The 57,671-nt window shown below is 64.6% G+C and carries 31 protein-coding genes and 2 pseudogenes (2 of these 33 running past the window's edge); 17 read left to right on the top strand and 16 right to left on the bottom strand.

Features of this window, described 5'->3' with window-relative positions; genetic code table 11:
• The 11 genes from HU735_RS04160 to HU735_RS04110 form a co-directional block, all read left to right on the top strand.
• Positions 1–4,144, top strand: partial view of an amino acid adenylation domain-containing protein gene (locus HU735_RS04160; protein ID WP_346655348.1) — the 3' portion only. The gene continues 6,797 nt to the left of window position 1, outside the view; only the last 4,144 of its 10,941 coding nucleotides appear in the window; its start codon lies off the left edge, out of view; the stop codon is at positions 4,142–4,144.
• Positions 4,145–4,159: 15 nt separating this feature from the next.
• Positions 4,160–13,831: a non-ribosomal peptide synthetase gene (locus HU735_RS27010; protein WP_186712532.1), complete on the top strand. Its 9,672-nt coding sequence runs from the start codon at positions 4,160–4,162 to the stop codon at positions 13,829–13,831.
• A 1-nt stretch (position 13,832) separates the two neighbouring features.
• Entirely contained in the window at positions 13,833–22,475 is an 8,643-nt protein-coding gene (locus HU735_RS04150) for a non-ribosomal peptide synthetase (protein ID WP_186712531.1), read from the top strand.
• Between the two features lie 1,338 nt (positions 22,476–23,813).
• Positions 23,814–24,836, top strand: coding sequence for a substrate-binding domain-containing protein (locus HU735_RS04145; protein WP_186712530.1), 1,023 nt, complete (start codon positions 23,814–23,816; stop codon positions 24,834–24,836).
• 72 nt (positions 24,837–24,908) lie between these two features.
• Positions 24,909–25,679 carry an AP endonuclease gene (locus HU735_RS04140; RefSeq protein WP_186712529.1) on the top strand — a complete coding sequence of 257 codons (771 nt, stop codon included), beginning with the start codon at positions 24,909–24,911 and terminating at the stop codon, positions 25,677–25,679.
• Positions 25,672–26,631: a sugar kinase gene (locus tag HU735_RS04135; protein ID WP_186712528.1), complete on the top strand. Its 960-nt coding sequence runs from the start codon at positions 25,672–25,674 to the stop codon at positions 26,629–26,631. The genes HU735_RS04140 and HU735_RS04135 overlap by 8 nt, the downstream gene beginning before the upstream one ends.
• A 57-nt stretch (positions 26,632–26,688) precedes the next feature.
• Positions 26,689–27,966 (top strand): MFS transporter, encoded by a 1,278-nt coding sequence (locus HU735_RS04130; RefSeq protein WP_186712527.1) that lies wholly within the window; start codon positions 26,689–26,691, stop codon positions 27,964–27,966.
• Between the two features lie 10 nt (positions 27,967–27,976).
• A complete protein-coding gene (locus tag HU735_RS04125) occupies positions 27,977–28,963 on the top strand; it encodes a D-glycerate dehydrogenase (protein WP_186712526.1) in 987 nt (328 codons plus the stop codon).
• A 202-nt stretch (positions 28,964–29,165) separates the two neighbouring features.
• Positions 29,166–29,912, top strand: a complete 747-nt coding sequence (locus HU735_RS04120; protein ID WP_186712525.1) for a gluconate 2-dehydrogenase subunit 3 family protein — start codon at positions 29,166–29,168, stop codon at positions 29,910–29,912.
• A 3-nt stretch (positions 29,913–29,915) separates the two neighbouring features.
• Positions 29,916–31,703 (top strand): GMC family oxidoreductase, encoded by a 1,788-nt coding sequence (locus HU735_RS04115; RefSeq protein WP_186712524.1) that lies wholly within the window; start codon positions 29,916–29,918, stop codon positions 31,701–31,703.
• Between the two features lie 11 nt (positions 31,704–31,714).
• Positions 31,715–33,028 carry a cytochrome c gene (locus tag HU735_RS04110; protein ID WP_186712523.1) on the top strand — a complete coding sequence of 438 codons (1,314 nt, stop codon included), beginning with the start codon at positions 31,715–31,717 and terminating at the stop codon, positions 33,026–33,028.
• 50 nt (positions 33,029–33,078) lie between these two features.
• Here HU735_RS04110 and HU735_RS04105 read toward each other — a convergent pair whose 3' ends face one another.
• The 5 genes and pseudogenes from HU735_RS04105 to dsr1 all read right to left on the bottom strand — a co-directional run bounded on the left by HU735_RS04105 (position 33,079) and on the right by dsr1 (position 42,677).
• A complete protein-coding gene (locus HU735_RS04105; protein ID WP_186712522.1) occupies positions 33,079–33,729 on the bottom strand; it encodes a TIGR04211 family SH3 domain-containing protein in 651 nt (216 codons plus the stop codon).
• A 196-nt stretch (positions 33,730–33,925) separates the two neighbouring features.
• On the bottom strand, positions 33,926–35,299 hold the full coding sequence (ppnN, locus tag HU735_RS04100; RefSeq protein WP_050705798.1) for a nucleotide 5'-monophosphate nucleosidase PpnN: 1,374 nt from the start codon (positions 35,297–35,299) through the stop codon (positions 33,926–33,928).
• Positions 35,300–35,498: 199 nt separating this feature from the next.
• Positions 35,499–36,026: pseudogene (locus HU735_RS04095) on the bottom strand (nicotinate phosphoribosyltransferase); the annotation flags it as partial.
• A gap of 1,234 nt (positions 36,027–37,260) precedes the next feature.
• Positions 37,261–38,469 carry a DUF5677 domain-containing protein gene (locus HU735_RS04090; RefSeq protein ID WP_186712521.1) on the bottom strand — a complete coding sequence of 403 codons (1,209 nt, stop codon included), beginning with the start codon at positions 38,467–38,469 and terminating at the stop codon, positions 37,261–37,263.
• A gap of 371 nt (positions 38,470–38,840) precedes the next feature.
• Positions 38,841–42,677, bottom strand: coding sequence for an anti-phage defense-associated sirtuin Dsr1 (dsr1, locus tag HU735_RS04085; RefSeq protein ID WP_186712520.1), 3,837 nt, complete (start codon positions 42,675–42,677; stop codon positions 38,841–38,843).
• A gap of 515 nt (positions 42,678–43,192) precedes the next feature.
• Here dsr1 and HU735_RS04080 point away from each other — a divergent pair.
• Positions 43,193–43,603, top strand: coding sequence for a hypothetical protein (locus HU735_RS04080; RefSeq protein ID WP_186712519.1), 411 nt, complete (start codon positions 43,193–43,195; stop codon positions 43,601–43,603).
• 197 nt (positions 43,604–43,800) lie between these two features.
• Here HU735_RS04080 and pncB read toward each other — a convergent pair whose 3' ends face one another.
• Entirely contained in the window at positions 43,801–45,000 is a 1,200-nt protein-coding gene (pncB, locus tag HU735_RS04075) for a nicotinate phosphoribosyltransferase (RefSeq protein WP_186712518.1), read from the bottom strand.
• The gene (locus HU735_RS04070; protein WP_186712517.1) at positions 44,997–45,647 is read right to left on the bottom strand and encodes a nicotinamidase; all 651 of its coding nucleotides are present in this window, start codon (positions 45,645–45,647) and stop codon (positions 44,997–44,999) included. Before HU735_RS04070 ends, pncB begins: the two co-directional genes overlap by 4 nt.
• Positions 45,648–45,790: 143 nt before the next feature.
• On the opposite strand from HU735_RS04070, the gene HU735_RS04065 reads away from it, so the two are divergent.
• Together HU735_RS04065 and HU735_RS04060 are read left to right on the top strand one after the other, a co-directional pair.
• A complete protein-coding gene (locus tag HU735_RS04065) occupies positions 45,791–46,492 on the top strand; it encodes an NUDIX hydrolase (RefSeq protein ID WP_186712516.1) in 702 nt (233 codons plus the stop codon).
• A gap of 56 nt (positions 46,493–46,548) precedes the next feature.
• Positions 46,549–46,944, top strand: a complete 396-nt coding sequence (locus HU735_RS04060; RefSeq protein WP_186712515.1) for a hypothetical protein — start codon at positions 46,549–46,551, stop codon at positions 46,942–46,944.
• A gap of 3 nt (positions 46,945–46,947) precedes the next feature.
• Here HU735_RS04060 and HU735_RS04055 read toward each other — a convergent pair whose 3' ends face one another.
• Positions 46,948–47,565 (bottom strand): LysE family transporter, encoded by a 618-nt coding sequence (locus HU735_RS04055; protein WP_186712514.1) that lies wholly within the window; start codon positions 47,563–47,565, stop codon positions 46,948–46,950.
• 92 nt (positions 47,566–47,657) lie between these two features.
• On the opposite strand from HU735_RS04055, the gene HU735_RS04050 reads away from it, so the two are divergent.
• Complete coding sequence (locus tag HU735_RS04050) at positions 47,658–47,924, top strand: helix-hairpin-helix domain-containing protein (RefSeq protein WP_186712513.1); 267 nt, start codon at positions 47,658–47,660, stop codon at positions 47,922–47,924.
• An 81-nt stretch (positions 47,925–48,005) separates the two neighbouring features.
• Here the strand turns inward: HU735_RS04050 and HU735_RS04045 are convergent, their stop codons facing one another.
• From HU735_RS04045 to HU735_RS04025, 5 genes are all read right to left on the bottom strand, one after another.
• The gene (locus HU735_RS04045; protein ID WP_186712512.1) at positions 48,006–49,421 is read right to left on the bottom strand and encodes a TolC family protein; all 1,416 of its coding nucleotides are present in this window, start codon (positions 49,419–49,421) and stop codon (positions 48,006–48,008) included.
• On the bottom strand, positions 49,418–52,597 hold the full coding sequence (locus tag HU735_RS04040; RefSeq protein ID WP_186712511.1) for an efflux RND transporter permease subunit: 3,180 nt from the start codon (positions 52,595–52,597) through the stop codon (positions 49,418–49,420). The genes HU735_RS04045 and HU735_RS04040 overlap by 4 nt, the downstream gene beginning before the upstream one ends.
• Before the next feature lie 12 nt (positions 52,598–52,609).
• Positions 52,610–53,851: a multidrug efflux RND transporter periplasmic adaptor subunit MexE gene (mexE, locus tag HU735_RS04035; RefSeq protein WP_186712510.1), complete on the bottom strand. Its 1,242-nt coding sequence runs from the start codon at positions 53,849–53,851 to the stop codon at positions 52,610–52,612.
• A gap of 177 nt (positions 53,852–54,028) precedes the next feature.
• Entirely contained in the window at positions 54,029–54,622 is a 594-nt protein-coding gene (locus HU735_RS04030; protein ID WP_186712509.1) for a DUF4157 domain-containing protein, read from the bottom strand.
• On the bottom strand, positions 54,609–55,172 hold the full coding sequence (locus tag HU735_RS04025) for a TetR/AcrR family transcriptional regulator (protein WP_186712508.1): 564 nt from the start codon (positions 55,170–55,172) through the stop codon (positions 54,609–54,611). The genes HU735_RS04030 and HU735_RS04025 overlap by 14 nt, the downstream gene beginning before the upstream one ends.
• Positions 55,173–55,261: 89 nt before the next feature.
• On the opposite strand from HU735_RS04025, the gene HU735_RS04020 reads away from it, so the two are divergent.
• Positions 55,262–55,993 carry an SDR family oxidoreductase gene (locus HU735_RS04020; RefSeq protein WP_186712507.1) on the top strand — a complete coding sequence of 244 codons (732 nt, stop codon included), beginning with the start codon at positions 55,262–55,264 and terminating at the stop codon, positions 55,991–55,993.
• A gap of 27 nt (positions 55,994–56,020) precedes the next feature.
• Positions 56,021–56,620, top strand: a complete 600-nt coding sequence (locus tag HU735_RS04015; RefSeq protein WP_186712506.1) for a 2-hydroxychromene-2-carboxylate isomerase — start codon at positions 56,021–56,023, stop codon at positions 56,618–56,620.
• Positions 56,621–56,660: 40 nt separating this feature from the next.
• Here the strand turns inward: HU735_RS04015 and HU735_RS04010 are convergent, their stop codons facing one another.
• The 3 genes and pseudogenes from HU735_RS04010 to HU735_RS04000 form a co-directional block, all read right to left on the bottom strand.
• Entirely contained in the window at positions 56,661–56,948 is a 288-nt protein-coding gene (locus HU735_RS04010) for a hypothetical protein (protein ID WP_186712505.1), read from the bottom strand.
• A 7-nt stretch (positions 56,949–56,955) separates the two neighbouring features.
• Complete coding sequence (locus tag HU735_RS04005) at positions 56,956–57,501, bottom strand: cupin domain-containing protein (RefSeq protein WP_050705832.1); 546 nt, start codon at positions 57,499–57,501, stop codon at positions 56,956–56,958.
• Between the two features lie 79 nt (positions 57,502–57,580).
• Positions 57,581–57,671: pseudogene (locus HU735_RS04000) on the bottom strand (MFS transporter) (it continues 1,101 nt past the right edge of the window).

The following is a 57,671-nucleotide window of genomic DNA, read 5'->3' as shown; positions in this document are numbered from 1 at the left end:
CAACCTGATCAACATGTACGGCATCACCGAGACCACGGTCCACGTGACCTACCGGCCGATCCGCTTCGCCGATACGCAACAGCCGGGTAGCCCGATCGGTGCGGCGATCCCGGACCTGTCGATGTACGTGCTGGATGCCGACTTCAATCCGGTGGCCAAGGGCTGCACAGGTGAACTGCACGTCGGCCACGCCGGCCTGGCACGCGGTTACCACAACCGTGCCTCGCTGACTGCCGAACGTTTCGTGCCGGATCCGTTCTCCAGCGAAGGCGGGCGCCTGTACCGCACCGGCGACCTGGCGCGTTATCGCGGTCAGGACATGATCGAATACGTGGGCCGGATCGACCACCAGGTGAAGATCCGTGGCTTCCGTATCGAACTGGGCGAGATCGAGGCACGCCTGCAAGAACATGCGTCGGTGCGCGAAGTGCTGGTGCTGGATATCGACGGGGCAGGGGGCAAGCAACTGGCCGCTTATCTGATCGCCCAGGACGCCAACGCCGATCACGCCACTCTGCGCGACAGCTTGAAGCAGCACCTGAAAGCCAACCTGCCGGACTACATGGTCCCCACCCACTTCCTGGTGCTGGAGCAGTGGCCGCTGACCGCCAACGGCAAGCTGGACCGCAAGGCCTTGCCGAAACCGGACGCCAGTCAGCTGCAACAGGGCTACGTGGCCCCGCGTACGGCGCTGGAACAACAGCTGGCCGCGATCTGGAGCGAAGTGCTGAAAGTCGAGCAGGTTGGCCTGCACGACAACTTCTTCGAACTCGGCGGTCATTCGCTGCTGGCCACCCAGGTGACCTCGCGCATCCGCCAGCGCCTGGAGCTGGAAGTCCCACTGCGCAGCCTGTTCGAGTCCGCCGACCTGCAGACCTTCGCCCAGGCTGCCGGCCAGGGTTCGGCCAGCCAGGCGCCAGCGTTCACTGTCGTGGACCGCAGCCAACCGCTGCCGCTGTCCTACGCCCAGCAACGCCAGTGGTTCCTCTGGCAGTTGGAGCCTGAAAGCGCCGCCTACAACATCCCATCGGCCCTGCGTCTGAAGGGCGACTTGAATATCGAGGCACTGCGCAGCAGCTTCGCCGCGCTGATCGCCCGTCACGAAACCCTGCGCACCACCTTCAGGCAGCAGGGCGACAGTGCCGAACAGGTGGTTCACCCGACGCTCGATGTACCGCTGCAGGTCGCGTCGGCTGCCCTGGATGAAACGGCGCTGCAGGCCTGGGTCGAGGCCCAGGTGCGCGAGCCGTTCAACCTCGAGCACGGCCCGCTGCTGCGCGCCCGCCTGCTGCGCCTGGCCGCCGACGACCATGTGCTGGTGCTGACCCTGCACCATATCGTCGCCGACGGCTGGTCGATGCCGATCATGGTCGACGAACTGGTCCGCGGCTATGAAAGCCATCTGCAGGGTAAGGCCCCGCAGCTACCGCCCTTGGCGTTCCAGTACGCCGACTATGCCGCCTGGCAGCGCCAGTGGATGGAGGCCGGCGAGCAACAGCGCCAGCTGGACTATTGGCAAGCGCGCCTGGGCAGCACTCAGCCGATCCTCGAACTGGCCACCGACCACCCGCGCCCGGCCGTGCAGCAATACGACGGTGCTCGCCTGCAGGTGAGCCTTGAGCCGGGCCTGGTCGCCCAGCTCAAGGCACTGGCCGGGCAACAGGACGTGACCCTGTTCATGCTCCTGCTGGCGTCGTTCCAGGCCTTGCTGCATCGCCACTCCGGTCAGGCCGACATCCGCGTCGGCGTGCCGGTGGCCAACCGCACCCGGGCCGAGACCGAAGGGCTGATCGGCTTCTTCGTCAACACCCAGGTACTGGATGCCCGCTTCCAGCCGCAACTGCGCTTCGACGAACTGCTGCAACAGGTCAAGCACACCGCCCTGGGTGCCCAGGCGCACCAGGAGCTGCCCTTCGAGCAACTGGTCGAGGCCCTGCAGCCGGAGCGCAGCCTGAGCCACAGCCCGCTGTTCCAGGTGATGTTCAACCACCAGACCCAGGTGCTGGGCGAGTCCCGCGAGCTGGCGGGCCTCAGCCTGCAGGGGCTGGTCTCGGACAAGCAGACCGCGCAGTTCGACCTGACCCTGGACACCGCCGAGCACGAAGGTGGCCTGAGCGCGACCCTGACCTACGCCACCAGCCTGTTCGAGGCCGCCAGCGTGGCACGCATGGCCGAGCACTGGCGCAACCTGTTGCAGGGCATCTGCCAGGACGCGGCTCAGCGGGTTGCCGACTTGCCGCTGCTGAGCCGCGAGGAGCGCGAGCGCACCCTGCACGCCTGGAATGACAGCGCCGCCGACTATCCACGTGGGCAGACCGTCCAGCAGTTGATCGAGGCGCAGGCCGCGCGCACGCCGCAGGCCATCGCCGCGGTGCTGGGCGAGCAGTCGCTGAGCTACGAGCAACTGAACCGTCGCGCCAATGCCCTGGCCCATCACTTGCGCAGCCTGGGCGTCGGCCCCGATGTGCTGGTGGGGATCGCCGTGGAGCGCAGCCTGGACATGCTGGTCGGCCTGCTGGCGGTGCTCAAGGCCGGTGGCGCCTACGTGCCGCTGGACCCGCAGTTCCCCGAGGACCGCCTGGCCTACATGATGGAGGACAGCGGCATCGCGCTGCTGCTGACCCAGTCCGGCCTGCTGCAGCGCCTGCCGATTCCGCCGCAGGTGCACAGTCTGTGCCTGGACCAGGCGCTGCCGGCCGAGCACGGCGAGGACAATCCGCGCCAGCAGGCACTGCCGGAAAACCTCGCCTACGTGATCTACACCTCCGGCTCCACCGGCAAGCCCAAGGGCGTGACCATCCGCCACGACGCGCTGGTCAACTTCCTCAGCAGCATGGCCCGCCAGCCGGGCATCGATGCTTCGGACAAGGTGCTGTCGCTGACCTCGCTGTCGTTCGACATCGCCGGCCTTGAGCTGTACCTGCCGTTGCTGCGCGGCGCCAGCGTGGTGCTGCTGGGCGAGCAGGTGAACAAGGACCCGCAGGCCTTGCTGGCGGTGATCCAGGCCCAGGCAGTCAGCGTCGTCCAGGCCACGCCATCGACCTGGCGCATGCTGCTGGATGCCGCGGCGCCCGGGGCCTTCGCCGGCAAGAAGGTGCTGTGCGGCGGCGAGGCGCTGAGCGCCGAGCTGGCCCAGCGCCTGATCGCCCAGGCCGGGCATGTGTGGAACGTCTACGGCCCGACCGAGACCACCATCTGGTCGGCCTGCCACTACCTGACCGCCAGCGATGACGTGTGGCTGGGCCGTCCGTTGGCCAACACCCGCCTGCATGTGCTCGGCGCCGAGCTTGACCTGTTGCCGCAGGGTGCGCGCGGCGAGTTGCTGATCGGCGGCGATGGCCTTGCGCGCGGCTACCACAAGCGTCCGGGCCTGACCGCCGAGCGTTTCGTGCCGGATCCGTTCGCCAGCGAGCCGGGCGCGCGCCTGTACCGCACCGGCGACCTGGCCCGCTACCGCGACGACGGCGTGATCGAGTATGTCGGGCGCCTGGACCATCAGGTGAAGATCCGAGGCTTCCGTATCGAGCTGGGCGAAATCGAGGAGCGCCTGCTGCTGCACCCGGCGATCCGCGAGGCCGCGGTGATCGATATCGACGGCCCGGCCGGCAAGCAGCTGGCCGCCTACCTGGTGCTGCACGACGCGCAGCAAGGCGTGGAAGCGCTGCGCGGCGAGCTGCGCGCGCACCTGAAGGCCGGGCTGCCGGACTACATGGTGCCGAGCCACCTGGTGGGCCTGGCGCGCATGCCCCAGACCCCCAACGGCAAGCTGGACCGCAAGGCCCTGCCGCTGCCGGACGCCAGCCAGCTGCAGCCAGCCCATGTGGCGCCGGTCACGGAGCTGGAGCGCAAGCTGGCGGCGATCTGGGCCGAGGTGCTGCACGTCGAGCGGGTGGGCCTGCAGGACAACTTCTTCGACCTCGGCGGGCACTCGCTGCTGATCGTCCAGGTGATCGGCCGGGTGCGCGAGCAACTGGGCGTCGACCTGAGCCTGAACGAGCTGTTCGAGCAGGCCACCCTGGCCGATTTCAGCCAGGTGGTCGAGCGCAAGTCGGGGCAGGTCGCCAACGCCCATGACGAACTGACTAAATCCCTGGAGGCCTTGAAACGTCTTACTGCACAGGAAATAGATAATCTGATCGCTTAGCGGGAGACATTCAAAGTGCAAGAGCTGCTCGACTCCGTAAAGTCGCTGTCCACCAGGGAGCGCAAGGCATTGGCAGCCTTGCTCAAGCGCCAGGGTGTCAACCTCTACGGGGTCACCCCGATCTTCAGAAGGGAATCTGCGGACGGGGCAGCGCTTTCATACGCACAGCAGCGCCAGTGGTTCCTCTGGCAGCTCGATCCGCACAGCGCCGCCTACAACATCCCGGCGGCGCTGCGGCTCAAGGGCGCGCTGGATATCGAAGCGTTGCAGCTCAGCTTCGACAGCCTGGTGGCGCGCCACGAGACCCTGCGCACCACCTTCCGCCAGGAGGGTGACGGCGCGGTGCAGATCGTCCATCCGTCGATGCCATTGGCATTGGCGGTGGAGCCGCTTGCGGTTGCCGATCCTGCGAACCTGGAAGCGGCCATCCGCGCGCGGGTGGAAGCCGAGGTGCAGCAACCCTTCGACCTGCAACAGGGCCCGCTGCTGCGGGTCAGGTTGCTGGTGCTGGGGCCTGAAGAGCATGTGCTGATCCTCACCGTGCACCATATCGTCTCCGATGGCTGGTCCACGCCGATCCTGGTGGACGAGCTGATCCGTCTTTACCAAGGCTTGCGCCAGGGCTTGCCGGTCACCTTGGCCGAGCTGCCGATCCAGTACGCCGACTACGCGCTGTGGCAGCGTGACTGGATGGAAGCAGGCGAGCAGGAACGCCAGCTCGGCTACTGGCGCCAGCAACTGGCCGGCGAGCAACCGCTGCTGGAGCTGCCCGTCGACCGTCCGCGGCCGTCGGTGCAGAACTTCCACGGCGCGCGCCTGGCCATCGATATCGATGCCTCCCTGGCCCAGGCGCTCAAGGCTTTGGCGCGCCAGCAGGGGGTGACCCTGTTCATGCTGTTGCTGGCGTCGTTCCAGACGCTGTTGCACCGCTACAGCGGTCAGGCCGATATCCGTGTCGGCGTGCCGGTGGCCAACCGTGCCCGCGCCGAAACCCAGGGGCTGATCGGTTTCTTCGTCAACACCCAGGTACTCAAGGCCGAGTTCGCGCCACAGACCACCTTCACCGCGTTGCTGCAGCAGGTCCGCGAGGCCGCGCTGCAGGCCCAGGCGCACCAGGACCTGCCGTTCGAACAGCTGGTCGAGGCGCTGCAGCCCGAGCGCAGCATGAGCCACAACCCGCTGTTCCAGGTGCTGTTCAACCACCAGGCCGAAAGCCCGGGCATGGCTCGTCAGCTGGGCGAGTTGCAGGTCGAGGGTTTGAGCTGGGAAGGGCAGACCACCCAGTTCGACCTGATCCTCAATACCGCCGAGCATGACGGTGGGCTGATCGCGGCACTGACCTACGCCACCTCGCTGTTCGACCCGGCCACGGTCGAGCGCATCGGCCGGCATTGGCGCAACCTGCTGCAGGGCATCTGCCAGGATCACGCGCAGCGTGTGGCGCAGTTGCCGTTGCTCGATGTGGCCGAGCAGGGCGAGTGGAAAGCCGACGTGCAGCGCTATCCAAGCACGGCTTGTGCCCAGGAACTGATCGAAGCGCAGGCGGCGCGTACGCCTGAGGCGATTGCCGTGACCTTCGCCGGGCAGGCGCTGAGCTACGACCAGCTCAACCGCCGCGCCAACCGCCTGGCGCACAAGTTGCGCGAGCAGGGCGTGGGCCCGGATGTGCTGGTGGGCATCGCCGTGGAGCGTGGGTTCGAGATGATCGTCGGGCTGCTGGCGATCCTCAAGGCCGGTGGCGCTTACGTGCCGCTGGATCCGGAGTATCCGCAGGATCGCCTGAGCTACATGATGGAAGACAGCGGCATTCAACTGCTGCTGACGCAAGGCCACCTGCTGGCCGATCTGCCCGTACCGGCGCAGGTTCGCAGCCTGAAGCTGGAAGACGACCTGGCCGGCTACAGCGATGAAAACCCCGCGCACCTGACTCAGCCGGACAACCTGGCCTATGTGATCTACACCTCGGGTTCAACCGGCAAGCCGAAAGGTACGCTGCTGCCGCACCACAACCTGCTGCGCCTGTTCAAGGCCACCGATGCCTGGTTCGGCTTCGGTCCGCAGGATGTGTGGACGCTGTTCCACTCGTACGCGTTCGACTTCTCGGTGTGGGAGATCTTCGGTGCGCTGCTGCACGGTGGTCGTCTGGTGATCGTTCCGCGTGAGGTGACCCGTTCGCCGGAAGACTTCCACCAGCTGCTGGTGGAGCAGGGCGTGACCGTGCTCAACCAGACCCCGTCGGCGTTCAAACCGCTGATGCGGGTGGCCTGTGACAGCGCTGATGATCTGGCACTGCGCTACGTGATCTTCGGCGGCGAAGCGTTGGATGTGGCCGCGCTGCAACCGTGGTTCGAGCGTTTCGGCGAGGACTGCGACAACCTGATCAACATGTACGGCATCACCGAGACCACGGTCCATGTGACCTACCGGCCGATCCGCTTTGCCGATACGCAGCAGCCGGGCAGCCCGATCGGTGCGGCGATCCCGGACCTGTCGATGTACGTGCTGGATGCCGATTTCAATCCGGTGGCTAAGGGCTGCACAGGTGAGCTGCATGTCGGCCATGCCGGTCTGGCACGGGGTTATCACAACCGAGCCTCGCTGACTGCCGAACGCTTCGTGCCGGATCCGTTCTCCAGCGAAGGCGGGCGCCTGTACCGCACCGGTGACCTGGCCCGTTATCGCGGCCAGGAGGTGATCGAATATGTGGGGCGAATCGACCATCAGGTGAAGATTCGCGGCTTCCGTATCGAACTGGGTGAGATCGAGGCACGCCTGCAAGAACATGCGTCGGTGCGCGAAGTGCTGGTGCTGGACATTGATGGGGCAGGAGGCAAGCAACTGGCGGCCTATCTGATCGCCCAGGATCCATCCGCCGAGCACGCCGCACTGCGTGACACGCTGAAGCAGCACCTGAAAGTCAACTTGCCGGACTACATGGTCCCGACCCACTTCCTGGTGCTGGAGCAGTGGCCGCTGACCGCCAACGGCAAGCTGGACCGCAAGGCCTTGCCGAAACCGGACGCCAGCCAGCTGCAACAAGGCTATGTGGCCCCGCGTACGCCGCTGGAGCAACAGCTGGCCGCGATCTGGAGCGAAGTGCTGAAGGTCGAGCAGGTCGGCCTGCACGATAACTTCTTCGAACTCGGCGGTCATTCGCTGCTGGCCACCCAGGTGACCTCGCGCATCCGCCAGCGCTTGGAGCTGGAAGTCCCGCTGCGCAGCCTGTTCGAGTCCGCCGACCTGCAGGCCTTTGCCCAGACCGCCGGCCAGGGTTCGGCCAGCCAGGCGCCGGCGTTTACTGTCGTGGACCGCAGCCAACCGTTGCCACTGTCCTACGCCCAACAACGCCAGTGGTTCCTCTGGCAGCTGGAGCCTGAAAGCGCCGCCTACAACATCCCTTCCGCACTGCGCCTGAAGGGCGAGCTGAACATCGAGGCTCTGCGCAGCAGCTTCGCCGCGCTGATTGCCCGTCATGAAACCCTGCGCACCACCTTCCATCAGGAAGGCGATCAAGCCTGGCAGCGCATCCACCCGGCCAGCGACTTCGACCTGGCCGTCGAAACGGTCAATGCCGAAGCCCTGCAGGCACGTATTGTCGAGGAAACCGCCCAGCCATTCGACCTGGAGCACGGCCCGCTGCTGCGCGCCCGCCTGCTGCGCCTGGCCGCCGACGAGCATGTGCTGGTGCTGACCCTGCACCATATCGTCGCCGATGGCTGGTCGATGCCGGTCATGGTCGATGAAGTGGTGCGCCTGTATGCCGCTCATTGCCAGGGCATCGCCCCGCAACTGCCGGCCCTGGCGTTCCAGTACGCCGACTATGCGGCCTGGCAGCGCCAGTGGATGGAGGCCGGCGAGCAGGCTCGCCAGCTCGACTACTGGCGCCGGCGTCTGGGTGACGAGCAACCGCTGCTGGAGCTGCCGACCGACCGTCCGCGGCCCTTGCAGCAGAGCCACGCCGGCGCACGCCTGGACATCCGCCTGGAGCACGAGCTGGTCGAGGCCCTCAAGGCGACCGCGCGGCAACAGGGCGTGACCCTGTTCATGCTGCTGCTGGCCTCGTTCCAGACGCTGCTGCACCGCCTCAGCGGTCAAGCGCAGGTGCGCGTCGGCGTGCCGGTCGCCAACCGCACCCGGGCCGAGACCGAGGACCTGATCGGCTTCTTCGTCAACACCCAGGTGCTCGACGCCCGCTTCGACCTGCGCACCACTTTCGCCGAGCTGCTGCAACAGGTCCGCCAGACCGCCGTGCAGGCCCAGGCGCACCAGGACCTGCCGTTCGAGCAACTGGTCGAGGCGCTGCAACCCGAGCGCAGCATGAGCCACAGCCCGCTGTTCCAGGTGTTGTTCAACCACAAGGCGGAAAATCCCGGCATGGTCCAGGAACTGGCCGGGCTGCGGATCGAGGGGCTGGACTGGGAAGACCGCACGACCCAGTTCGACCTGGTGCTCAACACGGTCGAGCACGGCGCCGGGCTGAGCGCCATCCTGACCTATGCCACCGCGCTGTTCGACCCGGCCACGGCCGAGCGTCTGGGCGGATACTGGCGCAATCTGCTGCAGGGCATCTGCCAGGACAGCGGCCAGCGCGTGGCGCAGTTGCCGTTGCTCGATGCGGCCGAGCGGGTCGAGCTGCAAGCGGATGTGCAGCGTTATCCAAGTGCCGAGTGCGCCCATGTGCTGATCGAGGCGCAGGCGGCAAGTACGCCTAATGCAATCGCTGTGACCTTCGCCGGGCAGGTGCTGAGCTACGACCAGCTCAACCGTCGCGCCAACCGCCTGGCGCACAAACTGCGCGAGCAGGGCGTGGGGCCGGATGTGTTGGTGGGTATCGCGGTGGAGCGCGGGTTCGAGATGATCGTCGGGCTGCTGGCGATCCTCAAGGCCGGGGGCGCCTATGTGCCGCTGGATCCGGAGTACCCGCAGGATCGTCTGAGCTACATGATGGAAGACAGCGGTATTCAACTGCTGCTGACGCAAGACCATCTGCTGGTCGATCTGCCCGTACCGGCGCAGGTTCGCAGCCTGAAGCTGGAAGACGATCTGGCTGGTTACAGCGAGGAAAACCCCGAGCACCTGAACCAGCCGGACAACCTGGCCTACGTGATCTACACCTCGGGCTCTACCGGCAAGCCAAAAGGCACGCTGCTGCCGCACCACAACCTGCTGCGCCTGTTCAAGGCCACCGATGCCTGGTTCGGCTTCGGCCCACAGGATGTGTGGACGCTGTTCCACTCCTATGCGTTCGACTTCTCGGTCTGGGAGATCTTTGGTGCGCTGCTGCACGGCGGTCGCCTGGTGATCGTGCCGCGTGAAACCACGCGTTCGCCGGAAGACTTCCACCAGCTGCTGGTGGAGCAGGGCGTGACTGTACTGAACCAGACCCCGTCGGCGTTCAAGCCGCTGATGCGAGTGGCCTGTGACAGTGCTGATGATCTGGCACTGCGTTACGTGATCTTCGGCGGTGAAGCCCTGGATGTGGCGGCGCTGCAACCCTGGTTCGAGCGCTTCGGTGAAGACTGCGACAACCTGATCAACATGTACGGCATCACCGAGACCACGGTCCACGTGACCTACCGGCCGATCCGCTTTGCCGATACGCAGCAGTCGGGCAGCCCGATTGGTGCGGCGATCCCGGACCTGTCGATGTACGTGCTGGATGCCGATTTCAATCCGGTGGCCAAGGGCTGCACGGGTGAACTGCACGTCGGCCACGCCGGCCTGGCACGCGGTTACCACAACCGTGCCTCGCTGACTGCAGAACGTTTCGTACCGGACCCGTTCTCCAGCGAAGGCGGGCGCCTGTACCGCACCGGCGACCTGGCGCGTTATCGCGGCCAGGAGGTGATCGAATATGTGGGCCGGATCGACCATCAGGTGAAGATCCGAGGTTTCCGTATCGAACTGGGCGAAATCGAAGCACGCCTGCAAGAGCATGCGTCGGTGCGCGAAGTGCTGGTGCTGGATATCGACGGGGCAGGGGGCAAGCAACTGGCCGCTTACCTGATCGCACAGGACACTAACGCCGATCACGCAACGCTGCGTGACACGCTGAAACAACATCTGAAAGCCAACCTGCCGGACTACATGGTCCCCACGCACTTCCTGGTGCTGGAACAGTGGCCGCTGACCGCCAACGGCAAGCTGGACCGCAAGGCCCTGCCGAAACCGGATGCCAGCCAACTGCAACAAGGCTACGTGGCGCCACGTACGGAGCTGGAGCAGCAACTGGCGGCGATCTGGAGCGAAGTGCTGAAGGTCGAGCAGGTCGGCCTGCACGACAACTTCTTCGAACTCGGCGGCCACTCGCTGCTGGCCACCCAAGTGACCTCGCGCATCCGCCAGCGCCTGGAGCTGGAAGTCCCATTGCGCAGCCTGTTCGAGTCCGCCGACCTGCTGGCCTTCGCCCAGGCCGCCGGCCAAGGCTCGGCCAGCCAGGCGCCGGCATTCACTGTCGTGGATCGCAACCAACCGCTGCCGCTGTCCTACGCCCAGCAACGCCAGTGGTTCCTCTGGCAGCTGGAGCCGGAAAGCGCCGCCTACCATATCCCCGCAGCCCTCCAACTGAAGGGCCGGATCAACCTGGAGGCGCTGCGCCAGGCCTTCGAGGCGCTGGTCACGCGGCATGAGAGCCTGCGCACGACCTTCGAGCAACAGGGGGGCGAGGCACTACAGCGCATCCAGGCGCCCGCGACCTTCACCCTGGTCATGGAGTCGCTGCAGGACACCTCCACCGAGGCCGTCCGCGAGCGGGTGGCCCGGGAGATCCAGCGCCCGTTCGACCTGACCCAGGGGCCGCTGCTGCGGGTACGCCTGCTGCGCCTGGCCGAAGACGACCATGTGCTGGTGCTGACCCTGCACCATATCGTCGCCGACGGCTGGTCGATGCCGATCATGGTCGATGAGGTGGTGAACGCCTACCTGGCCTTGAGCCAGGGCCGCCAACCCGAGCTGCCGGCCCTGGCCGTGCAGTACGCCGACTATGCCGCCTGGCAGCGCCAGTGGATGGCGGCCGGCGAGCAGACGCGCCAGCTCGATTACTGGCTGGCCCAGCTGGGTGGCGAGCACTATGTGCTGCAACTGCCCACTGATCACCCACGTCCCACCGTGCAGAGCCACGCCGGACGCAGCCTCGCCATCGAAGTGCCGGCGCCGCTGGTCCAGGCCCTGAAGGCCCAGGCGCGCCAGCAAGGGGTGACGCTGTTCATGCTGCTGCTGGCTTCGTTCCAGAGCCTGCTGCACCGCCAGACCGGGCAGGCCGACATCCGCGTCGGCGTGCCGATCGCCAACCGCACCCGCGCCGAGACCGAAGGGCTGATCGGCTTCTTCGTCAACACCCAGGTGCTCAAGGCGCAGTTCGAGCTGCACACCACCTTCAGCGAGCTGCTGCAGCAGGTCAAGCACACCGCGCTGCAGGCCCAGGCCCACCAGGACCTGCCGTTCGAGCAACTGGTCGAGGCGCTGCAGCCGGAGCGCAGCCTGAGCCACAACCCGCTGTTCCAGGTGATGTTCAACCACCAGGCCCAGCGCTCGGATCAGGCACGCGAGTTGCCGGGCTTGAGCATCGAAGGCCTGAGCTGGGGCAACCCCACGGCACACCTGGACCTGGCCCTGGACACCTTCGAAAGCGAGGATGGCCTGGGTGCGACCCTGACCTACGTCAGCGACCTGTTCGAGCACGCCACCATCGAGCGCATGGCCGCGCACTGGCTCAACCTGCTGCAGGCGGTCAGCACCCAGCCGGCCCAGCGCATCGTCGAGCTGCCGCTGCTGGACGCAGCGCAGCGCCAGACCATCCTTGAGCAGTGGAGCCGACACGAGGCGGTCTACCCCGACCAGCGTACCGTGCAGCAGCTGATCGCCGACCAGGCCGCGCGCACGCCGCAGGCCACGGCGCTGATCTGCGAAGGGCAGCAGCTCACCTACCAGGCCCTGGACCAGCGCGCCAACCAGCTGGCCCACCGCCTGCGCGAGGAAGGCATCGGCCCGGACGTGCGCGTCGGCATCGCCCTGCCGCGCAGCCTGGACATGGTGGTCGGCCTGCTGGCGGTGCTCAAGGCCGGCGGCGCCTATGTGCCGCTGGACCCCGACTACCCGCACGAGCGCCTGGCCTACATGATGGAGGACAGCGGCATCGTCCTGCTGCTCGGCCACAGCGCACAGCTGCAGGGCCTGGCAGTGGCGCCGCAGGTACGCTGCCTGTGCCTGGACAGCGAACCGCTCGACGCCTGGCCGAGCCATGCGCTGCCTGAACTGGGCGACCCCGACAACCTGGCGTACATCATGTACACCTCCGGTTCCACCGGCCGTCCCAAGGGCGTGGGCATCAGCGCCGCGGCCCTGAGCCGGCACGCCCATGTCGCCAAGGGCTTCTGCGGGCTGTCGGCGGCCGACCGGGTGCTGCAGTTCTCCACCTTCAACTTCGACGCCTTCGTCGAGCAGCTGTACCCGGCGTTGATCTGCGGCGCCAGCGTGGTGGTACGCGGCCCGACGCTGTGGGACAGCGAGACCTTCTACCGCGAAGTGGTGACCCAAGGCATCACCTTCGCCGACCTGCCGACTGCCTACTGGCACCTGCTGGCCAAGGACTTCGCGGCCAAGGGCCCGCGTGACTACGGTGTGCTGCGCCAGATCCACATGGGGGGCGAGGCCATGGCCGCCGACGCCGTGCTGGCCTGGCAACAGGCCGGGCTCGGCTATGTGCGCCTGCTCAACACCTACGGGCCGACCGAGGCCACCGTCAGCGTCATGAGCCATGACTGCAGCGCCTATGTCACCGGCGAGCAGCCCCTGCCGGTGCAGATCCCGATCGGCAAGGCCCTGGCCGGCCGCTCGATCCACCTGGTGGATGCCGACGGTGACCTGGCCTTGCCGGGGGCCATCGGCGAACTGCTGGTGGGTGGCGAGCTGCTCGCTCGCGGTTATCACAACCGCCCGGGGCTGACTGCCGAACGCTTCATCCCCGATCCGTTCGCCACCACGCCGGGTGCTCGCCTGTATCGCACCGGCGACCTGGCGCGCTACCGCGAGCAGGGTGTGGTCGAGTACGCCGGGCGCATCGACCACCAGGTGAAGATCCGCGGCTTCCGCATCGAACTGGGCGAGATCGAGGCGCGCCTGCGCGAGCACCCGGCGGTGCGTGAAGTGCTGGTGGTCGATATCGACGGCCCGGGCGGCAAGCAGCTGGCCGCCTACCTGGTGCCCGACGCGATGCCCGAGGAGGACGGCGGCCTGCGCGCCGAACTCAAGGCGCACCTGGGCGCCAGCCTGCCGGACTACATGGTGCCGATGTACCTGGTGCTGCTCGAGCGCATGCCGCTGCTGCCCAACGGCAAGCTCGACCGCAAGGCGCTGCCGGCCCCCGATACCCGCCAGGCGCAGTCGGCCTACGTGGCCCCGGTCAGCGAGCTGGAACAGCAACTGGCGACGCTCTGGGCCGAGGTGCTGGAGGTCGAGCGGGTGGGCCTGATGGATGACTTCTTCGAGCTGGGCGGGCATTCGCTGCTGGCGGCCCAGCTGATTTCCAAGATCAACTCGGGCCTGGGGATCGACATCCCGCTGCGCCTGCTATTCGAGAAACCGCAATTGAATGATTTTGCCCAGGCCTGTGCCTCCACCGGCCTGTCGTTGAGCGACGACGGCTTGTCCGATATCGAAAGAATGATGAATGAAATGGCGGGCGTCTGAGATGGACAAGAGCACAGCAGAACGTATCGCCAAGCGCTTTGTCGGCCTTGCCCTGGAGCAGCGTCGGCAGATCCTCGACAAGATGCGCGAGACCGGGCAGAGCTTCCGCCTGCTGCCGATCGCCGTCACCCGCCACGACAGCCCGCGTATCCCGCTGTCCTACGCCCAGCAGCGTATGCTGTTCCTCTGGCAGTTGGAGCCGCAGAGCAGTTTCTACAACGTGCCAATGGCGGTGCGCCTGAGCGGCTCGCTGAACCAGCAGGCCCTGGCCGAGGCCCTGGATGCGCTGGTGCGGCGTCACGAAAGCCTGCGCACGCGTTTCGTCTCCGAAGACGGGGAGTTCCACCAGCAGGTCCTTGAGCAGTCGGGCGTGAGCCTGGAAGTGCGTGAGGTGCAGGCCGGTCCGGGCGAGGATCTCGAACAGTGCCTGCGCGGCGCGGTACGCGAGGCACTGGATGCCCCCTTCGACCTGCTCGAAGGGCCGCTGCTGCGGGTCCGCTTGCTGCGCCTGGCGCCTACCGAACACGTGCTGACGGTGTGCATGCACCATATCGTCTCCGACGGCTGGTCGGGCGAGCTGATGGTGCAGGAGTTCGTGCACCTGTACGAAGCGCTGTCCCAGGGGCGCGCTGCCGACCTGCCGCCGCTCGAGGTGCAATACGCCGACTATGCGATCTGGCAACGCGCCTGGCTCGAGGCCGGCGAGGGCGAGCGCCAACTGCAGTACTGGAAGCAGCAATTGGGTGACGAACACCCGGTGCTGGAGCTGCCGTTGGATCATGAGCGCCCGGCGCAGCCCAGCTACCGCGGCGCGACCCTGCGCAGCGATGTGCCGGCGGCGCTGTCGGCCAAGCTCAAGGCCCAGGCGCGCAGCCAGGGGCAGACCGTGTTCATGCTGACCCTCGCGGCCCTGGCCGTGACCCTGGCGCGCTACAGCGGCCAGGCCGACATCCGCATCGGCGCGCCCAACGCCGGGCGCAACCGCAAGGAAGTCGAAGGCCTGATCGGCTTCTTCATCAACACCCAGGTGCTGCGGGTGCAGGTGGACGAGCGCCAGAGCGGCGCGGCCCTGCTGGAGCAGGTGAAGCAGGTTGTCAGTGGTGCGCAGTCGCACCAGGAACTGCCGTTCGAGCACCTGGTGGACGCCCTGGCGCCAGAGCGTAATTTGGGACACAACCCGTTGTTCCAGGTGAAGATCAACCAGAACCTGGCCGACAGCGAGGCCACCGCCCAGGCCCGGCAAACACTGGGCGGCCTGAGCGTCAGCGGTTTTTCGGTCGAAGGCCGCGATGCCCGCTTCGACCTGGCCTTCGACTTCTCCGAAACCCCCGACGGCCTGCAGGGCTACTTCACCTACAGCACCGACCTGTTCGAAGCCGCGACCATCGAACGCATCGCTGCTTCGTTCCAGGCGGTGCTGCGTACCCTCGTTGAGCATCCTGAGGCGGCGCTGTTCGAGCATCCCGATACCCAGGCCGCGCAGGTCGAGGCCAACTTGCGGGACTGGTCGCAGCCGGACTTCCTCGCCCTGTGGCGCCAAGGTCTGCAGGCCGGTGCCGGGCAGCCGGCACTGCGCGCGGGTGAGCGTACGGTCAGCTACACGGAGCTGGAGCAGCAGGCCAACCGCTTCGCCAATTACCTCAAGGCGCAGGGTATCGCCCCAGGCATGACCGTGGCGCTGTGCCAGGAGCGCTCCATCGAGTGGGTGACCAGCCTGCTGGCCGTGCTCAAGCTGGGCGCGGTGTACTTGCCGCTGGACAGCCGCCAGCCCGCCGAACGCCTGCAGCAACTGCTGCAGGCCAGTGGCGCGCGGCTGCTGGTGCATGCCTTGGGCGATGCCCAGGCGGCGGGGCTGGGCGCATGCCCGACGCTGGCCTTTGACGCGGCGCAGCACGCTGACTGCAGCGACCAGCCGCCGGCGGTACACATTGAACCGCAGCAAGCGGCCTACATCATCTACACCTCGGGTTCCACCGGGCAGCCCAAGGGCGTGGTGATCAGCCACGGTGCACTGGCCAACTACCTGCAGGGCGTGCTGCAACGCCTCGACCTGCAACCCGGCGCCAGCCTGGCGATGGTCTCCACCGTGGCCGCGGACCTGGGCCACACCGTGCTGTTCGGCGCGCTGGCCTCGGGCCGGCTGCTGCATCTGTTGGGCCATGACCAGGGCTTCGACCCGGACGGCTTTGCCAGCTACATGGCCGAGCACCGGGTCGATGTGCTGAAGATCGTGCCCAGCCACCTGCAAGGCCTGCTGCAGGCCGCGCAGCCTGAGCGGGTGTTGCCCGAGCAACTGCTGATCCTTGGCGGCGAGGCCAGCTCCTGGGCCCTGATCGAGCAGGTCCGGCGTCTGAAGCCCGGCTGCCGGATCATCAACCACTATGGCCCGACCGAGACCACCGTGGGCATCCTCACCCACGAAGTCGGCGAGCGCCTGCCCGGCTGGCGCAGCGTGCCGGTGGGGCGACCGCTGGACAACGGCCAGGCGCGGGTGCTGGATGCCTACCTCAACCCGCTGCCCGAGCGGGTGGCCGGCGAGCTGTACCTGGGTGGCCAGGGCCTGGCCCAGGGCTATGTCGGCCAGCCGGGCCTGACCGCCGAGCGTTTTGTCCCCGACCCCTTTGGCCAAGACGGCGAGCGGCTGTACCGTGCTGGTGACCGCGCACGCCTCGATCAGGGCGTACTGGAATACCTGGGTCGTGGCGACGACCAGGTGAAGATCCGCGGCTACCGGGTCGAGCCGGGCGAGGTCGGCCAGGTGCTGCAAGGCCTGCCCGGCGTCGGCGAGGCCGTGGTACTGGCGCTGCCCCTGGACAGCGATCCGACGCGCCTGCAACTGGTGGCCTGGGCCGTGCCGGCGGCGGGCGTCGAACTGCAGGCCGAGGCGCTGCGCCAGGCTTTGCAGGCGCGCCTGCCGGAGTACCTGGTGCCGGCGCAGGTGCTGTTGCTCGAGCGCCTGCCGCTGACCGCCAACGGCAAGCTGGACAAAAAGGCGCTGCCCAAGCCGGGTGTGGCCAGGCAGCGCTACACCGCGCCGGTGGGCGAAATCGAGGAGAAACTTGCCGCGATCTGGTGCGACGTGCTCAAGCGCGAGCAAGTGGGCAGCACCGACAACTTCTTCGAGCTGGGTGGCGATTCGATCCTCAGCCTGCAGATCATCGCCCGGGCCAAGCGCCAGGGCATCAAGCTGAGCCCCAAGCAACTGTTCGAGAAACAGACCATCGGCCAACTGGCGGCGGTGGCCAAGCTGATCGAGAAGAAACCGGCAGCCGAGGTGGTCGAGCAGGTCAGCGGCAGTCTGCCGTTGCTGCCGATCCAGGCGCGTTTCTTCGACACCGCGATTCCCCAGCGTCACCACTGGAACCAGGCGGTGCTGCTGAGCCCGCGCCAGCCGTTGACGGTGGCGTTGCTGCAGGCGGCGCTCAAGCTGCTGGTGGCACAGCACGACGCCCTGCGCCTGCGTTTCAGCGAAGAGCAGGGGCAGTGGCAGGGGCAGTTCGCGCCGGTCGATGCGCAGCAGTTGCTGTGGGTGCATCAGCTGGACGATGCCGCGCGCCTGCCGGAACTGGCCGATGAAGCCCAGCGCAGCCTGGACCTGAAGCATGGCCCGCTGCTGCGGGTGGTGCTGATCGACCTGCCCGAAGGCCAGCAGCGCCTGCTGGTGGTGATCCACCACCTGGTGGTCGACGGCGTGTCCTGGCGCGTCCTGCTCGAAGACCTGCAGGCGGCCTGCCAGGCCCTGGCGGCCGGCAAGACGCCGGTGCTGCCGGCCAAGAGCAGCTCGCTCAAGGCCTGGGCCGAGCACCTGCGCGAGCATGCCCGCAGCCCCGCGCTGGTGGCCGAGCTGGCCTACTGGCAGGCGCAGTTGCAGGGTGTCAGCGACGTCCTCCCCGGAGCGAACCCCCAGGGCGGCCAGCAGCGCAAGCATGAGATCTCGGTGCGCACCCAGCTGGACGCCGAGCTGACCCGGCAACTGTTGCAGGAGGCGCCAGCCGCCTACCGCACCCAGGTCAACGACCTGCTGCTGACGGCGCTGGCCCGGGTCATCCGCCGCTGGACCGGCGAGGCGCATGCGCTGATCCGCCTGGAAGGCCATGGCCGTGAAGACCTGTTCGACGACCTCGACATCACCCGCACGGTGGGTTGGTTCAGCAGCCTGTATCCGTTGAAATTGACCCCGACGAGCGACCTGGGCGCGTCGATCATGGCGGTCAAGGAACAGCTGCGCGCCGTGCCGGCCAAGGGCATCGGTTACGGCGTGCTGCGCTACCTGGGTGACGAGCAGGCCCGCCAGGCCCTCGGCGCCCTGGCCCAGGGCAGTATCGTGTTCAACTACCTGGGGCAGTTCGACGGCAGCTTCGACAGCGAGCAGGGCCTGTTCGTCCCGGCACCGGAAGGCGCGGGGCAGGGGCAGAGCCAGGAGGCGCCGCTGGGCAGCCTGCTGAGCATCGATGGCCAGGTCTATGCCGGTGAACTGGCCCTGGACTGGAGCTTCAGCAGCGCCGTGTTCGAGCGTGGGCAGATCCAGCGCCTGGCCGACGAGTACGCCGAGGAACTGCGCCAGCTGATCGCCCACTGCACCACCCCGGGTGTGGCGGGCGTGACGCCGTCGGACTTCCCGCTGGCCCGCCTTGACCAGCGCCAGCTGGCGGCGTTGCCGGTGGCGGCGGGCGATATCGAGGACATCTACCCGTTGTCGCCGATGCAGCAGGGCATGCTGTTCCACAGCCTCTACGAGCAGGCGGCGGGCAACTACATCAACCAGCTGCGGGTCGAGGTGCAGGGCCTGGATGTGCCACGCTTCGTCGCGGCCTGGCAGGCCACCCTGGACAGCCACGAGGTGCTACGCAGCAGCTTTGTCAGCGGCTACGACCAGTCGCTGCAAGTGGTCCTGCGCGAGGCGCGCCTGCCGCTGGTGGAGCTGGACTGGCGCGACCAGGCCAACCTGCCGAGCGCGTTGCTCACCTGGGCCGAGGCCGACCTGCGCGCCGGCTTCGACCTTGCCTGCGGCCCGCTGCTGCGCCTGGCGGTGATCCGTACCGGCGAGCAGCACCACCAACTGGTGTTGACCAACCACCATATCCTGCTGGATGGCTGGAGCAGCTCGCGGCTGTTCGGCGAGGTGCTGCAGCGTTACGCCGGTGTCGTGCCGGCGGGCAAGACCAGCCGTTACCGCGACTATATCCAGTGGCTGCAACGTCAGGACCAGGCTGCCAGCGAGCGCTTCTGGCGCGAGCGCACCGCCGGCTTGAACGAACCCACCCGGCTGGCCCAGGCGTTCCGCTCCGAAGCTGATGGGCAGGGACAAGGTGAATACCCGGTGCTGCTCGACCCGCAACGCACCCAGCGCCTGGGCGAGTTTGCCCGGGAACAGCGGGTCACCCTCAACACCCTGGTCCAGGCGGCCTGGCTGCTGCTGTTGCAGCGCTACACCGGCCAGGCCAGCGTGACCTTCGGCGCCACTGTGGCTGGCCGCCCGGCCGAATTGCCGGGCGTCGAGGAGCAACTGGGGCTGTTCATCAACACCCTGCCGGTGATCGCCAGCCCGCGTCCGGAACAGACCGTGGGCGACTGGGTGCAGCAGGTCCAGGCGCTGAACCTGGCCTTGCGCGAGCACGAGCACACGCCGCTGTACGAGATCCAGCGCTGGGCCGGCTGGAGCGGCGAGGCGCTGTTCGACAATATCCTGGTGTTCGAGAACTATCCGGTGTCCGAGGCGCTTCAAGCCGGTGCGCCCCAGGAGCTGGCGTTTGGCGAAGTGGTCAGCCAGGAGCAGACCAACTATCCGCTGACCCTGGTGGCACAGGTGGGTGACAAGCTGCTTGCCAGCTTCAAGTTTGATCGCGCCAGTTATGCCGAATCGGCCGTCGAACAGTTGGCGGCGCACTTCGTCGAGCTGCTGGAAGGATTGGCGGACTCGCCGCAACAGGCGCTGGGTGACTTGGTCTTGAGCGTGGCGGCGGAGCAGGACATTGCCAGTTTCCCGAGCGAAGCTTGTGCCCATGAGCTGATCGAAGCGCAGGCGGCGCGTACGCCTGAGGCGATCGCCGTGACCTTCGCCGGGCAGGCGCTGAGCTACGACCAGCTCAATCGCCGCGCCAACCGCCTGGCGCACAAGCTGCGTGAGCAGGGCGTGGGGCCGGATGTGCTGGTGGGCATCGCGGTGGAGCGCGGGTTCGAGATGATCGTTGGCCTGCTGGCGATTCTCAAGGCCGGGGGCGCCTATGTGCCACTGGATCCGGAATACCCGCAGGATCGCCTGAGCTACATGATGGAAGACAGCGGCATCGCCTTGCTGCTGACGCAAGGTCATCTGTTGGCCGATCTGCCTGTACCGGCGCAGGTTCGCAGCCTGAAGCTGGAAGATGACCTGGCCGGCTACAGCGAGGAAAACCCCGAGCATGTTACTCAGCCGAACAACCTGGCCTACGTGATCTACACCTCGGGCTCCACCGGCAAGCCGAAAGGTACGCTGCTGCCGCACCACAACCTGCTGCGCCTGTTCAAGGCCACCGATGCGTGGTTCGGCTTTGGTCCGCAGGATGTGTGGACGCTGTTCCACTCGTACGCGTTCGACTTCTCGGTGTGGGAGATCTTCGGTGCGCTGCTGCACGGCGGTCGCCTGGTGATCGTGCCGCGTGAAACCACGCGCTCGCCGGAAGACTTCCACCAACTGCTGGTGGAGCAGGGCGTGACCGTACTGAACCAGACCCCATCGGCATTCAAGCCGCTGATGCGGGTGGCCTGTGACAGCACTGCCGATCTGGCGCTGCGCTACGTGATCTTCGGTGGCGAAGCCTTGGACGTTGCTGCACTGCAACCGTGGTTCGAGCGCTTCGGCGAGGACTGCGACAACCTGATCAACATGTACGGCATCACCGAGACCACGGTTCACGTGACCTACCGGCCGATCCGCTTTGCCGATACGCAACAGCCGGGCAGCCCGATCGGTGCGGCGATCCCGGACCTGTCGATGTACGTGCTGGATGCCGATTTCAATCCGGTGGCCAAGGGCTGCACGGGTGAACTGCACGTTGGCCACGCCGGCTTGGCGCGTGGCTATCACAACCGTGCCTCGCTGACCGCCGAACGCTTCGTGCCGGATCCGTTTTCCAGCGAAGGCGGACGCCTGTACCGGACCGGCGATTTGGCGCGCTATCGCGGCCAGGAGGTGATCGAGTACGTAGGGCGGATCGACCATCAGGTGAAGATCCGTGGCTTCCGTATCGAACTGGGTGAGATCGAGGCACGTCTGCAAGAGCATGCGTCGGTGCGCGAAGTGCTGGTGCTGGATATCGACGGGGCAGGGGGCAAGCAGCTGGCCGCTTACCTGATCGCTCAAGACCCATCCGCCGATCATGCAGTTCTGCGCGACACGCTGAAACAGCACCTGAAAGCCAACCTGCCAGACTACATGGTCCCGACCCACTTCCTGGTGCTGGAACAATGGCCGCTGACGGCTAACGGCAAGCTGGACCGCAAGGCCCTGCCGAAGCCCGATGCCAGCCAACTGCAACAAGGCTACGTGGCGCCACGCACGGACCTGGAGCAACAACTGGCCGCGATCTGGAGTGAAGTGCTGAAAGTCGAGCAGGTCGGTCTGCACGACAACTTCTTCGAACTGGGCGGTCACTCGCTACTGGTGATTACCTTGGTAAACCGGGTGCGCGAAGCCTTCGCCACCAACATCAGCCTGCATGAGTTCATGCTGATGGCGAGCTTCGAGGAACTGGCGAATTTCATCGGTGGCGGCAAGGATCGCCTGAAATCGTCGGTGATCAACCTCAATGGTTGCCAAATCCAGCGTCCGGCGCTGTTCTGCCTGCCGCCGGGCGGTGGCGGTGCCTATGCCTACTACCCGCTGGCCAGCCGTCTGGCCGACGAGCGTCCGGTGTATGGCCTGGTCAACAAGTGCTACGCCGAGCCGGGCTGGGTGGACGAGTCCTGGGAGGCGATGGTCGGCTACTACGTCGAGCAGATTCGTCGTACCCAGGCCAGCGGCCCTTATCATCTGCTGGGCTGGTCCCTGGGTGGCGCCCTGGCGCTGGAGGTGGCTCACGCCCTGGAGCAGGCAGGCCAGGAAGTGGGCTTCGTCGGCCTGGTCGATACCCTGCTGCCGAAGGATGTGTCAGGCCTTGAGGCCGAGCCCGTCGAGGTGGTGCAGGTGGCGCGGGCGGACGAGAGCCTGCTGCGGGGGCTGCTGGCCTTCGCTCCGGGTGTGGGTGAAGCCCGGATTGTTGGCTTCATCGACGAGGCCGGGCGTCTGCCGGCCGAAGTCGACCGGACCGAGTGGGTCATCGAGCAGGTGGCCGTTGCGGGTGGCGTCAGTGCCGAGCGGCTGCGGGCCATTCACGAGGATGTGCATCTGCAGCGGGAGATCGTCGATGGCTTCGCTGTCCTTGATCGCAACGTCGAACTGAGCCAGGCGTTTTGCCTGCGGCCGCTGGCGGTCCGGGTGGATTGCTGGTGGGCCAGCGAGAGTCGTAGCCTGGAGCGGGTGCGGATGGGGGAGGCGGGGTTGCTGGCGCAGGCTTCGGTCAACGGGTTGGCCAGTTCTACGGTGATCGCTGATGGGCATGAAGGGGTTATCAATGCCGTGGCGTTTGTCGATGGTTTGGTCGGGCGGTTGGCTGGCAAGGCTTGAGGTTGATGGGTGATGAGGAATGGGTGGGGCGTTGGGTTCTACCCGTTATTCTTGTGTATCTAGTACTTCTGTCTTGCGATGGCGTCTGAGTGGCTAGAACTTTTAAAGCTATTGTTGTTTTTATTGTTAGCTGGTTTTGAAAGTTGTATGTGCATTCATTTGCGATGTCGACGCTTATTCACCTTTCCGCCCTTACGGCGGGTTACTTTGGTCGTGGCCAAAGTAACCAAAGCCGTGGCGCTCCATTCATCCGGCCCTACGCTTCGCTCCGGGTTCCCTCACTCCGGTCTTGCTCCCGGGAGGACCGCGCTGCAGGGCCCATCCTGGGCCCCAGCGCTTGACGGGCATCCATGCCCGTCACCTCCCTCCGCAAGACCTCCGTTCGGCCTCCTGAAGTCGCGAAGTTACGAGCGGCGCCTAGGCTGGCGCAGCTGTCGCTAGTTGAAAGTTTAATTAATCTCTCGATCGCATCGCGGGGCAAGCCCGCTCCCATGCAATAGTCGCCGTTATATAAACTCTGTAGGAGCGGGCTTGCCCCGCGAAAGGGCCGGAAGAATCAATACATAACTAACTGTCAAACAACTAACTTCGCATCTCTTGCTCTTGCTCTTGCTCTTGTTCTTGCTTCTAAGCGCGCGATAGCTCAGGCAACACCAATTGCGACTTCAGGAGGCCGAGCGGAGTTCTTGCGGAGGGAGGTGACGGCCATGGATGGCCGTCAAGCGCTGCGCCCCAGGATGGGGCGTTCAGCGCGGTCCTCCCGGGAGCAAGAACGGAGCGAGGGAACCCCGGAGCGAAGCGCAGGGGCCGGATGAACGGAGCGGGGCGGCTTTGGTTACTTTGGCCAAGACCAAAGTAACCCGCCGTAAGGGCGGAAAGGTGACTAAGTGTCGATATCTTCTACGAATGCGCATACAAAAACCAAAACAATCACCAACGAACCAGAGCCACAACCAGAACCCTCAGGCAATAAACTCCGACTCCCCACCCCCCCGTACCTCACCATCATCCTGCCGAACACTGAGCACCACAGCCCCCCCACACAACCCCACCAACCCCACACTGGCCACCAAGATATCCCCCATCCCCATACCGGCAAGTAGCAAAATCAGACTGATCCTGAACAGTGTGGTCATGGCCATCTCCAAGGCAGGGCGAACGAACTCCGTAAAACCACCATAACCCCGAAGCCCCCCATGTACAGCGCCAGGACAAGCGATTGGCACTGAATCCACCCGCTTTGGCAGAAAGCCCGTCACTTGACGCCACCCCCCATCCCTGATTTCATTGAAACCGTTTTCATCAACCCTGCAAAAGCGCAAACAAGAAGGAAACAGGGTGAACAAAGAGCCAACATCCGTCCGCGGTCGGGTCACCATCAGCGAGGTCGCCAAGGCCGCCGGCGTGTCCAAGGCCACGGTCTCGCGCTATATGGGCGAAGACCGGCAACTGCTCGCCGAAGCCACCGCGCAACGCATCGAGGCCGTCGTCGAACGCCTCGGCTACCGCCCCAACCGCATGGCCAGCGCCCTCAAGCGCGGCCGCACCGGGTTGATCGGCATGCTCCTGGCGGATATCCGCAACCCCTACTCGGTGGCGGTGATGCACGGCGTCGAGACTGCCTGCCGCCAGCACGGCTACAGCCTGGTGGTGTGCAACACCGACTACGACGACGACCAGGAACGCAGCCATCTGCAAGCCCTGCAGTCGTACAACGTCGACGGCCTGATCGTGAACACCCTCGGCCACCGCGCCGACGAGCTGGCCAGGCTGGCCCGCGACCTGCCGATGGTGCTGGTCGACCGGCAACTGGCCGGCCTGGCGGTCGACCTGGTGGGGCTGGACAACACCGATGCCGTCGAACAGGCCCTCGATCACCTGCAGCGTTGCGGTTATCGCGACATCCTCGCCGTGACCGAGCCGCTCGACGGCACCAGCTCCCGCCAGGAGCGGGTTGACGCCTTCCTGGCCTCCATTGCCCGGCGCCCTGGCCTGCGTGGGCAGGTGCTGGAGGTGGGCGCGGACCTGCCGGAGCAACTGGGCAGCTTCATCGCCGGGGCAGGGCACGGCCCGCAGGCCTTGTTCACCTGCAACGGCGTTGCCACCCTGGAGGTGGTCCGCGTGCTGCACGCCCGTGGCGGGGCGTTGTTCCAGGACGTGGGCCTGCTGGCGCTCGACGAGCTGGACTGGTACCCGCTGGTGGGCAGCGGCATCACTGCCCTGGCCCAGCCCACCGGGCAAATCGGTGCCGCAGCGTTCCAGTGCCTGCTTGAGCGCCTGCAAGGCAGCGGTTCGCCGGCGCGGCGCCTGGATTTGCAAGCCGAACTGATTCCGCGAGGCTCCACCCGATCACAAGCATGACGGCGTCCTTGACGCCGTTGCTGCTGGCAAAAAATGAAACCGGTTTCATCTACAAGAACAAGGACCACACACATGCAAACGCCCATTGTCTCCATCAGCTTGTCGAGTTTCGGTGCCGATGCCGTGCGGCGCCTGGGTCAGGCCAGCTACCTGCCGTTGCTGGCCGCCGCGGGTGCGCGGCGGGTGGAATGGCGTGAGGAACTGTTCGACGCCACGCCCGCTGCCGCCACGCTGGCCAACCTGGCCGCCGAGCATGGCCTGCAGAGCCTTTACTCCACGCCACTGGAGCTGTGGCGCGAGGATGGCAGCCTGGAGCCGGCCATCGCCCAGCGCCTGCAACTGGCAAGTGAAATCGGCGCTGTGGCGCTGAAGGTGTCGCTGGGGCATTACCAGCCAGGCTGTGACTTGCAGGCCCTGGCGCCGTTGTTGGGGCACAAGGCAGCGCTGTATGTGGAAAACGACCAGACGCCTTACGGCGGACGGCTGCAGGTCCTGGAACGATTCTTCCGCGAGGCGCAGGAGCAGGGCGTGGCACCGGGCATGACCTTCGATATCGGCAACTGGTACTGGCATGACGAGTCGCCGCTGCTGGCGGCACAACTGCTGGGCCGCTGGGTGCGCTACGTGCACTGCAAGGCCGTGGCGCGGCGTGCCGACGGACGCATGGTCGCCGTCGTGCCCCAGGCGCTCGACCTGGCCCAGTGGCGCGAACTGATGACGCATTTTGCCCCGGACCTGCCGCGGGCCATCGAGTACCCCTTGGCCGGGGACGACCTGCTGGCGCTGACCGCGCGGCAGGTCGCGCAACTGGCGCAGCTGGAAGGGCAGGTGTGCCATGGCTGAGCGCGACGTCCTGTGTTTCGGTGAAACCATGGCCATGTTCGTGGCCGCGCAGCCGGGCGAGCTGGCCCGGGTCGAGGGTTTCGGCAAGCGCATCGCCGGTGCCGACAGCAACGTGGCCATCGGCCTGGCGCGCCTGGGCCTGGCGGTGCGCTGGCTGAGCCGGGTCGGCAACGACTCGCTCGGCGCCTTCGTGCTCGACACCCTGCGCCAGGAAGGGCTGGACTGTTCCAGCGTCGAGATCGATGACGAGTACCCCACCGGGTTCCAGCTCAAGGAGCGCTGCGATGACGGCCGCGATCCGCAAGTCGAGTATTTCCGCCGTGGCTCGGCGGCCAGCCGGTTGTCGCCTGCCCAGATGCAGCCCGCGTTGCTGGAGGCCCGGCACCTGCACGCCACCGGCATTCCGCCGGCCTTGTCGGCCAGCTGCCGCGCGCTCTGCCACCAGTTGCTGGACGACATGCGCGCCCATGGTCGCAGCATTTCCTTCGACCCCAACCTGCGCCCCTCGCTGTGGCCGGACCGCCCGACCATGGTGCGCGAGATCAACGCCCTGGCGTTCAAGGCCGACTGGGTCCTGCCCGGGCTTGAGGAGGGGCGCCTGCTGAGCGGTCGCCAGTCGCCGCAGGCCATCGCTGAGTTCTACCTGGAGCAGGGTGTGCAATACGTGGCCATCAAGCTTGGCGCCGAAGGCGCCTACTGGCGCGATGCCAAGGGTGAACACGGGGTAGTCCCGGGTGTTCCGGTGGCCCGGGTGGTCGACACCGTGGGCGCGGGCGATGCCTTCGCCGTCGGCGTGATCAGCGCCTTGCTCGAGGGCCTGCCGCTGCGCCGGGCCGTGGCCCGGGGCAACTGGTGCGGCAGTCGCGCGGTACAGAGCCGGGGCGACATGGAAGGCTTGCCGCAACGCCACGAACTGGACCTGCACGAACACGCTTCGATCCAACCACGCTGAATCGCCGGAGCGTCCGGCACCTGATGTGACAAGAACAACAAGACCAGGAGAATCCCCATGCAGCTTGATCGACTCGCTCCCAGACGCTGGTGGTACATCATGCCCATCGTCTTCATCACCTACAGCCTGGCCTACCTCGACCGGGCCAACTATGGTTTCGCCGCGGCCTCGGGCATGGCCGACGACCTGAAGATCACCCCGGCGCTGTCATCGCTGCTCGGCGCGCTGTTCTTTCTCGGCTACTTCTTCTTCCAGGTACCAGGCGCCCTCTACGCGCAGAAGCGCAGCGTGAAGAAACTGATCTTCGCCAGCCTGATCCTCTGGGGCGGCCTGGCGACCCTGACCGGCGTGGTGCACGACGTCTACCTGCTGATCGTCATCCGCTTCCTGCTGGGCGTGGTGGAGGCGGCGGTGATGCCGGCCATGCTCATCTACCTCTGCCACTGGTTCACCCGCGCCGAGCGCTCACGGGCCAACACCTTCCTGATCCTCGGCAATCCGGTGACCATCCTGTGGATGTCGGTGGTTTCGGGCTACCTGGTGCAGCAGTTCGACTGGCGCTGGATGTTCATCATCGAAGGCGCGCCGGCGATTCTCTGGGCCTTCATCTGGTGGCGCCTGGTGGATGACCGTCCGGAGCAGGCCAAGTGGCTGGACGCCCGCGAAAAGGAGGCGCTGCGCCAGGCGCTGGACGCCGAGCAGCAGGGCATCAAGCCGGTGAAGAACTACCGCGAGGCGTTCCGTTCGCCCACGGTGCTGATCCTGTCGCTGCAGTACTTCTGCTGGAGCATCGGCGTGTACGGCTTCGTGCTCTGGCTGCCGTCGATCCTCAAGCAGGCGGCGGCGCTGGACATCGTCACCGCCGGCTGGCTGTCGGCGGTGCCGTACCTGGGGGCGGTGGTGGCCATGCTCGGCGTGTCCTGGGCCTCGGACCGCCTGCAGAAGCGCAAGCGTTTCGTCTGGCCGCCGCTGCTGATCGCCGCCCTGGCGTTCTACGGCTCGTACAGCCTGGGCACCGAGCATTTCTGGTGGTCCTACGCCTTGCTGGTGATCGCCGGGGCCTGCATGTACGCGCCGTACGGGCCGTTCTTCGCCATCGTCCCCGAGCTGCTGCCGGCCAACGTCGCCGGGGGCGCCATGGCGCTGATCAACAGCATGGGCGCGCTGGGCTCGTTTTCCGGCTCGTGGCTGGTGGGTTACCTCAATGGCGCCACCGGCGGCCCCGGCGCCTCCTACCTGTTCATGTGCGTGGCGCTGCTGCTGGCCGTGGCCCTGACCGCCGTTCTCAATCCCTTGCAACAGACTCGCCGGCAAAGCCTGGCGCCCAGCCGATAGGTACCGTGCAATGAAGAAACGCATCGTCCTCTACAAACGTCTCTCCGACGCGCTCATGGCCCGCCTGCAGGCACACGCCGAGGTGACCTTGGTCGAATCACCTAGTGCCGACGGCCTCGCTCGGCTGCGTGCGGCGCTGCCGGGCGCCCACGGGCTGCTCGGCGCCAGCCTGCGCCTGGACGCCCCCTTGCTCGATCTGGCGCCGCAGCTGGAAGTGGTCTCCAGCGTCTCGGTCGGCGTCGACAACTACGATATCGACGCCTTCGACCAGCGCGGCGTGCTGCTGACCAACACCCCTGATGTGCTCACCGAAACCACCGCCGACACCGGCTTTGCCCTGATCCTCGCCTGTGCCCGGCGGGTCGTCGAGCTCGACGGCTGGATCCGCGCCGGCCACTGGCAGGCAGGTATCGGGCCGGCGGAGTTCGGTTGCGACGTGCAGGGCAAGACCCTGGGCATCATCGGCATGGGACGCATCGGCGAAGCCCTGGCCCGCCGTGCCCATGCAGGCTTCGGCATGCGCGTGCTGTACCACACCCGCCAGCCGCGGCCTGAGGTGGAAGCGCGGTTCGCTGCCGCGCATCGCAGCCTGGAGGCCTTGCTGGCCGAGTCCGATTTCGTCTGCCTGTGCCTGCCGTTGACCGCCGCGACCGAGAACCTGATCGGCGCGCCACAGCTGGCACTGATGAAGCCGTCGGCGATCCTGGTGAACATTTCCCGTGGCCGGGTGCTGGACGAGGCTGCGTTGTTCCAGGCCCTGGCCGAGCGGCGCATTCGCGGCGCCGGCCTGGACGTGTTCGTGCGCGAGCCGTTGCCCGCCGATTCGCCGTTGCTGCAACTGGACAACCTGGTGGTGACGCCGCACATCGGCTCGGCCACCGAGGAAACCCGCGAGGCCATGGCCCGTTGCGCAGTGGACAACCTGCTGGCGGCCCTGGCCGGCGAGCGACCGCAGAACCTGGTCAACCCGCTTGCCTGGTCGCGGCGAAACCCATGAGCGGGGCGAGCACTGCGCTCGCCCCGTGCTTGCCATAACAACAGCCCTTGCCCGTTTCGATATCCCAGGGTCGCGCCGCGACCCTTCGGCAAAACAAGGCCGCTCCACCGAGACAGCGCTGTCTCGGTCTGTGGCCCCGGGATCTTCATCGGTGAAAAGGGCGACGATTTCCGTATGACCTGATCAACAGAGAGACATCCTCATGTCCAAGGACCAACCCGCCTCCGTGCAACCGGCGCGCCGGGCGTTCCTGCGCCAATCCCTGACCCTGATCCCGGTGGCGACCCTCGCCAGCACGGGACTGGGCGGCGCAGTGCTCGCCGACAGCGCCACCCCGGCACCCGCCGAGCCGGCCCGAGCAGCCCCGGCAAGGGCCTACCAGCCAAGCTTCTTCACCCAGGAGGAGTGGGCTTTCGTCAGCGCCGCCGTGGCCGTGCTGATCCCCACCGACGCCCTCGGCCCCGGTGCGGCCGATGCCGGCGTACCCGAGTTCATCGACCGTCAGCTCAACACCCGCTACGGCAGCGGCGGGCTGTGGTACATGCAGGGGCCATTCCACCCCGATGCGCCCAGCGAGCTGGGCTACCAGCTCAAGCTCAGCCCCCAGGAGATCTACCGGCTGGGCATCGCCGAAACCGACGCCTGGTGCCAGGCACAGTTCGGCAAGGCGTTCGCCCAGCTCGGCCTTGAACAGCAGCAGCAGGTGCTCGAGGCCCTGGACGGCGGCAAGCCGGCCTTTGCCTCGGTGCCGGCGACCACCTTCCTCGGCATGCTCTGGCTCAACACCCGCGAGGGCTTCTTCAGCGATCCCCTGCACGGCGGCAACCAGGGCCTGGCCGGCTGGAAGCTGGTCGGATTCCCCGGCGCCCGCGCCGATTTCATGGACTGGGTGGAGCGCGACGAGCGCTATCCCTTCCCGTCAGTGTCCATCAGCGGCGAGCGAGGTTGAGCCATGAGCCAAGTGATGAAGAAAGTTGATGTGGTCATCGTCGGGTTCGGCTGGGCCGGGGCGATCATGGCCAAGGAACTGACCGAGGCCGGCCTGCAGGTGCTGGCCCTGGAGCGCGGCCCGGCCCGCGACACCTACCCGGACGGCGTCTATCCGCAGACCATGGACGAGCTGACCTACAACTCGCGCAAGAAGCTGTTCATGGACATCTCCCGCGAGACCGTGACCCTGCGCCACAGCGTCAACGACGTGGCCGTGCCGTACCGCCAGTTCGGCGCCTTCCTGCCTGGCACCGGCACGGGCGGAGCGGGGCTGCACTGGTCCGGCGTGCATTTTCGCGTTGACCCGGTGGAGCTGCGCCTGCGCAGCCATTACGAGGAGCGCTACGGCAAGCGGTTCATTCCCGAAGGCATGACCATCCAGGACTTCGGCGTCAGCTATGAAGAGCTGGAGCCGTACTTCGACTTTGCCGAGAAGGTGTTCGGCACCTCCGGCACGGCCTGGTCGATCAAGGGCCAGGTGGTGGGCCGCGACAAGGGTGGCAACCCGTTCGCCGCCGACCGCTCCAGCGACTTCCCGCTGGCGGCGCAGAAGAACACCGTGTCGGCCCAGCTGTTCGAGAAGGCCGCCCGCGAGGTCGGCTACCACCCCTACAACCTGCCGTCGGCCAACACCTCAGGGCCCTACACCAACCCCTACGGCGCGCAGATGGGGCCGTGCAACTTCTGCGGCTACTGCAGCGGCTATGCCTGCTACATGTACTCCAAGGCCTCGCCCAACGTGAACATCCTCCCGGCCCTGCGCCAGGTGCCGAACTTCGAGCTGCGCAACAACGCCCATGTGCTGCGGGTCAACCTGACCAGCGACAAGCGCCTGGCCACCGGCGTGACCTACGTCGACAGCCAGGGGCGCGAGGTGGAGCAACCCGCCGACCTGGTGATCCTCAGCGCGTTCCAGTACAACAACGTGCGCCTGATGCTGCTCTCGGGCATCGGCAAACCCTACGACCCGGTGAGCAACGAAGGGGTGGTGGGGCGCAACTTCGCCTACCAGAACATCTCCACCGTGACCGCGTTCTTCGACCGCGACAGCCACCACACCAATCCCTTCATCGGCGCTGGCGGCAACGGCGTGGCGGTGGACGACTTCAACGCCGACAACTTCGACCATGGCCCACACGGTTTCGTCGGCGGTTCGCCATTCTGGGTCAACCAGGCCGGCGCCAAGCCGATCTCCGGCACCAAGGTGCCGCCGGGCACACCGAAGTGGGGCAGTGGCTGGAAGGCCGCGGTGGCCGACAGCTACCGGCACATGCTGTCGATGGACGCCCATGGCGCGCACCAGTCCTACCGCGACAACTACCTCGACCTGGACCCGGTGTACAAGGATGCCTACGGCTTGCCCCTGCTGCGCATGACCTTCGACTGGAAGGACAACGACGTGAAGATGAACCGCTTCATGGTCGAGCGCATGGGCAAGATCGCCGAGGCCATGGGGCCCAAGGCGATCAGCGCGGGCAAGAAAGCCTTCGGCCAGCACTTCGATGCCTCCACCTACCAGACCACCCACCTCAACGGTGGCGCGATCATGGGCACCGATCCGAAAACCAGCGCGCTCAATCGCTACCTGCAGTGCTGGGACGTGCACAACGTGTTCGTCCCCGGTGCCTCGGCCTTCCCCCAGGGACTGGGCTACAACCCCACCGGGCTGGTGGCGGCGCTGACCTACTGGTCGGCGCGGGCGATCCGCGAGCGCTACCTGAAGAACCCCGGTCCACTGGTGCAGGCATGAGGAAGGCCAACATGAAGACATTGCTCATCGCCATGCTGGGCCTGGGCGCCAGTACCTTGCTGCAGGCCGCCGACGCGGTGGACCCGGCGCAGGTCAGGCAAGGTGAATACCTGGCCCGCGCCGGCGACTGCGTGGCCTGCCACACCGCCAAGGGCGGCAAGCCCTTCGCCGGCGGGCTGCCCATGGAAACGCCCATCGGCACCCTGTACTCGACCAATATCACGCCCCATGCGAGCGGTATCGGCCAGTACAGCTACGAGGACTTCGAACGCGCCGTGCGCCAGGGCATCGGCAAGGACGGCAGCACGTTGTACCCGGCCATGCCGTACCCTTCCTACGCACGTGTCAGCGACCAGGACATGCAGGCGCTCTACGCCTACTTCATGCACGGCGTGCAGCCGGTGGAGCAGCAGAACAAGGACAGCGACATTCCCTGGCCGCTGAGCATGCGCTGGCCGCTGGCGTTCTGGCGCGGGTTGTTCGCGCCGCCGGTCAAGCCGTTCGAAGCCGCCGGGCGCGATCCGCTGGTGGCGCGCGGCGCCTACCTGGTCGAAGGGCTGGGGCACTGTGGCGCGTGTCACACGCCGCGGGCGCTGACCATGCAGGAAAAAGCCCTGGATGCCGGCGACGGCGCGGCGTTCCTGTCCGGCAGCGCGCCCGTGGAGGGCTGGATCGCCAAGAGCCTGCGCGGTGACCACAAGGATGGCCTGGGCAGCTGGGACGAGGCGCAGATCGTTGCCTTCCTCAAGACCGGGCGCAACGAGCGCACCGCGGTGTTCGGCGGCATGAGCGATGTGGTCGAGCACAGCATGCAGTACATGAGCGACGCCGACCTGACGGCCATCGCCCGTTACCTCAAGACCCTGCCGCCGGTGAACCCTGACGACAAGCCGTTCCACGAGGATCCTGCCGTCGCCCAGGCACTCTGGCAGGGCAATGACGGCAAGACCGGCGCGGCGCTCTACGTCGACAACTGCGGTGCCTGCCACCGCACCGACGGCAAGGGCTACGCCCGGGTGTTCCCGGCGCTTGCCGGCAACCCGGTGGTTCAGGGCGAGGATGCCACCTCGTTGATCCATATCGTGCTGGAGGGTGCGACCCTGCCGGCCACGGCGACGGCGCCCTCGACCTTCAGCATGCCGGGCTTCGGCTGGCGGCTGTCGGATCAGCAGGTGGCCGATGTGGTCAACTTCATCCGCGGCAGCTGGGGCAACCAGGCACCGGCGGTGAAGGCGGGGCAGGTGGCGCAACTGCGCAAGCAGGCGCCGCCGGCACTGAAGGCCGAGTCGTTGATCGGCGATACCACGGGTATCCAGGAGCCCTGAGCAGTGGCCGGGGGCAACGTGTCTGCACGCCCTTGCCCCTGGCCCCTCGCTCAGAACCAGCGGTCGTTGCGTTTACGACCGCGGGTCAGCGCCGGCAGGATCAACCCCGCCAGCAGCCCGGCCCCGGCGATGCTGCCGCCGTAGACCATGTAGCGCATCATCACCTGCTTGTTCTCGTCACCCAGGCGCGCCTGGGTGTCGCGCAGGGTCGACTGGCTCTGCGCCAGTTGCTCGTTGAGCGCCTTGTTGCGGCTTTCCAGCTCGTCGATCAGCGCCTTGCGCGAGTCGAGGGTCTCCTGCATGCCCTGCACGCGGTTCTTCCAGCTGTCGTCGATGTTCTTCAACTGGCCGGACAACTCGGCCACCTGGGCGTCGAGCTGCGGCAGGCGTTCGTTCTGGCCGGGCACGGCCTGCAGGTCGTTGCTGAGGATCCACACCAGGTCGCCGTTCTGCCCGCGCACCTGGCTGTAGTTGCCCTGGCTGGTCACCAGGCTGACCTTCTGTCCGGACTTGAGCGTGCCGACGATGCGGTGGCCATCGGTGGGACCGCTGCGCACGTAGGTGCTCAGGCTGTCGCTGACCCAGCGCGCATCGCTGGCCGGTTCTTCGGCGTGGGCCGGAACGGCAAGGGCGATCAGGGCGGCGATCAGGCCACCGCGCAGGGCGGTGAGGGCAGGGGAAGCGGGCTGGATGTCTGGCATGCTGGTCTTCGCTGAAACAGGACGAATGAAGGCCCGATGACTGGGCCGGCGATCCGGTCGGGTGGATTGACCGTCAGCGAAAGACCGTTTTTTTGTAGGCAGGTTCACTGCCTGCGGTAGGAAATGTCTGCAGAATGTTGCTGGCAATAGCCCCCTGTGGGAGCGGGGCAAGCCGCTCCCACAGGGGAAGCAAGCCTCAGGCCACCACCTCATAGCACGGCACATACGCGGCCCCGCCGGGCAGTTTCATACGGTGCTGGTCGACGAACGCCTGCAGCAGGCGCCCGAGCGGGTCGAGGATCGCCGCGTCGCCACGGATCTGGTACGGCCCGTGCTCCTCGATCAGGCGAATACCCTTGTCCTTGACGTTGCCGGCGACGATCCCGGAAAACGCCCGGCGCAGGTTGGCCGCCAGTTCATGGGGCGGCAGTTCGCGGCGCAGGGCCAGGTTGGCCATGTTCTCGTGGGTCGGGTCGAACGGGTGCTGGAAGCCCTCGTCGATCTTCAGCAGCCAGTTGAAGTGGAAGGCGTCGTTGCGCTCGCGGCGGAACTGCTTGACCGCCTTGAGCCCCTCGACCATCTGCCGGGCCACTTCGGCCGGATCGTCGATGATGATCTGGTAGTGACGCTGGGCGGCCTCGCCGAGGGTGGCGCCGACAAAGGCGTGCAACTGCTGCAGGAAGGCTTCGGCGCTGCGCGGCCCGGTGAGCACGACCGGGAACGGCAGGTCCTGGTTGTCCGGGTGCATGAGAATGCCGAGCAGGTACAGGAACTCCTCGGCGGTGCCGGCGCCGCCGGGGAAGATGATGATGCCGTGGCCGACGCGGACGAAGGCCTCCAGGCGCTTCTCGATGTCCGGCAGGATCACCAGTTCGTTGACGATCGGGTTGGGCGCCTCGGCGGCGATGATGCCTGGCTCGGTCAGCCCCAGGTAGCGGCTGCCGTGCATGCGCTGCTTGGCGTGGGCGATGGTGGCGCCCTTCATCGGGCCCTTCATCACGCCCGGGCCGCAACCGGTGCAGACATCCAGCTTGCGCAGGCCCAGCTCGTGGCCGACCTTCTTGGTGTACTGGTACTCCTCGCTGCTGATCGAGTGGCCGCCCCAGCACACCACCATCTTCGGCTCGACGCCCGGGCGCAGGGTGCGGGCGTTGCGCAGCAGGTGGAAGACGTAGTCGGTGAGACCCTGGGAACTCTCGAGGTCGATGCGCTGGCTGGCCAGCTCGCTCTCGGTGTAGACGATGTCGCGCAGGGCGCTGAACAGCATCTCGCGGGTGCTGGCGATCATCTCGCCATCGACGAAGGCGTCGGCCGGGGCGTTGAGCAGCTCAAGGCGCACGCCGCGGTCCTGCTGGTGGATGCGTACTTCGAAGTCCTTGTAGGCCTCGAGGATGGTCTTGGCGTTGTCGACATGGGCGCCGGTGTTGAGGATGGCCAGGGCGCACTGGCGGAACAGGGTGTAGAGGCTGCCGGTACCGACTTCACTCAGTTGCTGGACTTCACGTTGCGACAGCGTCTCCAGGCTGCCCTTGGGGCTGACGGAGGCGTTGATGACATTGCGTTGGGGCATCTGGTCTTTCCTGTGCGGGTAAAACATCCTTCTTGGACAACACCATACAAGCAAATGTGCGTGGCAACGAGGGGGCGGATGAAAAAGCCTGGCTGGCGATCGTGGGAGTGGCCTTTGCAGGAGGGGGCTTTGTGGGAGCGGGCTTACCCCGCGATCAGGGCCGGTAAGGCATCGCGGGGCAAGCCCGCTCCCACCAAGGTCATGCCACCTTGAACACGTGGCGCAGGTATGCCACGAAATTCTCGTCCCGGCACTGGGTCTTGCCCGGGCTATCGGAGATCTTCGCCACCGGCGCGCCGTTGCAGGCGGTCATCTTGATCACCATGTTCATCGGCTTTACCCCGGGGATGTCGCAGGTGAGGTTGGTGCCAATGCCGAAGCTGACATGGATCCTGTCATTCAACGCACGGTACAGCTCGAGCATCTTCTGGAAATCCAGCCCATCGGAAAAGATCAGCGTCTTGCCACGCGGATCGATGCCCAGCCGCTGGTAGTGGGCGATGGCCTTCTCGGCCCAGGCCAGCGGCTCGCCCGAGTCATGGCGCAGGCCGTCGAACAGCTTGGCGAAGTACAGGTCGAAGTCGTGCATGAACGCATCCATGCCGATGCAGTCGGTCAGGGCGATACCCAATTGGCCACGGTATTCACGTACCCAGCATTCCAGCGCGGCGACCTGGCTGTCGACCAGGCGCGGACCGAGCTGCTGGTGGGCCATGAACCATTCGTGGTTTCGCTAATTTGCCCGAACGGGCGCGAGAATTGCCAAAAATGCACCTCGCCCCCTAGAGCCGTCTATTCTGGACTTCTCCCACCTCGCCGTAGCCTTGCGCTCCCGATTTCGAGCCTAGGCGTAGGGCACGCGTGCGGTTGTGAATGGAAGGCAAAAAACTGCTCATGGTTGAGGATTTTCAGCTGAACAACATGACGGGGTGCGAAAGCCCGCTCTTCAGGAGAAACTCATCTCCTACCAGCTGAGGATGGTAGCCTGGCTGCCCTGGGACGTCTTTAGGGTGACCTGCAACCGATCGGCCTTTGAGCTCCGGAATGTCCCGTAGCGTGCCCAGGGTTGTAAGTAGTGTGAAGTCCACGATTTCGTAGGTTGGCAGCGTTAGCTAAGCATAAAGATCGATACCAAGTAGGGGGGGCTTGTTCCGAGTGAGCCTTTTCAGCTGAGCCAGCTCAGTGTGAAAAATTGGCCCTGTTCCTTCTTCCTGCACATACCCTAATATGGGTCAACGGAACGGCGAGATATAGTGCATGCGCTGGCACAGCGCGGAGCACGCTACGCTCGAAGATATGAAAGCTGCTGCTATAGTAATGGTTGCATCGGCTTAGTCACGAAGTAGTCTTCAGCTGTTCTGTATGAAGATGTGCAGTCAAACTCTAAGAAGTCAAGGTTAGGCCAGTAGTTCTCTAGTTCAGAATAGTCAAGTGCTTGTGACAGTTTGCGTTCTGTCGGGTCTAGATAACTCCACACAAGCGCCATTCTTGCATCCCATTTTCTAGCTCTCAAAAGCTCCTCGCTATGGCCTTTGCTGAACCCAAGATGTAACATGTCTCCGACAAAATCGGCTTTTGAGGCATATCGATTGCGTGGGTAGGAGTACGCAACAAAGTCTGCCAGTCGGTAGGCTAGTCCAATGCGCTGAAAAAATGATTTGTTGATTGATTCGATTTTGCTCGTCGTATGCTTAACGACGTATCTTGCGGAGTTGTGAGCGTCAACCGAGATGGACGGGGAAAGAGTGCTCATAAGATTTACCTCTGATTTTTTGTTATAGGTTAATAATGGCATGTCCTGATAGGTGCGGCAATGCTGCCGGTCAATGACGCCTCGATGGTTTGAGATGTGTCGAAGCTAGTGTCAAAATAGGAGCGGTCTCGTAGATAAGCCGAGAGCCACTCCTTATTATTCTAGTAGTGAGCAGTGCCACATCACGAAGCACGGTCAGCCCAAACCACTAAATCACGTCGTTAGCCGCGCCAATGTCCTGATGGATACGCAAGCAGACCTTCCCGGCGATCATGTCTACGCACTGAACCAAGGTGGTGATGGCCTTAACATCAAAGCTGCGGTGTTCCGGATTTTCCATACGGATCGCATAGACCTCCGTCATGTTGAAGTCTTGATGGATGACTTCCGAAGTGAACGTATAGACGGTGTCGTAGAAGCTTCGTCCGAGCGGGGACATCTGGGCTTTATTGCTGACATTGCTCAAAAAATCATAGCAGTACCTCAGGCTCTCGGCCCAGACCTTATTTCTTTTGGTGTTGTCGGATTTAGAGGCCAGAACCAGAGCCATGTCGAACCCTTTGCGATCGACTGCAGAATGCGTCTGTAGCCAAAAACCCACCTGCTCTGGCGCTAGCCAATCGACGTAGAAGTCCAGCGAGATTTCATAAACAGATCGAAGCAAGGCGACCGCTTGGTAGTAGAAGCTGTTTTTGATCAGCAGTCTGATTGCTTGAATGTTTTCACTCAGGCGATAAAGGACGGAGAACAGCGTCTGATGGTAATGGATGCCTGTGCTGTAGGCCCCGTGGAATTCCTTCACTTGTTCTGTCAGGGCTTCAATGGTGCTTTGGAGATGCTCGAGCTTCGAGTCGTTGTCGGCGAACTCCTTTGAGCCCAGAAGCGAGTAATACTCGCCTTTCTCCGGTAGGGACATCGTGGCGCAGATGAACCCACCGAGATTCTCCTCGTGGAAAAATTGGTGTCTTACCTGGAATGCGCTTTCCACAAGATCGGCAGAGGCCTCCAGGATGACCACGGGCACACTGTGGATCCCTAATTCCTTGTAAGCCACGTAGACGTCGGTGTCATCAGGCGCGATGTACCTAGCGTCTGAGTCCGAGTTTATGTTTTTGTAGACGTAGAGGGCTGGTCGGTGCCCGGATCTGATCATTTCCTTGGCATGGTCAACCATTTCCCTGCGAACAGGGTCTTCGATAAAGTCGAAGCGCCCGTTGTTCCTCTGGAAAAAGCCATTGAGGATATTGTCCAGTGGCAGGCGGGAGAGCAGTGCTTGCTTCTTCCCATTGTTAAAGGCCAGGTATTTCTTCAGGAAAATCTGATCATCAACTAAGTCATCACGGCACAGAATTTTGCCTGTAGGGATCGCAGTGGTGATAGGGCGGCGGACGAGCTTTTTCGATTCGGTTTCGAGCATTTTGCTTCCTTTCAGTGTTTGTGTACTGTCCTTACCATAGGGGTAGGCCGCCGCCCACTAGACGAGTGGATAGATGTCATGCCAACGCACTTATCAAATCCTGTCGGTCGTGGAGGCCGATCGGGGGGGGCAGGATAGGTTGACCAGGGGCGGGTCGATGTCGTCTTCCCCCCCCCACGTAAAGAATTGCGGAAAAATCGGGCTTGGATGGCTGTATGCGGCTCCAGAAGAACGAGCGGGATGCCAAAAAATTTAACTGCTTATGATGACGCTTCTAGCAGGAAGTCGGACTCAAACCCTTGGGTTCCTGCATGCCCTTTCGATAGTGCATTCGATTCTCAGTTTTCTAGGTTGCGAGGGACAGCCCAGGCTTAGCCTCTCAAACGAAGTGAAAGCTCGTAGAGCCTCCTGAATTGAGGTGTGTCCCTGAGAGCCGGTTCTGACCTCTCGATTGATTTTAAGCATTGTCGTAGATCTTCGAGGGTGAAGACTTGATGTTCCCCGGTGACAGCCGCGAGGAGCTCCAGCGAGTCCGCTGGATAATCACTGCAATAACCTGATTCTGTAAGGCCCTGCATCACGGAATAACAGTATTCCAGCGGCATCAACCAATCGAAGACAGCCTTCAGGGCTACAGGGAATTTTTTGCCAGCGGCCAATGCTAGCTGTGCGAGGTAATCTGCGATTCGCTCAGATCTCAGCTCCAGACTTTTTGGCCATATTTGCTCCCAGAATGGCTGAATACGGTGTGACCAGTGTTCCTCCCGCTGGCCCGCTGCACCTTCCAACGCTTGCGAGAGCGCCTGTGCGGACTCCTCCAGGCCATCAACGGGGAGGGCTGCGAAGGCGGTGCGAAGCTCTTGGTCGGAGTAGCCTTCAACTGGGCCTATTGCTACATAAGTAAAGAAAGCAGCAAATTGTTGCTTGTGCTCACCCAGCTCCTCGTAGTGTTCTGCGGTCTGCAGGAATTCAGTTTTGAAGGCTGCTAGCAGCGGTTGGTACAGTCGCGGCGACCACAGAAACCCTTCCCAGATGCCCTTGGCTTCAACCGCATCTCGCTCCCAATTCAACAGCGGGAGCAGATGCTGCTCCGTCCATTCGTTGTCTACTCGGTAGAGCGAAATCAGGTGCGATCCTAAGATCACTCGACCATGACGGTAGCGCTGGATTTTCGTGTCCGTCAGCTCCGTGAAAAAGCCCGAGAGTGCAGAGGGTAGCCGTTCGTTATCGCGAGGGGATTGCCGGTACCAATGATTGATCAGGACTTGAGTCACCATTCCTACGGGATGGTTGATGGCTTCAGAAACGGGACGAGCAGTTGTGGGATCGTCCTCTGATTCAGCATCTGATGCACACGGTAGATCCATCAGGCGTCGGCACAGTGCGTAGAGCTGATCCTCATTCTTGATCGTCGTCTTCTCGGATAAGACTTCCAACCAGTTGGAAACGCTATGAGCGATTTCCCCCAGTTGATCGGCAGGGATGGCTAGCACTACGGGAGCTGCATGCGTCCAAAATCGTGCATGCAAGCGTCTATCCCACCATGCTCTGAGTGCTTCCCTCCAGCGTTCAATCGGCCATATCCCCTGTGAGGAAAGTTCGGAGAGCGCGTGAAGAGTGGTCAGTGGGCGCGTTCGACATTTCTCGCTCCATGTGTCGCGGCTGATCCCATTTGCATCCTTGGCCGGTAATTTGAGCCATTCGATCAGCTCAGCCTTATTGTCAGGCGCGACGCTGACCTCAATGCTGCTTTCGAAGTCGGGGTCACCAGTACCAGACATCCAGGAGGAGAACTCATCACGCTCATTTTCCGATACTCGCCAGAGGGGGTTGGCCGCTGACAGCTGTTTTAGCCGTTTGGAGGCTGAGGCATTTAGTGTGAACCCTGAGCTTTCGAGCTTTGCCAGGAGCAGCCACATTAAGCGAGCTGTGGCGCCGCGAACGTGCCCCGGCTCTGATCCAGGGCGGTAGAGATCGCTTGGGGGGCCTTTGAGCATCGCACGTTGTAGCTGCGCTCCGGCTGACCTAGGTAGTTGGCTACCCTGAAGCACCAGGAGACGAAGTACCTCTCGCCGGGTTTCAATCGACCACAGCCACCAGCCATTGTCGGCCGTGAGCCAAGACACCCATGTATTCTGGTTGACGCAATCTTTCTGGCTGGCTGCGAAGAATGCTAAACGCTTGAACGCTGGGTAGGGCATATCGAACCACCGTACCGCGATTTGGCTGGCGTGACTTGGATTTGCCAGCCGAAGAGCAAGCCACGAATCGCGTAGCAGTTCGATGAGCGTGACCCAGTCCCGGAAGCCCCGGTTCTGGGGGTGCGGTACGACTGAAGGCAAGTGTCTGAAGGATCTGTCTGAGCGGTTAGTCGCGTCGCCCAGCAGGCTCGCAAGATCTAACGCCTCTAGCAGGAGCCGCTCGAAGTCATCGATTAGGGCGGATTGAAATCCTCTCAAGTTACAATTCATAAGGTCTTGTAGCGTGGAGCGGACATTATTTGAGGCAAGGGCGAGCTCCCAATTCAAGCTCTCTCTGAGGCGCACTGATCCATCAGTCTCGGTGGCATTGCTCCCCCAGTGCATCGCCCCCCTGAGCAGCAATTTGGGTGCAAGTAATGCGCGAAGCTCTAGTCGATGCAATACCGACATGCCTTCTGTTCTGACGCGGCATAGCCAGCTGTGAAGTCCAGTATGTTGTGAGAGCGACTTGATTCGACCGCTGAGCAAAATACGCCACAACAGCTCCATCTGTGGAGACGGAATTGCATTGGGGGAGTGCGCCTGGATTTCCTTGATCTCCAAACTCCCCCCACCGGTTTGTGAGAACGCCAGGTCATCCAGTCGCCTCTCGATCAATGTCCGGAGATAGCTGTGCAGGACGCCACCCTGTGACACAACCCACATCAGTAGTTGGGGGTCATTCAGATGCCTGACCAGCCAGTGCGAAAGGTGGCGCATGACCTCGTCCATTGCGACATTGTTCAGAACGCCAGACGCAAGCTGCATCCTGGGCGCAAGTCCGTGAGGAGTTGGACGATCGATCAGACTGAATCGCAGATCCTGATCCACTTCCAATGAAGCAGAGATGCCGAATCGAGTGAGGTCACAATGCCTGAAACGGGGCTCTGAGAACGCATGTGTCAGCCATTCCAGAGGAGGAGCAGGATTGAGCTCTGCGAATTGACGGGCCGGAGCGCCGGTCTTGTCTGCGAGGGCCCAAAGCATTCGCCCAACAAAGTCATCTTCCTTGGTGCTGGAGGCGGGGCGAGCGATGGCGTTCACCGACACCATCTGCATTTTTCCGGTGATCCCGTCGCGGTAGGTCTCGCCCCACGAACGGAGAGTGTTGTGCAGGCGCCAGTGACTGTAGTTGTCTGGTGTCACTTTGTAGAGGATGGGTGCTACACCCTTGGCCTTCCACTCGGTGGTCTTGCGGTCTTCTTGGCCTGGCTGGTAGTCACCGAAGGCCCAAGCCTGCGGGGTGGTTTCACCTAGCATCCGGTCAGCAGCGAGTGCATCCATCATGTAGCGGAGCACCGGGTCGTTAATGCTGTACCCGATGAAGCAAACGATGTAGTTCCGGAAGAGCTCACTCACAAACCGCGCCGCCCAGCGCTCGGTCAGGTATGCGAGGCCAAAATCACCACTGGTGACAACCAACCGATTCAGCGCATGTTCTTCAGGCTCGCCCGGTAGAGGCAGTGCACCATGCAGCGCGACCAACCCGTTCCAACGACTGTTTTTGGGGATGGGCAGCATGGGGGCGGTGTAGGTCTTCAGCTTCTGCTTGGAGCGCGTAGCCGCTACGTCGAAAAGTCTGTCGAAATTCGTGGTTACAAGCCGGAGTGCTCCAGACCTCGTGTGCGCAAGCCTTAGCAACGCTTCGTGTGTTGCCAAGGCGTCTTTGCGCCTGAGTTTAGGTTTCAGCGCTGCAGCTAACGCAGACCTCACTTTTACGCGTTGGCCGGGTAGCCTCCTCTCGAGAAGGTCGAGGGTCGCATCGTATTTTCCGCTTTTGAATGCCTCCAGCTCGATCTCGCTTTTCGTCGTTCCCGAGAGCTTATAGATCTCCTCAACCAGGCCCTCGAAACCGGGCAGACCCGCAGGGTATGAAATGCCTGCTCCGCAGAAGAAAACCACTCGTCCTTCTTCATGTGCCTGCAAAAGCTCTTCGGGAACGTCAGGCCCATCTGCTACAAACTGCATGCTGCTCCTCCTAGAGCACGAATGCTGAGCTTGCTCAGCCGTATCCAACTATCGACTTCATTATTCAGCCCGGGGTCTCAAGCGCAAAGAAGCCTGCCCCGATCCTGAACGCGCGTGATCACTATAAATGCATTGCTGCGGTCGACTGGGCACCCAGAGCCCGAGAAGTCTCAGTCTGATTGTGTACGAGGCCTTCGAAAAGTTGAACCGCTTCACGCCACTTGCCGGTATTCGCTTAAAGGCCTCAGTAGGCCAATACTGGCGACCGCCACGCTGCCGTTGCTGCATTGGTCATCTGCAAGGGGAAAGCTATCTGCCTGCTAATCTGTCCTGTCAGACCTTTTACCCCACTCGAGAAAGCAGACCGAGATGCTGTACCTACCCATGCAAAATAGTCGATGCGAGGGTGAAGACGTGACCAAGAAATCGGGCAGGTCGGAGTCGCCTGCTTGTTGACTACGAGCATTTGACGGGAGCGCATTGCTCGCCGTTTCGATCACTTAAGGATGAAAACAATGGCGTCAGACAGGAAGAAAGCCAAGAGAGCCAAACGCGCCAAGCTCAAGGCAAAGGAGACCAGGGTCTCGCGGAAGGTGGTCAACGATGATGGCGCAGAAACACTGCGCATGCTGGGCGAGGGGATGGTGAGTTTGCTTTTTAAGCTGGCCGAAGCTGAAGTGATCAGCATGGTCGAGATGCTGAAGACCCTCATGATTGAGACCGGTCAGGCAGAAATGGCCTATCTGGATGATGAGGTGGACTACCAAGTCATCGTCTTAACGGCTTATGGGCAGCGTATTGAGGGCAGGCCAGAGGACTGGATGGAGGAGCCTGCATTCCTGGAGGCGTATGCAGCCGCTGCACGTGGGGTCGGGCGCTCTGAGCTAATTGAGGCCTGGCAGGATGCGCATGTGCTGGAGGACTGATCTGGAGTTATCCGCCCAGTTTAACGTGTGATGGCGGTTTCGGTAAGCTGCGCCAAAGCGTTGCTAACCATCCGCACCCTAGGTGTTCAGTCCCAGAGAGTCATGGTGCTTGATGTCAAAGGATCCCGGCGTTTTGATCAACTGGCCTTCGAGAGTCCGGCCATTTCTGTAAGCTGGACGCGCAATCCGGCCTCGAGTCAGCCAACTTCAAACACATGCCGCAGGTATGCCACGAAATTCTCGTCCCGGCACTGGGTCTTGCCCGGGCTATCGGAAATTTTCGCCACCGGCGCGCCGTTGCAGGCGGTCATCTTGATAACCATGTTCATCGGCTTTACCCCGGGGATATCGCAGGTGAGGTTGGTGCCGATGCCGAAGCTGACGTGGATCCTGCCGTTCAATGCACGGTACAGCTTAAGCATCTTCTGGAAATCCAGCCCATCGGAAAAGATCAGCGTCTTGCCCTTCGGGTCGATCCCCAGCCGCTGATAGTGGGCGATGGCTTTTTCGGCCCAGGCCAGCGGCTCGCCCGAATCATGGCGCAGGCCGTCGAACAGCTTGGCGAAGTACAGGTCGAAGTCGTGCATGAACGCATCCATGCCGATGCAGTCGGTCAGGGCGATGCCCAGCTGTCCACGGTATTCACGTACCCAGCATTCCAGTGCGGCGGCCTGGCTGTCGACCAGGCGCGGACCAAGCTGCTGGTGGGCCATGAACCATTCGTGGGCCATGGTACCGATGGGCTTGATCTGGTATTCGCGGGCCAGGTGCACGTTGCTGGTACCGACGAAACGCCCGGGAAAATCACGCTTGAGGATATGCACCACTTCTTCCTGTACCCGGTAGGAGAATCGCCGGCGGGTACCGAAGTCGGCCAGTTGCAGACCAGCCAGCTCGTCGTTGCTGGCTTCTGCCCTGAGCCAGTCGAGTTTCTGGTACAGGCGCTCGCCGACCTGCTCGATCAGCACCTCGCGATAGCGGTAGCGGTTGCGTACCTCGCTGATGATCGCCAGCAGCGGGATCTCGAACAGGATCACGTGCAACCATGGGCCGCGTATGCGAATCGCCAGTTGCCCGGCATCGTCCAGGCCGACCTGCACATAGCGCAGGTTGAAGCGGAACAGGCTGAGGAAGCGGATGAAGTCTGGCTTGATGAACGGGATCTTCTCCAGGTAGGCCAACTGGTCGTGGGTGACCGAGACATCGGCCAACTGCTCGACCTGGTAGCGTATCTCGGCGAGGTAGGGCGCCAGGTCCTCGTCGTTGCGGCAGCGGAACTCCCATTCCACCTCGGCGTTGGGGTAGTTGTGCAGCACCGCCTGCATCATGGTGATCTTGTAGAAATCGGTATCCAGCAGGTTCTGGATGATCCGTGGGCCAAAGACGCTGTCGCTCATGGGCGGGCCTCCTTGAGTTGGTCGAGCCGGGTATCGAGGACCTGTTCGTCGGCGCACAGGTGGATGCCGGTGCTGGCCATTTCATCGCAGGCCGCCTGTGCGCCCTCGGCGCTCAGGGCACGGCAGGCCGGCAGGTACAGCAGCACCTCGAAACCGGCGCGGCGCAGTTGCAGGGCAGTGGTGCGCACGCAGTAGTCCAGTGCCAGGCCGCCAACGATGATCGCCTGTACCTGTTGCACCTTGAGGTACTCGATGACGCCGGTGGAGCGGCGCTCGGCCAGGTCGTGGTAGCACGCGCCATAAGGGTGCAGGTCGGGCTCGACGCCTTTCCAGACGAAGTAGTCGTAGTCGATGGGGGCGGGTAGTCCGGGCAGCAGCTCGAAGCCCGGCGTGCCGGGGACGCAGTGGCTGACCCAGGTCAGGTCGGCATTGGCCAGGGACAATGGTTGCAGCATCTGGCCCGGCTCGGCGACCACCCAGGCGGCGTTGGCCGGGTGGGCGTCCTTGCTGCCCAGGCGCAGCGAGGCACGTTGGGCCATGGCGTTGAGCGCGGGGGCAATCAGGTGGCCGTCGGGCACCGGCAGCTCATGGGGGGCGTTGGCGGTGAAGCCGTTCTGCGCGTCGACATCGAAACTGGCGATTTTCATCGGAGGAAGCTCCTCGGCTGGAATGGCTATATATTTCACCTGGTGAATTAAGTGTGTCAAGGTTATTTTACTTATGGGGGCAGACTTGCTCTATTTAATCTCCCTGGTGGAATATAGGCGGATGTTGATTAAGGAACCGTTCCGTGAGCACAGCTGAAGTCCTGGCCAGTGTCGATATCGTCACCCTGCGCCTGTCGCCACACAGCCAGCGCCTGGAGGTGTTGCTGTCCCCGCGCGAACGCGAGCCCTACAAGGGCCAGTGGGCCTTGCCGGGCGTCATCGTCAATGGCAGTACTGCGGACAACAACCTGGATGCCGCTGCCTGCCGGGCCCTTGCGGAAAAGGCCAAGGTGTACCCGCGCCACCTGGAGCAGGTCGGCACCGAGGGTAATGGGTCTCGCGATCCGAGAGGGTGGACCTTGAGCACCTACTACCTGGCATTGCTCGATTCTGCGGTCGTGGTGGAGGATCTGCAGATTGCCTTCTTCGATCTGCAAGGCGTCCTGGATAATGAACCACCATTGCCGTTCGACCACCGCTTGCTGGTTGAGCGCGCCTATGAACGGCTGGCGGCCAAGGCCGTGTACACCAACCTGCCGTTGTACCTGGCACCCGAGCGGTTCACCGTGCTGGACGCCCTGGCCGCCGCACAGGCGTGCCTGGGACAGCCGGTCAACAACACCTCGATGCGCAAACGCCTGGAGCGCATGAAGAGCGAAGGCTGGGTGCAGGACACCGGAGAGAAGAACCAGCCCAGGCTGGGGCGGCCACAGCAACTGTACCGACATACCCCACAGGGGAGCGGGGCGTTCATGTTCGACCGGAGTCTGTTGGCGGGAGGATAGTCAGGACAGGTCGCGGCCACTTCCTGCAGTAGTCGAGTAGCGACTATCCTTGCCCCATGACCAATCTGCCTCCCTTACGCCATCCTTGTCCGCCGGGCGCCTGTGACTGCGGCCGCGAAGACTTGGCCGACGGCCCCGAACGACGCATCCTGCTGCTCACCCGGGAGGAAGAAAAGCGCTTGGTCGAGCGCCTGGAGAACCTCAGGGATCTTGAAGACCTGCTGCGCCTGCAGTCACGCCTCTACGAGCAACTGGGTATCCGCGTGCATATCGCCCCGGGCTTCAACGAAGTGCGCACCATGCGTGGCATCGTCATCGAGCTGGAAGCGCAGCCGGGGCTGTGCCGCAAGACCCGCCAGTCGATTCCCGCCGCCATCCGTCGCGGGCTGGAGCGCAATCCGCAGGTGGCCTTCCGCCTGCTCGACGCCCACGACCTGTTGCGCGACGCCTGAGGCTCAGCGCATCGCCGCCAGCTTGATACCAAAGCCCACCAGGCAGGCGCCGGCCAGGCGTTCGAGCAGGTTGGCGATGCGCGGGCTGGCGCGCATGCGCTCGGCCAGGCGGTGGGTGAGCAGTACCGCCACCAGGCCGTAGAGCAGGGTCAGGCCGGCCACGGTCAGCGCCATGAAGGCGAAGGTCACCACGCCCTGGTGGCGCACCGGGTCAATGAACAGCGGGAAGAACGCCATGTAGAACATGATCGCCTTGGGGTTGAGCAGGGTGATCATCATGGTCTGGCGCAGGTAGTGGCCGCTGGCCATGCCGCTGTCGCGCGGCGCGCCGCCGGGCTTGCTCAGCACCATGCGCAGGCCGAGCCAGGCCAGGTAGGCGGCGCCGGCCCACTGCACCACATGGAAGGCGGCCGGGTAGGCGGCCAGCAGGGTGGCGACACCGGCCACCGCCAGCCACATCAGCACCTGGTCGCCGAGGATCACCCCGAAGGTGGCGGCCAGCCCGCCCTTGATGCCGCCCTTGCCGGTGGCGGTGATCAGGGCGAAGTTGCCGGGGCCGGGGATCGCCAGGAGGATGAGGAACGCAATCACGAATGCGCCGTAGTCGGTCACGCCGAGCATGGGAAGTCTCCTGGGGAAGGTGGGCGGGCAGACCACGATATATGCCATTATTCGCGGGACTTGCAAAGCCATGACGGCACAGGGAGGTGAAGATGGCGTTCAGCGCGGATGAGCGGGCGGTATTGCTGGCGGTCAAGGGCGTGGGGCCGACCGTGGTGCAGCGGCTCGAGCAGTTGGGTTATGACTCGCTGGCACGACTGGCCGGGGCCGATGCCCTGCAGATCGTCAGCGAGGCGGCCGGGCTGGTGGGCAGCAGTTGCTGGAAGAACAGCCCCCAGGCGCGAGGGGCGATACAGGCGGCGATTGCCCGGGCCAGGGAGCATGTCCTGCAGGGAGCATGCTCCGCCAGCGAGGTATAAAAAAGCCCCGAAGACCAAGGCCTTCGGGGCAAACGGTTGGGGGAGGAACCAACCAAAGGAGTCTTCACATCAGGGGGGCGCTCAGTGCGAGCTGGCCACCACATCGGGTTGCCAGCCACCGCCCAGCGCCTTGTAGATCGCGACGATGCCGCTGTACAGCTCGACCTCGCCCTGGGCCTGGGCGTCTTCGGCGCTCAGGCGTTCGCGCTCGGCGTCGAGCAGCACCAGGTAGTCCACCGTGCCTTCGCGGTAGCGCACCGAGGCCAGTTCCGCCGCCTTGCGGCTGGCGTCGCTCTGGCGCATCAGCGCCAGCAGGCGCTGCTGGCGCTTGCCGTAGTCGCTGAAGGCATTGGAGGATTCCTCCAGGGCCAGCAGCACCTGCTGTTCGTAGTTGGCCAGGGCGCCCTCGGCATCGGCCTTGGCCCCGCGCAGGCGGGCGCGCACGCTGCCCAGGTCGAAGGCTGCCCAGGTGATGCTCGGGCCCAGCGCCCAGGCGTTGGCCGCCGAGGAGCCGATCTGCGAGCCGCGCGCGGCGGTGAAGCCGAGGAAGCCGCTGAGGCTGACCCGTGGGAACAGGTCGGCGGTGGCCACGCCGACGTTGGCCGTGGCCGCCGCCAGCTGGCGCTCGGCGCTGCGGATGTCCGGGCGGCGGCGCAGCAGCTCGCCGGGATCGCCCACCGGCAAGGCCTTGGCGATGGCCGGCAGGGCCTTGGGCGAGAGGTCCACGCTCAGGGCGTCCGGGCGCTGGCCGAGCAGGGTGGCGATGCGGTTCTTCGCCCGCACCTGTTCGGCCTGCAGCTGTGGCACGGTGGCTTCGACACCCGCCAGGCGGGCGTCGGCGCGGACCACGTCGAGCTCGTTGCCGACCCCGGTGTCGCGCAGGGTCACGGTGATGTCCCGCGACTGCTGCTGGGTCTTCAGGTTGGCCACGGCGATCTGCTCGCGCAATTGGGCGCCACGCAACTGGCCGTAGGCGTCGACCAGCTCGGCGATCAGGCTGACCTGCAGCTGCTGCAGGTCGGCTTCGGCGGCCGCTTCCTGCGCTTCGCTGGCTTCGATCTGGCGCTGGATGCGGCCGAACAGGTCGAGCTCCCAGGCCATGTCCAGGCCCAGGTCATAGCGCTCGCTGTTGATCCGGCGCTCGGTCTGGCCGGGCACCTGGCCCTTGCCCAGGTCGCTGCTGGCGCGGCTGGTGACCACGGGGATCTGGTCGTTGGACACGTCCTCGCGAATCGACCGCGCCGCTTTCAGGCGGGCGAACGCCACGCGCAGGTCGCGGTTGCCGTCCAGCGATGCCTGCACCAACTGGTTCAGCACCGGGTCGTCGAACTGTTTCCACCACACGCTCTCGAAGCGGCTGCGGTCATAGGCTTTGGCCTCAAGGCCGGCGTCCAGCTTGGCCGGTTCGGTCAGCGGGGCCTTGTAGTCCGGACCTACCGCGCAGGCCGCCAGGGCCAGTGCCAGCAGGCTCGGGGTCAGGGGTTTGAGCAACTTCATGCATGGTTCTCCAGCGCCACTGCGTGCTCGGCCTTGCGGGCCTGGCGACGCTCGACGAAACGGCGGATCAGGAAGAAGAACACCGGGGTCAGGAACAGGCCGAACACGGTCACCCCGATCATCCCCGAGAACACCGCCACACCCATGGCATGACGCATCTCGGAACCGGCGCCGGAGCTGAACACCAGCGGTACCACGCCCATGATGAAGGCGATCGAGGTCATCAGGATCGGCCGCAGGCGCAGGCGGCAGGCTTCCAGCACGGCGGCCAGCGGGTCGAGGCCCTTGGCCTGTTCATCCTTGGCGAACTCGACGATCAGGATCGCGTTCTTGCACGCCAGGCCCACCAGTACGATCAAGCCGATCTGGGTGAAGATGTTGTTGTCGCCACCGGAGACGATCACCCCGGTGATGGCCGACAGCAGGGTCATCGGCACGATCAGGATCACCGCCAGCGGCAGGCTCCAGCTCTCGTACTGGGCGGCCAGCACCAGGAAGGCCAGCAGCACGCAGAGCGGGAACACGAACAGCGCGGTGTTGCCCGAGAGGATCTGCTGGTAGGTCAGGTCGGTCCATTCGAAGGTCATGCCGTTGGGCAGTTCCTCCTTGAGCAGTTTCTCGATCGCGGCTTCGGCTTGGCCGGAGCTGTAGCCGGGGGCCGCGGCACCGTTGATTTCGGCGGTGATGAAGCCGTTGTAGTGCATCACCCGGTCAGGCCCGGAGGTGTCGCTGACCTTGAGGAAGGTCGCCAGCGGGATCATCTCGCCGAGGTTGTTGCGCACCTTCAACTGGCCGATCTGCTCGGCGTCGAGGCGGAACTGCTGCTCGGCCTGGACGTTGACCTGGTAGGTGCGGCCGAAACGGTTGAAGTCGTTGGTGTACAGCGAGCCCAGGTAGACCTGCAGGGTGTCGAAGATGTCATTGATCGCCACGCCGTGGGTCTTGGCCTTTTCCCGGTCGATGGCGGCATCGACCTGCGGCACGTTGACCTGGTAGCTGGTGAACAGGCCCGCCAGTTCCGGCACGTTGTGGCTCTTGGCGATGATGTTCTGGGTCTCTTTGTACAGCGCTTCGTAGCCCAGGTTGCCGCGGTCCTCGATCTGCAGGCGGAAGCCGCCGATGGTGCCCAGGCCTTGAACCGGCGGAGGCGGGAAGATCGCGATGTAGGCGTCCTGGATATCGGCGAACTGGGCGTTCAGGGCCGCCGCGATGGCCGCCGCCGACTGGCTCGGGTCCTTGCGCTCGTCGAACGGCTTGAGCGGGGTGAACACGATGCCGCTGTTCGGGCTGTTGGTGAAGCCGTTGATCGACAGGCCCGGGAAGGCCACCGAATCGGCCACGCCCGGTTGCTTGAGGGCGATCTCGCTCATCTTCTTGATCACCGCCTCGGTACGGTCGAGGCTGGCGGCGTCAGGCAGCTGGGCGAAGGCCACCAGGTACTGCTTGTCCTGGGCCGGGACGAAGCCGGTCGGGGTGGACGAGAAGCCCAGGTAGGTCAGGCCCATCAAACCGGCATAGACGAACAGGGCAATGCCGCTGGAGCGGATGACCCGGCGCACGCCGCCGACATAGCCATGGCTGGCGCGGTCGAAGAAGCGGTTGAACGGGGCGAACAGCCAGCTGCCCAGCAGCTTCTCGAGGAACCGCGAGAAACGGTCCTTGGGCGCGTGGTGGTCCTTCAGCAGCACGGCAGCCAGGGCCGGCGACAGGGTCAGCGAGTTGAACGCCGAGATCACGGTGGAGATGGCGATGGTCAGGGCGAACTGCTTGTAGAACTGCCCGGTAAGCCCCGAGATGAACGCGGCGGGCACGAACACGGCGCACAGCACCAGGGCGGTGGCGATGATCGGGCCGGTCACTTCGCTCATGGCCTTCTGCGTGGCTTCCAGCGGTTTCAGGCCAAGGCCGATGTTACGCTCGACGTTCTCCACCACGACGATGGCGTCGTCCACCACGATACCGATGGCCAGTACCAGGCCGAACAACGACAGCGCGTTGAGCGAGAAGCCGAACAGGTGCATCACCGCGAAGGTGCCGATCAGCGAGACGGGCACGGCCATCAGCGGGATGATCGAGGCGCGCCAGGTCTGCAGGAACAGGATCACCACCAGCACGACCAGGATCAGCGCTTCGAACAGGGTGTGCACCACCGCTTCGATGGAGCCACGGACGAACACGGTCGGGTCATAGACGATGCTGTAGTCCATGCCTTCCGGGAACTCTTTCTTCAGCTCGGCCATTTTCGCCCGCACTTCGTCGGAGATCTCGATGGCGTTGGAGCCCGGACGCTGGAAGATCGGGATGGCCACCGCCGGCTGGTTGTTCAGCAGCGAACGCAGGGCGTACTGGCTGGAGCCAAGCTCGACCCGGGCGATGTCCTTCAGGCGCGTGATCTCGCCGTTGGCACCGGCGCGGATGATGATGTTCTCGAACTCTTCCTCGTTGACCAGGCGGCCTTGGGTGTTGATCGACAGCTGGAAGCTGGTCGAACCCGGGGCGGGCGGTGCACCCAGCTGGCCGGCGGCGACCTGGCGGTTCTGCTCGCGAATGGCGGACACCACATCGCTGGCGGTCAGGTTGCGCGAAGCGGTCTTGTTCGGGTCGAGCCACACCCGCAGCGAGTAGTCGCCCATGCCGAACAGCTGCACGTCACCGACGCCGCCCAGGCGCGCCAGCTCATCCTTGATGTTGAGGATGGCGTAGTTGGACAGGTAGAGCATGTCGTAGCGGTTGTCCGGCGAGGTCAGGTGCACGACCATGGTCAGGTCGGGCGAGGCCTTGTCGACGGTGATACCGATGCGCGTCACCTCTTCCGGCAGCTTGGGCTGGGTGCGGGTCACGCGGTTCTGCACCTGCACCTGGGCGTTGTCCAGGTCGGTACCGAGGGCGAAGGTGATGGTCAGGGTCAGCTTGCCGTCGGCGGTGGATTGCGAGGACATGTACAGCATGTTCTCGACACCGGTGATGGCCTGCTCCAGCGGCGCGGCGACGGTCTCGCCGATCACCTTGGGGTTGGCGCCGGGGAAGTTGGCGCGCACCACCACGGTGGGCGGCACCACTTCGGGGTATTCGCTGATCGGCAGCTGGAACAGCGAGATCGAGCCCGCGATCAGCAGCACCAGCGACAGCACCGCGGCGAAGATCGGCCGGGTAATGAAGAATTTCGAAAAGTTCATCGGTGTTGTCCCTTAACCGCGCGGCGCTTGGGCGCTGGCGACTTTGACATTGGCGCCGGCAACCTTCGGCGCCGGGTTGCTGGCTTCGAGGGCCTGGCGCTGCTGGGCGAGGGCGGCGAGGGTCTGTTCGCTGGCCATCTGGGTTTCCTCAGGCGTGACCGGCGAACCCGGGCGCACACGCTGCAGGCCCTTGACCACGATGCGGTCGTCCTTGCCCAGGCCGCTACGGACGATGCGCAGGCCTTCGAGCTTCGGTCCCAGTTCCACGGCGCGGTAGGCGGCCTTGTTGTCCTTGTCCATGACCAGCACGAACTTCTTGCCAAGGTCGGTGCCGACCGCTTCGTCGTTGATCAGCACGGCTTCGTACTGGGCGCTGCCGACCAGCTTCAGGCGTGCATACAGGCCGGGGGTGAACTGGCCGTCGCGGTTGTCGAACACGGCGCGGCCACGGATGGTGCCGGTGCGCGGGTTGACCTGGTTGTCGACGAAGTTCATCTGGCCCAGGTGCGGATTGCCGGTCTCGTTGGTCAGGCCCAGGTACACCGGGGTGCTCTGGCCGCGCTGGCCGTCGCGGGCGAGCTGGCTGTACTTGAGGTACACGCGCTCGTCGGCGTCGAAGTAGGCGTAGACCTTGTCGGTGGAGACCACGCTGGTCAGCGGGGTGACGTCGGCGCTGACGATGTTACCGGCGGTGAACTGGGCGCGGCTGACGCGGCCGCTGATCGGCGCAGTGACGCGGGTGAAGCTCAGGTTCAGGCGGGCCAGGTCGAGCTGGGCCTGGATCGCGTCGACCCCGGCGCGGGCCTCGGCGGCGGCGCTGCTGCGCGACTCGGCCAGTTCTGCGGAAATCGCGTTGCTGTCGCGCAGGCGCTCGCCACGGCGGGCTTCGTTGGCACTGCGGATGGCGGTGGCCTTGGCTTGCTGCAGTTGGGCTTCGAGGCGGCGCACTTCAGCCTGGAACGGGCGCGGGTCGATCTGGAACAGCAGGTCGCCTTTCTTGACCTGGGCGCCTTCGGTGAAGGCCACCAGGTCGATCTGGCCGGACACCCGTGGCCGCACTTCGACGGTTTCCGGCGCTTCGAGGCGGCCGGTGAACTCGTCCCATTCGTTGATCGGCTGTTCGATCACCTTGGCTACGCTGACCTTGGGCGCGGCGGGAGCCTGCACGGCGTCGGGGGTGCGACCGCAAGCGCTGAGCACCACCACTGCCAGGGCAGCGAGGGGGAAGCGCAAGGGTTTGAGTGAGTGATCCATGGAGAACTCCGCCAATGTATTAGTAGTGGGCGGAGTGTGAGTGTCTTGCGCGCGGCGCACGAATCAAACGGAGCGAAGGTTATTATCACGCGCAATGATAGGTCGGGTGCGGTCATCGATCCGGACGCATGGTTTCAAGGCAGTATCATTCCCTGTAGGAGCGGTGTAACTCGGTAGTCAGCGTGGCCCGCCGGATGCCTTTTCGCGCAAAGCCTTGGCCACCTGCGCCTCGATCTCGTAAGCCGGCCCCTCCAGCGTCTGGTAATCGCGGGTATAGCGCCGGGCGAATTCCTCCACCCCCAGTTCCTGGTACTGCTGCACATGCTTGAGCTCATGGGCCCACAGCGCCACGTTGTCCTCGGCATCGGCGCTGCGGCGGAAGATGATGGTGTCGATCAGGGTCACCGCGTTGACGTCCGGGTTCTGCAGCAGTGCGTTGGCGGCGCTGATCTGCTGTTCATCGCCCACCCGGTAGCGCGCCGCGTCGAGCACGGCGAAGTCGTACCAGGGCTCGAGTTGGGCGCGGATATGCAAGGGGATCGGCTGGCTGCCGCTGGCGGTGGCCTCGTCGCGGGCCTGGCGCAGGGCGAACACCAGGCTGCCGGTGGCCATGCGCTCGACATCCTGAAGCACCTGGCCGCCCTGGTTGGGGTCGATGGGCGCGCAGAAACACACCACCAGGCATACCTGGTATTGCCCGGTCGGGCAACGTTCCTGGGCGAAGGCGGGCAGGGCCAGCAGCAGTCCGAGCAGGGTACTAGCGAGCCTCATCGAAGACCCGTCCGACCAGTTTACGGCTGGCGTCCAGCACCTGCGCCTGCACTGGCTCGCTGGCCAGCATACGGCCCACCACCAGCGCGCCGACGCACTGACTGAGCAAGGCCCAGGCCAGCTCGGGGTCGTCGAGGGTCTCGCTCCACGCCTGGTGCAGTTCCACCAGCCAGTGCTCAGCCTGCTCACGCACCGGGCGCTCGGCGCGGGCGATTTCCACGCCCAATGGCGGCAGCGGGCAGCCGCCCTCGGCATTGTGCAGGTGGGCCAGGGTCAGGTACTGGTCGAGCAGGCGCTTGAGCCGGGGCCGATCGGTGCCACGCTCGACCAGACGCGCCAACGGGCTGTTGGCCAGTTCGCGGCGGACGATCTCGCTGAACAGGTCGTCCTTGGACGGGAAATGGTTGTAGAAGGCGCCGCCGGTCAGGCCGATGGCCTTCATCAATCCGGCCACGCCGGTGGCGGCGAAACCCCCGCGCTTGGCCAGGGCGCCGCTGCTGGCGAGCAGCTTCTCGCGAGTCTGTTGCTTGTGGTCGGTGCTGTAGCGCATGCGCGGAACCTCTTGGCGCGGGCTTGACGATAAGCTGATCGTAGCATAGCGTTCGTTTACTAAACGATCATTCATCAATGGAGCGGTCCATGGTAGAACAACAAAAGGTCGTGCTGGTGATCGGCGCGGGCGACGCCACTGGTGGCGAGATCGCCAAGCGTTTCGCCCGCGAGGGGTATGTCGCCTGTGTCACCCGGCGCCAGGCGGACAAGCTGCAGCCGTTGCTCGACGAGATCCGCGCCGCGGGCGGTCAGGCTCATGGCTTCGGGTCGGATGCGCGCAAGGAAGAGGAGGTGGCCGAGCTGGTCGAGACCATCGAGCGCGATATCGGCCCGATCGACGCCTTTGTCTTCAATATCGGCGCCAATGTCCCGTGCAGCATCCTCGAGGAAACCCCGCGCAAGTACTTCAAGATCTGGGAGATGGCCTGCTTCGCCGGCTTTCTCACCGCCCAGGCGGTCGCCCGGCGCATGGTGACCCGCGAGCGCGGCACCATTCTCTTTACCGGCGCCACTGCCGGCACCCGCGGCGCGGCCGGTTTCGCCGCCTTCGCCGGGGCCAAGCACGGCCTGCGCGCCCTGGCCCAGAGCATGGCGCGGGAGCTGGGGCCACGGAACATCCATGTCGCCCATGTGGTGGTCGACGGCGCCATCGATACCGCGTTCATCCGCGACAGCTTCCCCGAACGCTATGCGCTCAAGGACCAGGACGGCATCCTCGATCCCGCGCACATTGCCGACAGCTACTGGTTCCTGCACGCCCAGCCACGGGATGCCTGGACCTTCGAACTTGACCTGCGCCCGTGGATGGAGCGCTGGTAAGTCCCACCCTCATACAAGGAACGAATCATGAGCAAGACCGTCGAGTTCTTCCTGGACCTGGGCAGCCCGGCCACTTACCTGGCTTCGACCCAGCTACCCGCCCTGTGCGCGCGTCACGGGGCGCGGTTGGTGTACAAACCGATCCTGTTGGGCGGGGTGTTCCAGGCCACCGGCAACGCCTCGCCGGTCATGGTGCCGGCCAAGGGGCGCTATATGCGCATCGACCTCAAGCGCTATGCCGATCGCTATGGCGTACCCCTGACCCTGCCGCCAGGGTTTCCAATCAATACCCTGAACCTGATGCGCGGGCTGATCGGCGTTCAGTTGTTTGCCGAAGCGCGGTTCGAGGCGCTGTTGAAGGTGCTGTTCGAAGGGCTGTTCGTGCACGGACGTAATCTGGGAGACCCTGCGGTATTGGGTGAGACCCTGGCCGCAGGTGGCTTTGATGCCGAGATGTTCCAGGCGCTGGCCGCGCGGCCGGAGGTCAAGGACGCCTTGCGCAAAGCCACCGAGGAGGCGGTTGAGCGCGGCGTGTTCGGCGCGCCGACGTTCTTCGTCGACGGGCAGATGTACTTCGGCCAGGACCGGCTGGATTTCGTCGAGCAGGCCTTGGCCCGGCAGGCATGACGATCTGGCCATGCCGCTCCTACAGGGGATTGCTCACGGGTCAGGCCAGCAGTCGCTCTAGTTGCCCGCGTTCCCAGAGGCTCAGGTGATCCACCGGATTGGTGCCGTAGCGGTGCCAGTCGACCAGCGCGCCCCGGCGTCCATCCGGGCTCTGGCAATGGCTGCAGTGGGCCAGGCCTTCGCCGTCCAGCACCAGGGTCAGGCGCCAGCCGTCGATCAGCACCTCGACCTGCCCGCCGGCCAGGCGGGCGATCGTCACCAGCGGCCGCACGCCAAGGGCGGTATCGCGCAGGCACTGGTACGCCTCGCGGCTGGCGACGGTGGTCATGCGCGAATCAGAAGTTCGCCGGGGTGTTGGCACTGATGATCTCGGCCTCGTCGGGGCCGATGTTCTTGAAGGTGTGGGGCAGGGTGGTGGGGATGTAGTAGCCGTCGCCCGCGTTGAGCACACTGACCTGGCCATCGACCCACAGCTCCATGGTGCCTCGGGTGACCAGGCCGCATTCCTCGCCTTCGGCGTGGACGATCGGCTCGCCGGAGTCGGCACCCGGCGCATACAGCTCGCGCAGCATGCGCATCTGCCGGCCTTCGACACTGGCACCAACCAATAGCATGCGCAGGCCGTTACGGCCCAGGTCGGGCTGCTCGCCGCCACGGAAAACGTAACGTTCCTCGCGCACCGGCTCGTCGAAACTGAAAAACTCCGCCAGGGACATGGGGATCCCTTCGAGCAGTTTCTTGAGGGAACTGACCGAAGGGCTGACCCGGTTCTGCTCGATCTGCGAGATCGTCGAGTTGGTCAGGCCGCTGCGGCGGGCCAGTTCCCGTTGGGAGAGGTTGTTGCGTTCACGCACCAGTTTGAGTCGTGTCCCCGTGTCCATAGCCGCCTTGTTTGCAGAGGTGTCAAAAATAATGGGCGAGGCATTAAAACACACTCTGCAGGCTTGCGCGCTGTGCGTCTCAGTGACGCTGGTCGGTGGCTACCGGCCACAGCCCCACCAGCAACAGCAGGGCACCGACGGCGAGGAACGGCAGGCGCGGGTCGAGGGCG

Source organism: Pseudomonas sp. BW16M2 (assembly GCF_014268865.1).
In the GTDB taxonomy this organism is placed as follows: domain Bacteria; phylum Pseudomonadota; class Gammaproteobacteria; order Pseudomonadales; family Pseudomonadaceae; genus Aquipseudomonas; species Aquipseudomonas peradeniyensis.
The sequence above is the reverse complement of the archived record's forward strand: the minus strand, read 5'-3'. Positions and strand labels throughout refer to the sequence as shown.

Coding starts and splice junctions, on each gene's coding strand:
- HU735_RS04150 (WP_186712531.1), top strand. CDS start 13,833: ATGGACAAGAGCACAGCAGAACGTATCGCCAAGCGCTTTGTCGGCCTT.
- HU735_RS04140 (WP_186712529.1), top strand. CDS start 24,909: ATGCAAACGCCCATTGTCTCCATCAGCTTGTCGAGTTTCGGTGCCGAT.
- HU735_RS04135 (WP_186712528.1), top strand. CDS start 25,672: ATGGCTGAGCGCGACGTCCTGTGTTTCGGTGAAACCATGGCCATGTTC.
- HU735_RS04130 (WP_186712527.1), top strand. CDS start 26,689: ATGCAGCTTGATCGACTCGCTCCCAGACGCTGGTGGTACATCATGCCC.
- HU735_RS04125 (WP_186712526.1), top strand. CDS start 27,977: ATGAAGAAACGCATCGTCCTCTACAAACGTCTCTCCGACGCGCTCATG.
- HU735_RS04120 (WP_186712525.1), top strand. CDS start 29,166: ATGTCCAAGGACCAACCCGCCTCCGTGCAACCGGCGCGCCGGGCGTTC.
- HU735_RS04115 (WP_186712524.1), top strand. CDS start 29,916: ATGAGCCAAGTGATGAAGAAAGTTGATGTGGTCATCGTCGGGTTCGGC.
- HU735_RS04110 (WP_186712523.1), top strand. CDS start 31,715: ATGAAGACATTGCTCATCGCCATGCTGGGCCTGGGCGCCAGTACCTTG.
- HU735_RS04105 (WP_186712522.1), bottom strand. CDS start 33,729: ATGCCAGACATCCAGCCCGCTTCCCCTGCCCTCACCGCCCTGCGCGGT.
- ppnN (WP_050705798.1), bottom strand. CDS start 35,299: ATGCCCCAACGCAATGTCATCAACGCCTCCGTCAGCCCCAAGGGCAGC.
- HU735_RS04090 (WP_186712521.1), bottom strand. CDS start 38,469: ATGCTCGAAACCGAATCGAAAAAGCTCGTCCGCCGCCCTATCACCACT.
- dsr1 (WP_186712520.1), bottom strand. CDS start 42,677: ATGCAGTTTGTAGCAGATGGGCCTGACGTTCCCGAAGAGCTTTTGCAG.
- HU735_RS04080 (WP_186712519.1), top strand. CDS start 43,193: ATGGCGTCAGACAGGAAGAAAGCCAAGAGAGCCAAACGCGCCAAGCTC.
- pncB (WP_186712518.1), bottom strand. CDS start 45,000: ATGAGCGACAGCGTCTTTGGCCCACGGATCATCCAGAACCTGCTGGAT.
- HU735_RS04070 (WP_186712517.1), bottom strand. CDS start 45,647: ATGAAAATCGCCAGTTTCGATGTCGACGCGCAGAACGGCTTCACCGCC.
- HU735_RS04060 (WP_186712515.1), top strand. CDS start 46,549: ATGACCAATCTGCCTCCCTTACGCCATCCTTGTCCGCCGGGCGCCTGT.
- HU735_RS04055 (WP_186712514.1), bottom strand. CDS start 47,565: ATGCTCGGCGTGACCGACTACGGCGCATTCGTGATTGCGTTCCTCATC.
- HU735_RS04050 (WP_186712513.1), top strand. CDS start 47,658: ATGGCGTTCAGCGCGGATGAGCGGGCGGTATTGCTGGCGGTCAAGGGC.
- HU735_RS04045 (WP_186712512.1), bottom strand. CDS start 49,421: ATGAAGTTGCTCAAACCCCTGACCCCGAGCCTGCTGGCACTGGCCCTG.
- HU735_RS04040 (WP_186712511.1), bottom strand. CDS start 52,597: ATGAACTTTTCGAAATTCTTCATTACCCGGCCGATCTTCGCCGCGGTG.
- mexE (WP_186712510.1), bottom strand. CDS start 53,851: ATGGATCACTCACTCAAACCCTTGCGCTTCCCCCTCGCTGCCCTGGCA.
- HU735_RS04030 (WP_186712509.1), bottom strand. CDS start 54,622: ATGAGGCTCGCTAGTACCCTGCTCGGACTGCTGCTGGCCCTGCCCGCC.
- HU735_RS04025 (WP_186712508.1), bottom strand. CDS start 55,172: ATGCGCTACAGCACCGACCACAAGCAACAGACTCGCGAGAAGCTGCTC.
- HU735_RS04020 (WP_186712507.1), top strand. CDS start 55,262: ATGGTAGAACAACAAAAGGTCGTGCTGGTGATCGGCGCGGGCGACGCC.
- HU735_RS04015 (WP_186712506.1), top strand. CDS start 56,021: ATGAGCAAGACCGTCGAGTTCTTCCTGGACCTGGGCAGCCCGGCCACT.
- HU735_RS04010 (WP_186712505.1), bottom strand. CDS start 56,948: ATGACCACCGTCGCCAGCCGCGAGGCGTACCAGTGCCTGCGCGATACC.
- HU735_RS04005 (WP_050705832.1), bottom strand. CDS start 57,501: ATGGACACGGGGACACGACTCAAACTGGTGCGTGAACGCAACAACCTC.